The sequence below is a fragment of the Actinoplanes utahensis genome, assembly GCF_016862455.1.
In the GTDB taxonomy this organism is placed as follows: Bacteria; Actinomycetota; Actinomycetes; order Mycobacteriales; family Micromonosporaceae; genus Actinoplanes; species Actinoplanes utahensis.
Window position 1 is genome coordinate 1 of record NZ_BOMZ01000050.1, and the last position, 55,535, is coordinate 55,535.

At 68.9% G+C, this 55,535-nt stretch carries 57 protein-coding genes, 3 tRNA genes and 1 pseudogene (1 of these 61 running past the window's edge); 29 read left to right on the forward strand and 32 right to left on the reverse strand.

From position 1 onward, the window contains the following. Window positions 1–521: 521 nt before the first annotated feature. From Aut01nite_RS18975 to Aut01nite_RS18990, 4 genes are all read right to left on the reverse strand, one after another. A complete protein-coding gene (locus Aut01nite_RS18975) occupies window positions 522–1,400 on the reverse strand; it encodes a Rieske (2Fe-2S) protein (protein ID WP_173476730.1) in 879 nt (292 codons plus the stop codon). A gap of 36 nt (window positions 1,401–1,436) precedes the next feature. Next, the gene (locus Aut01nite_RS18980; protein ID WP_043530341.1) at window positions 1,437–2,789 is read right to left on the reverse strand and encodes a dihydrolipoyl dehydrogenase family protein; all 1,353 of its coding nucleotides are present in this window, start codon (window positions 2,787–2,789) and stop codon (window positions 1,437–1,439) included. Between the two features lie 219 nt (window positions 2,790–3,008). Beyond that, window positions 3,009–4,331 carry a cryptochrome/photolyase family protein gene (locus Aut01nite_RS18985; RefSeq protein WP_043530339.1) on the reverse strand — a complete coding sequence of 441 codons (1,323 nt, stop codon included), beginning with the start codon at window positions 4,329–4,331 and terminating at the stop codon, window positions 3,009–3,011. After that, window positions 4,331–5,218, reverse strand: a complete 888-nt coding sequence (locus tag Aut01nite_RS18990; protein ID WP_043530337.1) for a phytoene/squalene synthase family protein — start codon at window positions 5,216–5,218, stop codon at window positions 4,331–4,333. Before Aut01nite_RS18990 ends, Aut01nite_RS18985 begins: the two co-directional genes overlap by 1 nt. Before the next feature lie 70 nt (window positions 5,219–5,288). On the opposite strand from Aut01nite_RS18990, the gene Aut01nite_RS18995 reads away from it, so the two are divergent. The 7 genes from Aut01nite_RS18995 (at window position 5,289) to Aut01nite_RS19025 (ending at window position 10,049) form a co-directional block, all read left to right on the forward strand. After that, window positions 5,289–6,359, forward strand: a complete 1,071-nt coding sequence (locus tag Aut01nite_RS18995; protein WP_043530335.1) for a polyprenyl synthetase family protein — start codon at window positions 5,289–5,291, stop codon at window positions 6,357–6,359. Window positions 6,360–6,384: 25 nt separating this feature from the next. Continuing rightward, entirely contained in the window at window positions 6,385–7,869 is a 1,485-nt protein-coding gene (gene crtI / locus Aut01nite_RS19000; protein ID WP_043530333.1) for a phytoene desaturase family protein, read from the forward strand. After that, window positions 7,866–8,570: an isopentenyl-diphosphate Delta-isomerase gene (idi, locus tag Aut01nite_RS19005; RefSeq protein WP_063958846.1), complete on the forward strand. Its 705-nt coding sequence runs from the start codon at window positions 7,866–7,868 to the stop codon at window positions 8,568–8,570. Before crtI ends, idi begins: the two co-directional genes overlap by 4 nt. Then, on the forward strand, window positions 8,560–9,600 hold the full coding sequence (locus tag Aut01nite_RS19010; protein ID WP_043530331.1) for a MerR family transcriptional regulator: 1,041 nt from the start codon (window positions 8,560–8,562) through the stop codon (window positions 9,598–9,600). Before idi ends, Aut01nite_RS19010 begins: the two co-directional genes overlap by 11 nt. A gap of 159 nt (window positions 9,601–9,759) precedes the next feature. Further along, window positions 9,760–9,832, forward strand: a tRNA-Glu gene (locus Aut01nite_RS19015). 55 nt (window positions 9,833–9,887) lie between these two features. Next, window positions 9,888–9,961, forward strand: a tRNA-Asp gene (locus Aut01nite_RS19020). A 14-nt stretch (window positions 9,962–9,975) separates the two neighbouring features. Next, window positions 9,976–10,049 (forward strand) — tRNA-Phe (locus Aut01nite_RS19025). 1,114 nt (window positions 10,050–11,163) lie between these two features. On the opposite strand, the gene Aut01nite_RS19030 is transcribed toward Aut01nite_RS19025, so the two are convergent. Continuing rightward, entirely contained in the window at window positions 11,164–11,976 is an 813-nt protein-coding gene (locus Aut01nite_RS19030; RefSeq protein ID WP_043530329.1) for an inositol monophosphatase family protein, read from the reverse strand. After that, window positions 11,973–12,833 (reverse strand): DUF5919 domain-containing protein, encoded by an 861-nt coding sequence (locus Aut01nite_RS19035; protein ID WP_052164331.1) that lies wholly within the window; start codon window positions 12,831–12,833, stop codon window positions 11,973–11,975. Before Aut01nite_RS19035 ends, Aut01nite_RS19030 begins: the two co-directional genes overlap by 4 nt. A 705-nt stretch (window positions 12,834–13,538) precedes the next feature. Here Aut01nite_RS19035 and Aut01nite_RS19040 point away from each other — a divergent pair. Both Aut01nite_RS19040 and Aut01nite_RS19045 read left to right on the forward strand, forming a co-directional pair. Beyond that, window positions 13,539–13,832 carry a DivIVA domain-containing protein gene (locus Aut01nite_RS19040; protein ID WP_052164330.1) on the forward strand — a complete coding sequence of 98 codons (294 nt, stop codon included), beginning with the start codon at window positions 13,539–13,541 and terminating at the stop codon, window positions 13,830–13,832. A 426-nt stretch (window positions 13,833–14,258) separates the two neighbouring features. Beyond that, window positions 14,259–14,987 (forward strand): GntR family transcriptional regulator, encoded by a 729-nt coding sequence (locus Aut01nite_RS19045; RefSeq protein WP_043530325.1) that lies wholly within the window; start codon window positions 14,259–14,261, stop codon window positions 14,985–14,987. Between the two features lie 202 nt (window positions 14,988–15,189). Here the strand turns inward: Aut01nite_RS19045 and Aut01nite_RS19050 are convergent, their stop codons facing one another. Then, complete coding sequence (locus Aut01nite_RS19050; protein ID WP_083999725.1) at window positions 15,190–15,765, reverse strand: suppressor of fused domain protein; 576 nt, start codon at window positions 15,763–15,765, stop codon at window positions 15,190–15,192. Between the two features lie 230 nt (window positions 15,766–15,995). Between Aut01nite_RS19050 and Aut01nite_RS19055 the strand changes: the two genes are divergently transcribed. The 12 genes and pseudogenes from Aut01nite_RS19055 (at window position 15,996) to Aut01nite_RS19105 (ending at window position 26,947) form a co-directional block, all read left to right on the forward strand. Beyond that, the gene (locus tag Aut01nite_RS19055) at window positions 15,996–16,865 is read left to right on the forward strand and encodes a T6SS immunity protein Tdi1 domain-containing protein (protein ID WP_152628986.1); all 870 of its coding nucleotides are present in this window, start codon (window positions 15,996–15,998) and stop codon (window positions 16,863–16,865) included. A 189-nt stretch (window positions 16,866–17,054) separates the two neighbouring features. Continuing rightward, window positions 17,055–17,546 (forward strand): hypothetical protein, encoded by a 492-nt coding sequence (locus tag Aut01nite_RS19060; protein ID WP_043530321.1) that lies wholly within the window; start codon window positions 17,055–17,057, stop codon window positions 17,544–17,546. Window positions 17,547–18,034: 488 nt separating this feature from the next. Further along, window positions 18,035–18,730, forward strand: coding sequence for a suppressor of fused domain protein (locus Aut01nite_RS19065; protein ID WP_043530318.1), 696 nt, complete (start codon window positions 18,035–18,037; stop codon window positions 18,728–18,730). A 367-nt stretch (window positions 18,731–19,097) separates the two neighbouring features. Next, window positions 19,098–19,529: a hypothetical protein gene (locus Aut01nite_RS19070; protein WP_043530316.1), complete on the forward strand. Its 432-nt coding sequence runs from the start codon at window positions 19,098–19,100 to the stop codon at window positions 19,527–19,529. Between the two features lie 96 nt (window positions 19,530–19,625). Continuing rightward, the gene (locus Aut01nite_RS19075) at window positions 19,626–19,952 is read left to right on the forward strand and encodes a hypothetical protein (protein ID WP_043530314.1); all 327 of its coding nucleotides are present in this window, start codon (window positions 19,626–19,628) and stop codon (window positions 19,950–19,952) included. Window positions 19,953–19,954: 2 nt separating this feature from the next. Continuing rightward, window positions 19,955–21,385, forward strand: a complete 1,431-nt coding sequence (locus Aut01nite_RS19080) for an FtsK/SpoIIIE domain-containing protein (protein WP_043530312.1) — start codon at window positions 19,955–19,957, stop codon at window positions 21,383–21,385. Next, window positions 21,382–21,831, forward strand: a pseudogene (locus tag Aut01nite_RS19085) (hypothetical protein); the annotation flags it as partial. The gene Aut01nite_RS19080 and the pseudogene Aut01nite_RS19085, both read left to right, overlap by 4 nt. Before the next feature lie 53 nt (window positions 21,832–21,884). Next, window positions 21,885–22,217, forward strand: a complete 333-nt coding sequence (locus Aut01nite_RS44850) for a replication initiator (RefSeq protein WP_328286767.1) — start codon at window positions 21,885–21,887, stop codon at window positions 22,215–22,217. 53 nt (window positions 22,218–22,270) lie between these two features. Continuing rightward, entirely contained in the window at window positions 22,271–23,680 is a 1,410-nt protein-coding gene (locus tag Aut01nite_RS19090) for a replication initiator (RefSeq protein ID WP_328286768.1), read from the forward strand. Continuing rightward, a complete protein-coding gene (locus Aut01nite_RS19095) occupies window positions 23,673–23,885 on the forward strand; it encodes a helix-turn-helix domain-containing protein (protein ID WP_043530311.1) in 213 nt (70 codons plus the stop codon). The genes Aut01nite_RS19090 and Aut01nite_RS19095 overlap by 8 nt, the downstream gene beginning before the upstream one ends. Then, the gene (locus tag Aut01nite_RS19100; protein WP_043530309.1) at window positions 23,885–25,015 is read left to right on the forward strand and encodes a tyrosine-type recombinase/integrase; all 1,131 of its coding nucleotides are present in this window, start codon (window positions 23,885–23,887) and stop codon (window positions 25,013–25,015) included. The genes Aut01nite_RS19095 and Aut01nite_RS19100 overlap by 1 nt, the downstream gene beginning before the upstream one ends. A 792-nt stretch (window positions 25,016–25,807) precedes the next feature. Further along, the gene (locus tag Aut01nite_RS19105) at window positions 25,808–26,947 is read left to right on the forward strand and encodes a calcium-binding protein (RefSeq protein WP_152628743.1); all 1,140 of its coding nucleotides are present in this window, start codon (window positions 25,808–25,810) and stop codon (window positions 26,945–26,947) included. Between the two features lie 76 nt (window positions 26,948–27,023). Here Aut01nite_RS19105 and Aut01nite_RS19110 read toward each other — a convergent pair whose 3' ends face one another. The 4 genes from Aut01nite_RS19110 to Aut01nite_RS19125 all read right to left on the reverse strand — a co-directional run bounded on the left by Aut01nite_RS19110 (window position 27,024) and on the right by Aut01nite_RS19125 (window position 31,229). Beyond that, window positions 27,024–28,205: a calcium-binding protein gene (locus Aut01nite_RS19110; RefSeq protein ID WP_161790648.1), complete on the reverse strand. Its 1,182-nt coding sequence runs from the start codon at window positions 28,203–28,205 to the stop codon at window positions 27,024–27,026. 100 nt (window positions 28,206–28,305) lie between these two features. After that, window positions 28,306–29,583 carry a calcium-binding protein gene (locus Aut01nite_RS19115; RefSeq protein WP_052163814.1) on the reverse strand — a complete coding sequence of 426 codons (1,278 nt, stop codon included), beginning with the start codon at window positions 29,581–29,583 and terminating at the stop codon, window positions 28,306–28,308. Between the two features lie 158 nt (window positions 29,584–29,741). After that, window positions 29,742–30,635: a calcium-binding protein gene (locus Aut01nite_RS19120; RefSeq protein WP_043525690.1), complete on the reverse strand. Its 894-nt coding sequence runs from the start codon at window positions 30,633–30,635 to the stop codon at window positions 29,742–29,744. A 90-nt stretch (window positions 30,636–30,725) separates the two neighbouring features. Beyond that, window positions 30,726–31,229 carry a permease-like cell division protein FtsX gene (locus Aut01nite_RS19125; RefSeq protein ID WP_043525691.1) on the reverse strand — a complete coding sequence of 168 codons (504 nt, stop codon included), beginning with the start codon at window positions 31,227–31,229 and terminating at the stop codon, window positions 30,726–30,728. A gap of 131 nt (window positions 31,230–31,360) precedes the next feature. Here Aut01nite_RS19125 and Aut01nite_RS19130 point away from each other — a divergent pair, with 131 nt between their 5' ends. Next, window positions 31,361–31,669 (forward strand): hypothetical protein, encoded by a 309-nt coding sequence (locus Aut01nite_RS19130; protein ID WP_052163815.1) that lies wholly within the window; start codon window positions 31,361–31,363, stop codon window positions 31,667–31,669. 4 nt (window positions 31,670–31,673) lie between these two features. Here Aut01nite_RS19130 and Aut01nite_RS19135 read toward each other — a convergent pair whose 3' ends face one another. From Aut01nite_RS19135 to Aut01nite_RS19145, 3 genes are all read right to left on the reverse strand, one after another. Further along, entirely contained in the window at window positions 31,674–32,348 is a 675-nt protein-coding gene (locus Aut01nite_RS19135; protein ID WP_043525692.1) for a DUF2786 domain-containing protein, read from the reverse strand. A gap of 63 nt (window positions 32,349–32,411) precedes the next feature. Continuing rightward, complete coding sequence (locus tag Aut01nite_RS19140) at window positions 32,412–32,801, reverse strand: hypothetical protein (RefSeq protein WP_043525693.1); 390 nt, start codon at window positions 32,799–32,801, stop codon at window positions 32,412–32,414. A gap of 50 nt (window positions 32,802–32,851) precedes the next feature. Next, on the reverse strand, window positions 32,852–33,202 hold the full coding sequence (locus tag Aut01nite_RS19145; protein ID WP_201775527.1) for a hotdog fold thioesterase: 351 nt from the start codon (window positions 33,200–33,202) through the stop codon (window positions 32,852–32,854). 202 nt (window positions 33,203–33,404) lie between these two features. Between Aut01nite_RS19145 and Aut01nite_RS19150 the strand changes: the two genes are divergently transcribed. Then, a complete protein-coding gene (locus tag Aut01nite_RS19150; protein ID WP_043525694.1) occupies window positions 33,405–33,665 on the forward strand; it encodes a hypothetical protein in 261 nt (86 codons plus the stop codon). A gap of 1 nt (window position 33,666) precedes the next feature. On the opposite strand, the gene Aut01nite_RS19155 is transcribed toward Aut01nite_RS19150, so the two are convergent. The 4 genes from Aut01nite_RS19155 to Aut01nite_RS19170 form a co-directional block, all read right to left on the reverse strand. Next, window positions 33,667–34,944 carry a PrsW family intramembrane metalloprotease gene (locus Aut01nite_RS19155; RefSeq protein ID WP_043525695.1) on the reverse strand — a complete coding sequence of 426 codons (1,278 nt, stop codon included), beginning with the start codon at window positions 34,942–34,944 and terminating at the stop codon, window positions 33,667–33,669. Continuing rightward, on the reverse strand, window positions 34,941–35,522 hold the full coding sequence (locus tag Aut01nite_RS19160) for a hypothetical protein (RefSeq protein ID WP_043525696.1): 582 nt from the start codon (window positions 35,520–35,522) through the stop codon (window positions 34,941–34,943). The genes Aut01nite_RS19155 and Aut01nite_RS19160 overlap by 4 nt, the downstream gene beginning before the upstream one ends. An 82-nt stretch (window positions 35,523–35,604) precedes the next feature. Continuing rightward, window positions 35,605–36,171 (reverse strand): RNA 2'-phosphotransferase, encoded by a 567-nt coding sequence (locus tag Aut01nite_RS19165; protein ID WP_043525697.1) that lies wholly within the window; start codon window positions 36,169–36,171, stop codon window positions 35,605–35,607. Then, window positions 36,168–36,944 carry a class I SAM-dependent methyltransferase gene (locus tag Aut01nite_RS19170; protein ID WP_043525698.1) on the reverse strand — a complete coding sequence of 259 codons (777 nt, stop codon included), beginning with the start codon at window positions 36,942–36,944 and terminating at the stop codon, window positions 36,168–36,170. Before Aut01nite_RS19170 ends, Aut01nite_RS19165 begins: the two co-directional genes overlap by 4 nt. A gap of 18 nt (window positions 36,945–36,962) precedes the next feature. Between Aut01nite_RS19170 and Aut01nite_RS19175 the strand changes: the two genes are divergently transcribed. Further along, a complete protein-coding gene (locus Aut01nite_RS19175) occupies window positions 36,963–37,334 on the forward strand; it encodes a PPOX class F420-dependent oxidoreductase (RefSeq protein ID WP_043525699.1) in 372 nt (123 codons plus the stop codon). 95 nt (window positions 37,335–37,429) lie between these two features. Here Aut01nite_RS19175 and Aut01nite_RS19180 read toward each other — a convergent pair whose 3' ends face one another. Together Aut01nite_RS19180 and Aut01nite_RS19185 are read right to left on the reverse strand one after the other, a co-directional pair. Further along, window positions 37,430–37,639, reverse strand: coding sequence for a BldC family transcriptional regulator (locus Aut01nite_RS19180; protein ID WP_014687221.1), 210 nt, complete (start codon window positions 37,637–37,639; stop codon window positions 37,430–37,432). A 281-nt stretch (window positions 37,640–37,920) separates the two neighbouring features. Continuing rightward, window positions 37,921–38,760 carry a DUF8083 family protein gene (locus Aut01nite_RS19185; RefSeq protein WP_043525700.1) on the reverse strand — a complete coding sequence of 280 codons (840 nt, stop codon included), beginning with the start codon at window positions 38,758–38,760 and terminating at the stop codon, window positions 37,921–37,923. Between the two features lie 151 nt (window positions 38,761–38,911). Between Aut01nite_RS19185 and Aut01nite_RS19190 the strand changes: the two genes are divergently transcribed. Both Aut01nite_RS19190 and Aut01nite_RS19195 read left to right on the forward strand, forming a co-directional pair. Beyond that, window positions 38,912–39,973, forward strand: a complete 1,062-nt coding sequence (locus Aut01nite_RS19190) for a Glu/Leu/Phe/Val family dehydrogenase (RefSeq protein ID WP_043525701.1) — start codon at window positions 38,912–38,914, stop codon at window positions 39,971–39,973. A 182-nt stretch (window positions 39,974–40,155) separates the two neighbouring features. Next, window positions 40,156–40,389, forward strand: a complete 234-nt coding sequence (locus Aut01nite_RS19195; protein WP_043525702.1) for a DUF3073 domain-containing protein — start codon at window positions 40,156–40,158, stop codon at window positions 40,387–40,389. Between the two features lie 123 nt (window positions 40,390–40,512). Here the strand turns inward: Aut01nite_RS19195 and amcA are convergent, their stop codons facing one another. The 5 genes from amcA to Aut01nite_RS19220 all read right to left on the reverse strand — a co-directional run bounded on the left by amcA (window position 40,513) and on the right by Aut01nite_RS19220 (window position 45,246). Next, complete coding sequence (amcA, locus tag Aut01nite_RS19200; RefSeq protein ID WP_043525703.1) at window positions 40,513–40,740, reverse strand: multiple cyclophane-containing RiPP AmcA; 228 nt, start codon at window positions 40,738–40,740, stop codon at window positions 40,513–40,515. Continuing rightward, entirely contained in the window at window positions 40,709–41,812 is a 1,104-nt protein-coding gene (gene amcB / locus Aut01nite_RS19205) for a cyclophane-forming radical SAM peptide maturase AmcB (protein ID WP_043525845.1), read from the reverse strand. The genes amcA and amcB overlap by 32 nt, the downstream gene beginning before the upstream one ends. A 179-nt stretch (window positions 41,813–41,991) precedes the next feature. After that, window positions 41,992–43,143: a phosphoribosylformylglycinamidine cyclo-ligase gene (purM, locus tag Aut01nite_RS19210; RefSeq protein WP_043525704.1), complete on the reverse strand. Its 1,152-nt coding sequence runs from the start codon at window positions 43,141–43,143 to the stop codon at window positions 41,992–41,994. Window positions 43,144–43,177: 34 nt separating this feature from the next. Further along, window positions 43,178–44,788, reverse strand: a complete 1,611-nt coding sequence (purF, locus tag Aut01nite_RS19215) for an amidophosphoribosyltransferase (protein WP_043525705.1) — start codon at window positions 44,786–44,788, stop codon at window positions 43,178–43,180. A gap of 95 nt (window positions 44,789–44,883) precedes the next feature. Then, complete coding sequence (locus Aut01nite_RS19220; RefSeq protein ID WP_083999076.1) at window positions 44,884–45,246, reverse strand: sterol carrier family protein; 363 nt, start codon at window positions 45,244–45,246, stop codon at window positions 44,884–44,886. A gap of 153 nt (window positions 45,247–45,399) precedes the next feature. Between Aut01nite_RS19220 and Aut01nite_RS19225 the strand changes: the two genes are divergently transcribed. Beyond that, complete coding sequence (locus Aut01nite_RS19225) at window positions 45,400–47,145, forward strand: carboxypeptidase regulatory-like domain-containing protein (protein ID WP_152628744.1); 1,746 nt, start codon at window positions 45,400–45,402, stop codon at window positions 47,143–47,145. Window positions 47,146–47,210: 65 nt separating this feature from the next. Here the strand turns inward: Aut01nite_RS19225 and purL are convergent, their stop codons facing one another. The 3 genes from purL to purS are packed head-to-tail and all read right to left on the reverse strand — an operon-like array spanning window position 47,211 to window position 50,634. Then, window positions 47,211–49,676, reverse strand: a complete 2,466-nt coding sequence (gene purL, locus Aut01nite_RS19230; protein WP_043525707.1) for a phosphoribosylformylglycinamidine synthase subunit PurL — start codon at window positions 49,674–49,676, stop codon at window positions 47,211–47,213. Continuing rightward, window positions 49,673–50,383: a phosphoribosylformylglycinamidine synthase subunit PurQ gene (purQ, locus tag Aut01nite_RS19235; protein ID WP_043525708.1), complete on the reverse strand. Its 711-nt coding sequence runs from the start codon at window positions 50,381–50,383 to the stop codon at window positions 49,673–49,675. The genes purL and purQ overlap by 4 nt, the downstream gene beginning before the upstream one ends. Continuing rightward, a complete protein-coding gene (gene purS / locus Aut01nite_RS19240; protein ID WP_043525709.1) occupies window positions 50,380–50,634 on the reverse strand; it encodes a phosphoribosylformylglycinamidine synthase subunit PurS in 255 nt (84 codons plus the stop codon). Before purS ends, purQ begins: the two co-directional genes overlap by 4 nt. 222 nt (window positions 50,635–50,856) lie before the next feature. Here purS and Aut01nite_RS19245 point away from each other — a divergent pair, with 222 nt between their 5' ends. After that, complete coding sequence (locus Aut01nite_RS19245) at window positions 50,857–51,537, forward strand: S1 family peptidase (RefSeq protein ID WP_043525710.1); 681 nt, start codon at window positions 50,857–50,859, stop codon at window positions 51,535–51,537. A gap of 54 nt (window positions 51,538–51,591) precedes the next feature. Here Aut01nite_RS19245 and purB read toward each other — a convergent pair whose 3' ends face one another. From purB to Aut01nite_RS19260, 3 genes are read right to left on the reverse strand one after another with little or no spacing between them, the layout of a single operon-like run. Continuing rightward, window positions 51,592–53,013, reverse strand: a complete 1,422-nt coding sequence (gene purB, locus Aut01nite_RS19250; protein WP_043525711.1) for an adenylosuccinate lyase — start codon at window positions 53,011–53,013, stop codon at window positions 51,592–51,594. Beyond that, complete coding sequence (locus Aut01nite_RS19255) at window positions 53,010–54,254, reverse strand: MFS transporter (protein ID WP_043525712.1); 1,245 nt, start codon at window positions 54,252–54,254, stop codon at window positions 53,010–53,012. Before Aut01nite_RS19255 ends, purB begins: the two co-directional genes overlap by 4 nt. Beyond that, window positions 54,251–54,775 carry an ArsR/SmtB family transcription factor gene (locus Aut01nite_RS19260; protein ID WP_052163817.1) on the reverse strand — a complete coding sequence of 175 codons (525 nt, stop codon included), beginning with the start codon at window positions 54,773–54,775 and terminating at the stop codon, window positions 54,251–54,253. Before Aut01nite_RS19260 ends, Aut01nite_RS19255 begins: the two co-directional genes overlap by 4 nt. Before the next feature lie 129 nt (window positions 54,776–54,904). Between Aut01nite_RS19260 and Aut01nite_RS19265 the strand changes: the two genes are divergently transcribed. Next, window positions 54,905–55,357, forward strand: a complete 453-nt coding sequence (locus Aut01nite_RS19265; protein WP_043525714.1) for an SCP2 sterol-binding domain-containing protein — start codon at window positions 54,905–54,907, stop codon at window positions 55,355–55,357. 127 nt (window positions 55,358–55,484) lie between these two features. On the opposite strand, the gene purD is transcribed toward Aut01nite_RS19265, so the two are convergent. Continuing rightward, a protein-coding gene (gene purD / locus Aut01nite_RS19270; RefSeq protein ID WP_043525715.1) for a phosphoribosylamine--glycine ligase crosses the window boundary here: on the reverse strand, window positions 55,485–55,535 show its final stretch. 1,191 nt of this gene lie beyond the right edge of the window; 51 of the gene's 1,242 nt are visible here — the last part of the coding sequence; its start codon lies beyond the right edge, outside the window; it ends in the stop codon at window positions 55,485–55,487.

Genomic DNA, 55,535 nt, shown 5'->3' on the forward strand with positions numbered 1-55,535 from the left:
CCTTCGTTCGCGCCGCTCTCGCGGCCCGCCCCCGGGGCACTCGCTCTAATTTACTAGGTCTTCCTGGCGTTGTCAACCGGTTTATCCCGGTTGGCTCCGATCTGCCCTAGTAAGTCCTCTGAGTCAAGCACACAGCTGCGCTGTGGTCTCGAGTTCAGAGGATTTGGCAGGACGGCCGTTGCGGTGTGACCCGCTTGCCTCGCCCGTTTCCCTGCCGGCTCGCAAAACATTACCCGCCGGTTCCCTCCCCTCCAAATCGGGGGTCACCCTCCGACGTTTCCGCAGGTAAGGCGTGGATGGAGCCGGTGAGGCGGGGGTGGAGGAGGTGGAGCGGGGGTTAAGCGATGCGAAGGGGGAGGAAGCGGGGCGAGACCGGGTGACGCGCAGGGGGAGCGAAAGCGAAGCGGAGCAAGAGCGAGACGGAGAGCAGGAGCGAGGTGAACGCGGATAGGGGGCAGGGACGAGGTCGACGCGGATAGGGGGCAGGGAGGAGGCGAACGCGGAAGGGAACGGAGAAGGGGCTACGGACGGCGTACCTCCACCAGACCGTCCCTGACCCGGACCGGCAACACCGGCTGGTCGTTCCCCGCCGGCCCGTGCACCACGGCACCGTCGTCGAGACGGAAGGTGCTCCCGTGCCAGGGACACACCACGCACCCGTCAGAGACCTGACCTTCACTGAGCGGCCCACCCTCGTGCGAGCACCGGTCGATCAGCGCCGTCACCCGGTCGCCCTGGCGGAACAGGAGCACCGCGGTGTCCCCGACCCGCCGCGCAGCCGGCTTGCCCTCCGGCAGCGACGACAGCGATCCGGCGACGGTCCACCCCTCCGGCACGCGAGCGACCTCCGGTGCCGCGTGACTGATGCCGGCGCCTTGGGTGTACGACAGATGTCCTCCCAGGAAGGCACCGACTCCCGCAACCGAGAGGCCCGCGTAAGCCAACGCCTTACCCTGCTTCGTCCGTCCGGTGAGCCGGGCCGCCAGCGAACTCGCGTAGAGACCGGTGGCCACCAGGTTGGTGACCGCGTGGACCAGGCCGACCCGCCGCCGGTCCTTGGTCAGCTCGGACCAGTCGACCCAACCGGCCACCGCGGCGGGCAGGACCCCGGCGAGCCCGACGCCGATCAGGACCGTCGAGGCGCGATCACCGGATCCCGAGGCGCGCGATCGCGAGGACGGCGACCGGGAGGGAAGGGCGTCGAGGACGGCCGCGGAGAGGAACGCGCCGACCGGGACCTGAACCAGCACGGGGTGAAGGGGATGCCCCATCCACGTCCCGTGCAGGAGGTCACGCAGGGTGCGCGGCCGGACGGCGGAGGAGACCGCCGCCTGCAGTTTGTCGCTGGCGCCGTCGAGGGCGTCGGCCTGTTCGATCCGGGTGAGTACCTGCCGCAACATGTCTATGGCGGTGCCCACCCGGATCGGGTCGAAACGTCAGGCGAGGGCTTTCAGGGCATCGCTGATGCCGCGGTGGAAGGTGGGGTACGCCCAGATCTGGCTGAGCAGCGTCGAGATCGGCACTTCGGCGTGGACGGCGACGGCGAGCGCCCCGATCATCTCGCCGCCGGCCGGGCCGGCGGTGGTGGCCCCGACCAGCACTCCCCGGCTCCCGTCGGCGATGACCTTGATGAAGCCTTCGTTGCCGGGCCCGTGGACGAACCCGCGGGAGGTCTGGTTCAGCGGGACGAGGCCGACTCGTACGTCCTCGATGGACGACCGTGCCTGTGATTCAGTGAGGCCGACCGCGCCGATCTCCGGATCGAGGAAGGTGACGCGGGGCCGGGCGCGGTAGTCGGCACCGGGTCCGCCCTGTCCGAGGATGTCACGGACGGCGATGTCGGCCTCGTACATCGCCATGTGGGTGAAGTTGCCGTTGCCGGTGACGTCGCCGACCGCCCATACCTTGTCGGCGGCGCGCATCCGTTCGTCGGTGGTGAGGAAGCGGGCTTGCGGGTCCAGGCCGATGGCGTCCAGGCCGAGGTCGCCGAGGCGGGCGGCGCGGCCGGTGGCGACGAGCATCTTCTCGCCGGTGACGGTGCTGCCGTCGGAGAGATCGACGGTGAATCCGTCGCTGAAGGAGACCTTCGTGGCGCGGACGCCGGTGCGGACGGTGGCGCCGATCACCGCCGCGGCCACCTCGGAGGATTCCGGCTCTTCCATGGCGAGGATCCGGTCCGAGCCTTCGATGATCGTGACCTGGACGCCGAAGCGGGCGAAGACCTGGGCGAACTCGCAGCCGATCGCACCGCCGCCGAGGATGATCAGGGAGGCGGGCAGGGCCGGGGTCTCGACGGCTTCGCGGTTGGTCCAGTACGGCGTACCGGCCAGGCCCTCGATCGGCGGGATGACCGCGGCGGTCCCGGTGGCGATGACGAGCCCGCGGGCGGCGGCGTACTCCTGCTCGCCCACCCGGATCCGGCCGGGCCCGGTGATGACGGCGCGGCCGCGGACGAACGTGGCGCCCTTACCGGTGAGCCGGTCGACGGCGACCTTGTCGTTCCAGTCGTCGGTGGCCTCGTCGCGGATCCGCTGTGCGACGGGTGCCCAGTCGGGTTCGACGGTGGACCGGCCGGCCAGCCCGGGGATGCGCCGCGCTTCGGCGAGGGCGCTGCCGGCCCGGACCATCATCTTCGTCGGGATGCATCCCCAGTACGGGCATTCGCCCCCGACCAGGTTGTGTTCCACGCCGATGACGTCGAGCCCGGCCGCGGCCAGTCGCCCGGCGGCCTCTTCACCGCCCACGCCGAGTCCGACGACCACCACGTCCACGTTCCGCACTTCGCCCATGTCCTTCACCTAACCACCGCGAGGTTTCCTCAAGTGGGCCGAGGCACGTCCGATTCAGAACCCTCGCGAAGCGGTGACACCGAGGAACGGCGGCCATGAGGGGGCGATGGCGAGCGTTGGCTGGCGCTCACCATCCTCATGGCCGCCATCGTGTTGCCGGGAAAGCCGCGGGTCCCGCCGGAAGAGACGTTTGACGGACGCAACCGCCGGCGGGTCCCGCTACCGCAACCAGACCGCCTCGTCCCGATGTGACTCGAGTGGGCCGGGGTAGTCGAGGTTGCGGAATTCTGTTTCGGGGAGCCGCCACGGCTGATGTACCGCGGGGCCGTCGATCCCCTTCAGTTCAGGTACGTACCGACGAACGTACACGCCGTCCGGGTCGAACCGGAGCGCTTGCCGGATCGGGTTGAACCTTCGGTAAGGCCGGGTGTCGTTGCCGACGCCGGCGGTCCACTGCCAGTTTCCCGAGTTGTTCGGCACGTCTCCGTCGAGCAGCCAGCGGGAGAACCATCGGACCCCGAGCCGCCAGTCGATGCCGAGATGCTTGGTGAGGAACGCGGCGGTGATCAGGCGGGCCCGGTTGTGCATCCAGCCCTCGTCACGCAGCTGGCGCATCCCGGCGTCGACGACCGGCACGCCGGTGAGCCCGTCCTGCCAGTGCTGGAGCGCGTCGTCGTCGTAGCGCCAGTCCCGGTCGCCGGCCGGGCGCAGCGCCTCGGTCGACAGCTTCGGGTACACCCGGGCGACCTGGTAGTAGAAATCGCGCCAGCAGAGCTGGCGGACGAGGGCGTCGGCGTCCTGCTTGCGCGCCGTCTCGGCGACGGTGAGGGGCGAGAGACAACCCCAGCGGAGGTACGGGCTGAGCCTGCTCGTGGCATCCCCGGGCAGGTCGTCGTGCGCGTCCTCGTACCCCGCGAGCTCTTGCCGCGACCACAGCGAGAGCCGCCGCCGCGCCGCGGTCTCGCCACCCTCCGCCGCGTGCGGTGATTCCCCGCCGGGGATGTCCGGGAGCCGCCCGGTGTCCAGGCCGTCCGGCAGCGCGATCCGCTCGGGCGCCGGCAGTTCGGCCCGGCGCCGCACCCCCGACCAGGCCCGGTGGTAGGGGGTGAAGACCTTGTAGCAGGCGCCGCCACCGCCCGGGCGGACCGCGCCCGGATCGACGACGGTGAGGCCGGGGTGCAGGCCGAGGCCGATCCGGTGGGGTCCGGTCTCGGCGCGGAGGCGGTGTTCGCGTCGTTGGGCGTGCCCGCTGACGTCGGCGGCGAGGTGGATCGTCTCGGCGCCGGTGTCGCGGGCGACCCGGACGGCTTCGGTGACCGGGTCGCCGTGGCGCACGACCAGGTCACCGCCGATCCTGCGCAGGCTGTCGCGCAGGTCGGCGAGGCTCTGGTGGAGGAATCGGGTGCGGTTCGGGGAGAGGCCGGCCAGTTTCGGGTCGAGGACGTAGAGCGGAACGACCCGGTCGGCCCGGCAGGCCGCGGTGAGGGCCGGGTTGTCGTGTACGCGCAGGTCCCGGGTGAGCAGGACGACCGCGGTACGCATCACGCCGCCAGATGGACCGGGGTGCCGGGCCGGGTGAGCAGGCTGCGCACGGCCACGGCGGCCCGGCGGCGGTTGGGGACGGTGGCGCGGCGGCCGAAGACGTCGTAGTCGATCGCCTCGATCTCGTCGAGGATGCCGCCGTAGAGCTGGAAGGCGGTGCGCATGCAGGCCTGGGAGGCGGGTTCGAGCAGCGGGATGCCGGGGGCGGCCAGCGCGTAGTGCTCGCGGGCCCGGGCCACCTCGGCCTTGATCAGCGCTTTGATCGCCGGGGTGGCGACGCCTTCGCGCAGCATGCGGCGGGTCACGCCGAACTCGGCGAGGTGCTCCTCGGGCAGGTAGATCCGGCCGCGGTCGAGGTCTTCGGCGACGTCCCGGATGAAGTTGGTGAGCTGGAAGGCGTTGCCGAGCTGGCGGGCCGGCTCGCGGGCGGCGGCCGGGTCGGAGGACTCGAGGATCGGCAGCATCATGGTGCCGATCACCGCTGCCGAACCTTCCATGTATTCGAGTAGATCGCTGTACGTGGGGTAGCTGGTGACGGTGAGATCCATCGCCATGCTGCGCAGGAACTTCTCGAAGTCGTCGAGGTCGAGGTCGAAGACCGCGATGGTGTGCAGGACCGCGGGCAGCAGCGGGTCGTCGACGGGTTCACCGCGGAGCCCGGCGAGGAACCGGCCGGACCACTCGGTGAGGACCGCGGCGCGTTCGGCCGACGGCCGGGACTCGGTGCGGTCCACGATTTCGTCCGCATATCGGGTGAATCCATAGAGGGCGTGCACATGCCGCCGCTTCCACGCCGGTAGCAACCGGGTCGCGAGGTAGTACGTCCGTCCGTGCTCTCGGTGCAGTTCGCGGCAGCGCTCGTAGGCGGCCGCCAGTTCGGTCTCCATGCCGGGTCCTCCGGTCAGAATCGACGCACGAATCGACGCAACTTCAAAAAGTTAGGGTACGGTACTGAGCGTGGCCAATCACACCCTCGAGGGAAATCGCCTTGAAGCGATCCCCCGCCAGCCGGTTTCGCACCGAGCGTTGATCAGCGCCGTCGAGGGGACGCTGGCCGACTTCCTCGCCTGCCAGATCCCCGCCCTCGACACCGTCGACCCCGCCCTCGGCGGCTTCGCCCGCACCGCCCGTGACCTGGTCATGGCCGGCGGCAAGCGGGTCCGCCCGACGTTCGCGTACTGGGGCTGGCGCGGCGTCGCCGGCACTGGTGACACACTCGAAGCCGTCTTACCCGCTCTCGGCGCTCTCGAACTCATGCACACGTTCGCCCTCGTCCACGACGACCTGATGGACCGTTCCGAGACCCGGCGCGGCCGGCCCACCGCGCACCGGATCTTCGCGGCGCAGCACGGCGACCGGTTCGGCGACTCCGCCGGGATCCTGATCGGCGACCTCTGCCTGGTCTGGGCCGACCAGCTGCTGGCCAAGGTCGCGCTGCCCCCGTCGGTCCAGCTCGAGGTCCGCGCACGGTACGACCGGATGCGGATCGAGGCCATCGCCGGGCAGTACCTGGACGTTCTCGGCGAGACCGACCCGGCGGCCTGGTCGGTGGAGCGGGCGCTGGTGGTGGCCCGGCACAAGACGGCCAGCTACACGGTGCAGTGGCCCCTCGGGTTCGGTCTGGCCCTCGCCGCCGGGATGGACCACCGGATCGAAGAGGCCTATCAGACGTACGGCATCGCCGTCGGCGAGGCGTTCCAGCTTCGCGACGACCTGCTCGGGGTGTACGGCGACCCCGCCGTCACCGGCAAACCGGCCTGCGACGACCTGTCCACCGGCAAACCCACCACCCTGCTCATGCTGGCCCGGCAGCTGGCCACCCCGGCACAGCTCGAGGAACTGGCCGTGGCCGGCATCACCCGGCAAGCCGAGATCATCGCCGCCACCGGGGCCCCCGCCCGGCTCGAGGAGATGATCCGGGCCCGGGTCGCGGAAGGCGTCACCGCGATCGCCGACGCCCCGATCCGCCTCGACGCGAAAACCGCCCTCATCGAGCTCGCCACCGCCGTCACCGATCGACCGGCATGATGAACCTTATTTTTGGAGCCGAAAAGTGCGAATAGTGACCGGACCCACCGACCGGGTCGTCATCGTCGGCGCGGGCCTCGCCGGCCTCGCCTGCGCGCTGCACCTGGCCGCGGCCGGACGACAGGTCACCGTCGTCGAACGCGAATCGGTTCCCGGCGGGCGCGCCGGCCGGCTGTCGGCGAACGGGTACGAGTTCGACACCGGCCCCACCGTGCTGACCATGCCCGAACTGATCGCCGAACCGATGGAGGCCGTCGGCGAGAACCTCGGCGACTGGCTGGAACTGACCCCCCTCGACCCGGCGTACCGGGCGTACTACCCGGACGGCTCCACCCTCGATGTGCGGACCGACACCACCCGGATGGCCGCCGAGATCGCCCGCGTCTGCGGCGCCCGCGAAGCCGACGGATACCTGCGCTTCGTCGACTTCTCCCGGCGGCTCTGGCAGCTGGAACGCGACCACTTCATCGACAAGAACCTCGACACCCCCTTCGACCTGGTCAACCTGAACCTGCTCAAGCTCCTCGGGATGGGCGCGTTCCGGCGGTTGCAGCCGAAGATCGGCGAGTACTTCCGCGATCCCCGTACCCAGCGGATCTTCTCCTTCCAGGCGATGTACGCCGGGCTCGCGCCGCACGACGCGCTCGCCGTCTACGCGGTCATCGCCTACCTCGACTCGGTCGCCGGCGTGTACTTCCCGAAAGGCGGCATGCACGCCGTCCCGAAGGCGCTCGCGGCCGTCGCCGAGAAACACGGCGTCACCTTCCGTTACGACACCACCGTCGAGCGGGTCACCACCGCCAACGGCCGCGCCACCGGCGTGCTGACCTCCGGCGGTGAACACATCCGGGCCGACGTGGTGGTGCTCAACCCGGACCTCCCGGTCGCCTACCGCGACCTCCTCCCACCCCGCCGTCGCCTCCGGCGACTGAAGTACTCACCGTCGTGCGTGGTGCTGCACATCGGCTCCAGCCAGGCCTACTCCAAGATCGCCCACCACAACATCCATTTCGGTACGGCGTGGAAGGGCACTTTCGACGAGGTGATCCGTAAAGGTCTCCTGATGAGCGATCCCTCCCTGCTCGTCACGAACCCGACGCACACCGACCCCACGGTCGCTCCCCACGGCCGGCAGACCTACTACGTGCTCGCGCCCACCCCGAACCTGGAGGACGGGCCGATCGACTGGCGCCGCGGCATGGACAAGCGGTACGCCGACGAACTGCTGGGCGTGCTCGAACAGCGCGGATACGTCGGCTTCCGGGACGGCGTCGAGGTGCAGCGGATCATCACGCCCGCCGACTGGGCCGACGACGGGATGGCCGCCGGCACGCCGTTCGCGGCCTCGCACACCTTCGCCCAGACCGGGCCGTTCCGGCCGTCCAACATGCACCCCACCCTGCCCAACGTCGTCTTCACCGGCTCCGGCACCCAGCCCGGCGTCGGCGTGCCGATGGTGCTGATCTCCGGGAAGTTGGCGGCCGGCCGGATCACCGGGGGCGTCGCGTGACCACCCCATCCCGCGAGTCCGACCTGGTGGAACTCGTCGACGACCAGGGCGGCTCCACCGGAACCGCCAGCGTCCGGGACGCGCACGAGGCGCCCGGAATGCTGCACCGGGCGTTCTCGGTGTTCCTGCGCGATCCGTCCGGGCGGTTGCTGCTGCAACAGCGGGCGGCGGTGAAGACCCGGTTCCCGCTGCGATGGGGCAACACCTGCTGCGGGCATCCGGTCCCCGGGGAGGACATCACCGTGTCCGCGGGCCGCCGCGTCGCCGAGGAGCTCGGCTTCACACCGGAGGCGCCGCTGCGGGAGGTCGGCGTCCACGTGTACTTCGCCACGGATCCGGTCACCGGGCGGGTCGAGCGGGAGTACGACCACGTGCTGCTCGGGGAGGTTGCGGGCGGCATCACGTTCCGGCCGGACCCAGGCGAGGTGGCGCGGCTGCGCTGGGTGTCGATCGAGGACCTGAGGCAGGAACTGGCGGCGACGCCGGAGTCGTACGCCCCCTGGCTCGACGGGGTGACCGAACGCCTCGCCACCCACCTGGACGCCACACCCTCGTCCCCGTCCTCCCCGTCCGCGCCGCTGCCCTCACCCCCTTCGTCCCCCTCGGCGCCGCCGTCCTCGTCTCCTTCGTCCCCGTCCGCGCCGCTGTCCTCGTCCCCCTCCCCCTCTTCCTCGTCAGCGGAGGGGACGGGTGGGCGTTGACGGGCTGAGCGCAGGCGCGGCCGCACGCCGTCTCGGCGTCGCGGTGACCACATTGCGCACCTGGCATCAGCGGTACGGGCTGGGTCCCAGCCGGCACGAGCCGGGCCATCATCGGCGGTACACCGTCGAGGACATGGTCCGGCTACAGGTCATGCAGCGACTCACCGCGCAAGGCGTCGCGCCCGCGGAAGCCGCAGCCTGGGCCCGCCGCTCCCCGGCGCCGCCCGCCGCGGATCTCGCGGTCCCGCCGGCTGTCTCCACACCCGCCACGAATACCTCGCCGTCCGCAGCGGACGCCTCTCCACCCGCCGCGGACGTCGATCCGACACTGGCCGCCTCTGTGGCCGCCGCGTCGCTGCCCGCGGATCTCCCCGCGATCGGTGGCCCGGCCGGCGGCGGCCAGGCCATCCCCCTCGGCCCGCGCGCCGATCCGGCTGCCCGGGGCCTCGCCCGCGCCGCCATGCGCCTGGACGGGCCGTCCATGCGCCACATCCTCGACCAGGCAATCGCCGGCCGCGGCGTGATCCCCACCTGGGAGCACGTGATGATGCCGGTGCTGATCGGCATCGGCGAGCGGTACGAGGCGACCGACCGGTTCGTCGAAGTCGAGCATCTGATCTCCCGGTCGATCACCGAAGCGTTCTCCGCGGTGCCCCGTCCGGCCCGGGAACTCGCCCCACGGGCTCTACTAGCCGCCGCCGACGAGGAGCAGCACACCCTGCCGCTGGAGGCCCTGGCAGCCGCGCTGGCCGAAAGCGGGGTGCCGAGCCGTCTGCTGGGCGCCCGGGTGCCGCCGAGGGCGCTGCTGGACGCGGTGGAACGCACCGGCCCGGCAGTGGTGGTCCTGTGGTCCCAGCTGCCCACCACCGGTGGTGTGGCCCAGCTCCAGAGCCTCCTGGACCTCCCGCACCCACCGGTCGTCGTCGCGGCCGCCGGACCCGGCTGGCCCACCGCCGATCTGCCCCCGGAAGTGACCCCACTCGGTGACCTCGGCGGCGCCGTCCGGGTCGTAGCCTCCGCCTGCGTTTAACGTTTCCACAGCTCAGAGGCGGTGCAGGCCCCCCGATTTGAAGATCAGCATGGGCATCGTATATGTTTTACATGCCTCAAGCGGGGGGCGCGGTTGGGGCCACAACGACCAAGCGTTGCCGATCGCGCAGCCAGCGCGATGTGCAATGATAGCGGAGTTGCCCTCATCGTCTAGTGGCCTAGGACGCCGCCCTTTCAAGGCGGTAGCACGGGTTCGAATCCCGTTGGGGGTACTGGTAAGTTATCGGTCGCAAGCCGGTGACAAACCAAGATAGAGTTACACAGCAAGGTCCTGTGGAGCAGTTGGAGTGCTCGCCGCCCTGTCAAGGCGGAGGTCGCGGGTTCAAGTCCCGTCAGGACCGCAAGTAAAGATCACGGCCAGGTAGCTCAGTTGGTACGAGCGTCCGACTGAAAATCGGAAGGTCGGCGGTTCGACCCCGCCCCTGGCCACCGAGCCTCTCGCCGGGCTTTGAGCGTCGTCCACCTGCGGAAACGCATGGTGGACGTTCTGCTTTCCGGGGCTGTTTCGCCGCCCCGAAGTTCACCTCTGATGACCGCAGATCCCCCATGATCGCCATCACGAGTTGCACGTTCGCTGCACGCCCGGATCACTGTCTCCGGCCCAATCACGACGCCCCACGGGCGATGCCGACCACCGCCCTCATTTGGCTCCGGGACCGCCAGCGGTGACCACCTGAACCGATGGCAAGTCGCGAAGCGGCGCGGCAGCGATCGCCGGAAGCCACAACGGCGCCTAGCCACGGATGCGATCGTCACGGCCTGGCTCTACGCTGCCTTATCCGGCCTTTACGAGCTGAGCGCTCGATGCGCCACTCGGCCGGTGCGCCGGCCGATGCCGGGCGGAGCCCGCCAGCAGGCCGAGCGCGTCCGGCCAGCGCCGCGCTCGCGCGGCGCCTTGATTCAGAACAGGCGAACTCGGCAGTACGACCGGACCAGCATCCGGCCTACAGGCCGACTCGTCCGCTGCCTCAAGGTGAGGGCCCCTTAAAGGCTTAGACCTTCGCCCCGCCTGGCTGCTCGTATGAGCCTCACCTGGGGGGGAATTGTCCGAATACGCAGACACAACCCGGCGCCAAGTGGGCGAACGCGCAGGTCAGGGATGTCCGGTTTGACACGTACGTGTCAAAAACATGTATCATTATAGGTTTTGGCTTGATACATCCAGATACCTTGATTGCGAAGGGAAGCCGAACCCGACCCAACGAACCCGGCTTCTCTTCCGTTACCCCTCACCTCGCCCCTTGGAGGGCGCGACAGGAAGGTATTAGCGATGCTACCTAGGGATGGCGACCGCCAAACCCTTTTGCTGATGATGTCCTCTGTAGCCAGCCTGATCACCGCCATCGCTTCCATGATCACAGCAGTCGGCGGCTTCCGGTAGCAGACAGTGAGGCGTCAAGATCGCCTTGACGCCTCACTCCCGCTGCCGCCTCCTCGCGATGACTGGGTAAAGGGAGAGCGTCGGCGTGCGCACGATGCGGTCGGCTGGCCAGCCGACCGCCTTGCTCTCTGCACCGGTTCGCCCTCTACGGTTGCCCGCCCCTCATGCCAGCCGACGGGCGCCCGGCGAGCTCACCTCGCCCACCAGAGCAAGGATCGCGGGCAGAAGGCCTGCGTTTGCTGCGATGGTTGCCCGGGATTCAAGAGTGTGTGGTGAGCCGTCTTGGTCAACGAGCAAGGCACCAGCTTCTCGCGCGATAGCGACACCAGCAGCGGTGTCCCATGGCTTGTTAGCGAGCATGACGACGGCATCGACCCGCCCGGCCGCGAGCCAGGCCAGGTCGATCGCGGCTGACCCGTGCATGCGGATGCGCTGGGCGCTCTTGGCTAGCCGTTCGGTGAGGGCAAATCTGATCTGGTTCTTCTCCCGTGCGCCGTCGCCGACGGCGTAGTCGCCCAGCGCGATGACTGCTTCGTCGATCTGCCTGGTCGAGCTGGCCGTGATCGGCTTCCCGTTCGCGTGGGCGCCGTGGCCTTCGGCTGCGGAGTAACGCTCGCCGAGGAATGGCAGGTCAATGACACCGAGGACGGATCGGTTTTCGGTGATCAGGCCGAGTGAGATGGCGCAGAGCGGTGATCCGTGTACGAAATTCACGGTGCCGTCGACGGGGTCGAGTGCCCACATCAAGCCGCCTTCGGCGCCGCTGTTCCCGTTCTCTTCGCCGAGGAAGCCGATGGCCGGCGTCTGCTCGGCGAGGAAGGCGCGGACCTTCTCCTCGATGGCGAAGTCGACCTCGGAAGCCATGTCACGATCGCCCTTGGCGGTGAGGACGCCGGGCTGCATGGTGCGCATGATGCCCTGGGCCAGGTCGACGGCCTGGTTAGCGATCGGGAGTAGGTCGGTGTAGTCGGTCATCGGGGCTGGCCACCGCTCCAAAGCTCGTCGAAGGTGCGCTCGAACACGTGGTACAGCCCGGCGGCCGGCCACCGCTTCTTGATCACCATCGTCGGGGACTCGACGCCTCGCGCGTGCGGTAGGTACTGCTGCGCGACGCAGAGCGAGTCATTGATCAAGGTGATGTTGACACGGATCGTCTGGTCGTAGGTGGCGACCTCGATGCGATCCCGAATGTCGGCGGGCAGGCGGTCGCGTACCCGAAGGATGCCTTGCAGGTTGAGAGTCGTGAGGGCGCCGAGAGTGCCCGCGGTCATGCCCTCTTCGATCTCGCGTTGGCGGATGGCGGCGCCGGCCGGATCGAGGAACAGCAGCCGGAGGCGGGCGCCGTCCTGGGCCAGCTGGGCGAGACGGCTATCGGCGTACTGCTGGCATATCAGGTTGAGGGAAAGACCGACGGCACGGATGTCGGTCGCGCAGTCGAACAGGGCGTGCGGCGGCATTTTGGAGGTGAACTCCGACCGGCTTGGGTAGACCGCCTCCACGTCGGCGTACCGCTCGGTCAGCGCGTCTTCTGCCAGCGTTTGCGCATACGGAGTCGCGATCACGTCGCCGGATGAGGTCGTAGTCGGAGCGGTGCCGTGGCTGCGGTCGCCGAGCATGAGCACGACGCGGGCATCGGTCGGCATGCAGAGGCCGCTAGAGATGCGGGTCAAGACGTCGATGCTGCTGACGCGACGCGACCCGCCGATGATCTCGCTGACCTGGGCCTGACTCAGGCCGATGGCGACGCCGAGATGGGTTTGGCTGACGCGCGTCTCTCGCTGGATCAGCCGGAAGACCTGGGCGATGTCGCGCGCCGCGAGCGCGTCGAGCATGCCGTCCGTAGCCCATAGGTGCTCGGGTACAGAGAACGTGGTCCCTGCGCGTGAACTCACGGGCGCCTCCCCTGGTCGGTCCCGGCTTATCCGTACGGCAGATAGCGGCCTGGTGCCTGGCATCCGGTTGCCGGATTGAAGTTACTCCTTCATGGACTACCGCGCGTGATGGGTTCGGCGTCACTGGGCGACCACGATCAGCACATGGCGAATTCCTCGGGGGTCTGTCAGTCCTGCGAAGGGCGGGGCTGGCGGCTGGCGTCACGGCGTCGGACGGTGCGGGTCGGCGAAGCGGTCGTCCGGCTGGTCCGGCGTGCGTGCCCGGACTGTGCGCCGGTTCGGTCAAGCCGTACGGCCTGACCAGCGGCTCGTACGGGCCGGTTGACCGGCCGGTCCGTACGGGCTCGGCGCCCCTCGGGGGTCGCTGCCTTGCTGCTGCGAACCAGCCCAGAAGGAAGCGAGACCTGTGTCTGAGTTGCCATTCGACCCCGCTGATCCGCCGGCCCGGCCGCCCTCGTCGTGCCTCGACGAGCTGGTGTGGAACCTCGCCTACCGGCTATTCCGCGATCATCGACCCGATCAAGACGGGTTCTGCATCACCTGCGTACCCAGCGAATTCAGTCCCTGCATCGGCCGGTACCTCGCGGCACGGGGATTCCTGGTCTCCTGCGGCCTGCCTGACCCGGTATCCATCCGGGAGGTCCTGTGAGCGCCACTCGCGGTACCCATGGCGGCGGCTACCCCGTTCGCGACCGCGGGCGACTGACACCGGATGCGGTCCGCCGGATTCGGTTCCGCCGCTCGGATGGGCTGCGCCGCGGGCTGAAAGCCGAGGACGTCCGGCACTTCATCGACCAGGTCTCGGAGGACATGGCGTCGCTGTATGACGAATTGGCCCAGGTGTACGCCGAGAACCACCGCATCAAAGCAGCCCTTCGTGACTGGCAGAGCAAGCACGGTGCACCGCCGACCTCCTACCGCGACCGGGCCAGCCGGTGAGCGGGCCGGCGCTCTCTAGGGCGGAGGCGAGACGCATGAACGTCAACTCGGCCGGAAAGTCTCCACGCATCCGGCCGCTACGTCGGCCACAGACCGGTGACCTGGTCCACCTCACTGCCACAGCAAGCGTGCAGTTCGGTGGTGACCGGACTACGTGGTTCCGGATCATCGGGGTCGATCCTCGTCCGACGTACCCCGGCTGGATCTGGCTGGTTGGCTACGCCCTCGACGATCAGGGCACTGCGGTCCTGCGGCGCGAAGTCTTCGTACAGACCGCGGGCCTGATCTTCGGGACGCCGGGTAAGCCGCAACGCCGCGGTTGAGGGTCGGATAGTCGCCTTCGGCATCCGGTTCCCTGATCGCTTACCTTGCTTTATGGTGTTGACAAGTCGAGTTGTTGTCTCATCGAGCAGGCGGGAAAGTCGGATGGCCATCAACGTGCCGCCGCCCAAGTACGCGGTCGTCGTCAACGCGGTGCAACAGCGCATCGAGGACGGCACCTACGCACCCGGCGCTGTGATCCCCAGCGAGACACAGCTCATGGCCGAGTTCGACACTTCGCGCCCGACGATCGTCCGTGCGCTCGGCATCCTCCAGCAAGACGGCTGGATCGAATCGCAGCAGGGTAAAGGCCGCTACGTCAAAGGGCGGCCTACACCCACTGCCCAGCAGACCGCGGATCGGGCGCTGGAACTGCTCGACCAAGGCGAAGACGCCGAAGTCACTTTGCTCCGCGTGGGTGCCATCATGGCACCGAACCGCGCCGCTGCCGCCCTCGACCTGGAGGCAGACACCCCTGTCATCCTGCGCCGGCGGCTGGTGAACGCTGAGGTCGGCCCGGTCGAACTCAGCGCTACCTATGTACCGGTGGAACTGTCGGCCGGAACCGCCCTCAGCCAGAAGACGCCCTTGACCGATGGCGTGCTGCGGCACCTGGCCGACCGCAAGGGCATCGTCTTCGACCACGCCACCGAGCGAATCTCGGCACGGCTCCCCACCACCGAGGAAGCCGAACTACTCAAGATCACCGAACGAGACGCCGTGCTGACACTTCTTGTCACCATCTTCGACCGGGCCGGCCGCCCTCAGTTCGCCGTCGACGCTGTCATCCCCGCCAAACGCCACGAGATCGAAGGCTCGTTCCCGCTCCCCTGAGCACACGCACCGCAACAGCGTTGCCTCACGACGCCCTCATTTGCCGATGTGAGTTAGTTGCCCACCGGCGCGGCAGCCGCTTTACCTAGGAAATACTGAGCGGAAGCTACCCGAGGAACGGCGAGAAAATCGACCACTCCCTGCAACTTATTCGTGATGAAAATCCTTCACTGCCTACTCGGTGGTCTAACCACAAAATTTGCTACATGATTGATCGCCGGTCAATCTGCAAAAGATCTGTTCCCGCTTCAGCGAATTTGTGAAACAGCGAATGCCCACCGTACTGGCGGCCGAAATCCGCCTCAGCGGCAGTAATCGGCACTAGCCATAGAAACGACACTTCGACACCCTTGAAGCTCAAGCCTTCCTGACCGCTTTCAAGGAAGTACGGCGCAGATACAAGGATGTAGTTGCATGCTGAGCCAGGAAGCCATGCTCGACCTATTTCCAGAACTTTCCCATCTGCAACAGCATAACCATCACTGTACGCCGTTGATACCATAGTAAGAAGTTCCACATGATTATCCGACTGCAAGGGTGATAGCAGAATGAACTCACTCCGATGAACGTTCATCGGATTTGACCGCCAAGCGCCGACGGATGCATAGACCCATCCCCCGGCAGCCTCTTGCGGCCGGATTTCCAGCACACGGAGTTGCGGATTTTCTGTAACGTTCCTCCCATGCTTCCATTGCCTGGAATTTACATTCCGTACCGGCCAAATTCTTTTCAGATGATCTTCCAGGGCTCGATCAAGAGCCTCTTCCACACTGCTCATCAGAACCCCATACCGTACTTACGTAACTGGCGGATTGGTTTAGGCGACTTTGCTTGCGCTGGCATTTGCATAATCTACCCGGTCGGCGAACCACCGCTTGCTTCATGCTATGCGTACGCTCCGGCTGACTCATTACAGCGACCTCATTCTGCCGCGATTCGCTCGCCACCTCCGCCTGACGACTGCCTGGAGCCGGCCGATGTCCGCTCGTACCGATGAGCGGATGCCCCGTGACGGAGTTGCCTGACAGTAGATCGACTGCGGATTTCGCGGCGTACTCTCATAGCCGCGATGTGAGCGGACCTGTGCCAGGCGTGCTGCCTGTCCGCATAGCGCCTGCATTTTGCATGCCGATCTTACCGCTGAAGGACGGCTGGCCCTCTCCGCTGACGCTCAACCGAAGCTCAGCAGTCAGATCTGATATCGATAAAATGACCTTCCTTAACGTAGGAAAATGTCTTTCACGGATTCAGGATAAGTTGAGGTGTGGGATGTTCGATCGCCTTATCAGGGCTTTTCCAGTGACTGCACGCGAGCGGATCCAGGTCCCGCCTTACTCGGTTCCTAGGTTGCTAAGATCCTGCTTCGAGGAAATGGGTGGTTCTACGCTCGCGGCTGGATTTTTGCGGTTTCACTCGCCTTCCTCCGCCGAAGCGAGCACAATTCGTTGCGCCACGCTCATAGAAGGATTTGGTGGTAGATTTTATTGTTTTTCTGTCGATTGGCTTGGCCGTGAACTCGCAGTTGATCTACGAAAGCCCGGTGCTGATGTTATTCTTGTCGACCCCGGCGGTGCTGAGTATCTTGACCCGGAGACGTCACTTTTCCAATGGCATGACGTCGTTGCCTCTGATGACGATCCGCTCGCTTATCCATTCTATAAGGAATGGCGCGAGGCTAATGCAAATGTTGGACCTCTAGGCTTCAACCAGTGCATCGGTTACTCCGTCCCGCTGTTCCTAGGGGGGCAAGATGAGGTTGGTAACCTGGCCTTGATCGATCGTGAATTTTATTTTGAAACATGCACCCAGTTGGCGAAAGGTGCGAGATCCCTTCCTCCTGGTGCAACGATTGAGTCAATTGCGGAGTCCGATCGGTGATATTTTATCCACGGTAATGTGGGTAATAGAGATCCGCGGTTGACGCTATAGCGGTGCGCCCAGCATCATGATCAAACGTCCTCTTCTGCCGCCGAGAAGCGTCTCGCGTACACGGCAGCGGTCTTGGTCAATCCCGGGGCGGCCGAATTGCCCCGACGGGCGCCTCCGGCAGCGGTACGCTCTGCGGCCATGAGTACAGTCGGCACCCGGTTCCGTGACCCCATGGTGGGGCTGGGGCGCTTCGGAGACGACATTCTCGTTCGCTGCCCGGCCTGCTCCGGCCATGCATCGGTCCGGCCGGACCGTACCGCCGGCGAACAACGAACGGCCCGGCTGCATCGCCGGGTCACCTGCTCCGGCTGTGGGCAAGTCGCCTACTGGGATGCGCCACAGCGCGGAAGCGGCCGTCTGGTACCACACCTGTCCGGACCCGAAGACCCCTACTTCGGCCTCCCTCTCTGGCTACGCACCGACTTCCGCGGACACGTCTTCTGGGCCTACAACGCCAGCCATCTCACGCTGCTGGAGCAATACCTGACCGCCGGTCTCCGCGAGCGCGGTCCAGCCTTCTCCTGCTGCGAGATGAGCATGCTCGAACAACTTCCCGCCTGGATGAAGGTAGCCAAGCACCGCGGCGACCTTCTGCGCGCCGTCCAACGTCTGCGGGCCCGCCTGCCCTGAACGGCGCATCCCTACGGTGAGAGAGTCGTCAATCCAATAGCCGGATACTCGGCGTTCTCACCTGCTCGGCCGGCCTACCCGCCATGCACTACCTCGGCGACGTTTTCATTTGCCGCATATCGCGTGATTGCGGCAGGGAGCGTTCATGGTGACGGTGGGTTGAGGGAGTTATCCGGGAACCTGGACCGACTTGAACGGTGCCGCCATCCTTGGGTTCAGTGACGCGCGCATACCCGGCATTGCGCGCGTTGGGCAGGCCTGGCGCACGAGACTACAGCGATCGCTGGTGCTGGACCATAAGATTTTCACGTCACAGGGCATGCTGCGGTTACTCAAGATCGAGCGTCCTCTTCTGCCGCCGATCGTGCGCGGGCCCACTCGTTTCGGCGCCATGATCGCGTCCGCAAATCGATGGTGTGTCGGCGCCTGAGCTGGGCGCTTTGCGGTCGGTCCGGTAGCCGGCCAGGACGCCCGGTACGCTGTGGATCATGGCGGGGAGTGAAGGAGCGGGCATTCTGCGGCACGAGGCGCGGCATGACGGGTTGGTGCCGTCGCCCGGGCAGCGCCAGGAGGTCGCCGATGCGATCGGCCGCCATATCACCGAGCATTTCGGGCCGGTCGAAGGCGTGCTCCACGAGATCGTGTCGCACCACGTTGCCGTGCACATCTATGTCGTCGAGCCGACCGATCGGCGACCGTTCCGCACACTGATCACCTCGGGGATGAGCGAACTGCCGATGACAGTGCCGCAGGGGCACGACATCAGCCCTTACGCGGAGCTCGCGATCTGCCTTCCTACCGACTGGCCACTCGATCAGGAGTCGTTCCGCGACGAGAACGTCTACTGGCCGGTGCGTCTGCTCAAGCAGGTTGCCCGCCTTCCCCATGAGTACGGCACGTGGCTTGGTCCATGGCATTCGGTGCCCAACGGTGACCCCGCCGAGCCGTATGCGCCGGCCACGCCGTTCGCCGGGGTGGTCGTCGTGCCGATGCTGACCGTGCCGGAACAAGCTCAGACCGTTGACGTCGGCGACGGCACTCGCGTCGAGCTCCTCGCCCTGCTGCCGCTGCACCCGGCCGAGATCGCGCTCAAGCGCGAACGCGGAACGAACGCCCTCATCGAGGCACTCAGCCGGGGCCACATCACCGAGGCATTCGACCCCAACCGGCCTCCGCTCGTCTGACAACCCCTACATTCGGCCGGCGCGTCACCTGCTAGGTCCGTCATCACTCCGATCGACCTGACCACCGGCATCCGCATCTGTCCGCTGTCCGCGCTCGGACCAGCGTCCCGACGGCACTACTGGTGGAGTCGGGCTGGGACCGCCTCGCGCCTTGTCGTGCCGCAGACATCGCGCACTGACCTGACTGCTGCCGCACGTCGGTTCCAAGAGGGGGTGGGCCGGGTCGCGGGCTCCCGTGGCACGCGTTGATCACCGCACCGAACGCAATCTTTCTATCGATGCCCTTGACGATCTCTCTCACCGCGCTACACTCGGCAACACATAACAAGTCAAGTTGTCGACTTGATAGCTAACCGGGAGGGCTCAAGTGGTACCCAACTCGATCAAGGTTCCGGTGCCGTGGGAGTACGTGGCACCGCACGGCGCGCTCTGCCTCGGCGTGGAGCCGGCCACCGACTTTGACAAGCGCGGCCAGGGTGATGACCAGCTGCGCGACAAGGAGACCGGCGAGCGGGTCTGGCTCGTGCGGGTGCTGGACCTGGACCCGGAAGCGGGCCGGTTCGGCGGGTCGAAGGAGTTCAAGGTCAAGGTCGTGGCGCCGCAGCAGCCGGTTCCGCCCGCATCCGCGGTTCCGGGATACCCGCCGATGGTGGAGTTCGCAGACGTGATGCTCACGCCGTACGTGGACTCGCAGCGCTGCAAGGGCGCGGCCAGCAAGTGCCGGTCCCGGCTGGCCTGGTCGATCAAGGCCAGCGCCATGACCGCACCGCAGCAGGCAAGCCATGCGAAGGCTGCCTGACCTATCTGTCGCGTCCGGGAGCGGGGCCAACAACCGCCAAGAAGTCCTCCCCGGTCCCGGGCGCTCAACCACCCACCTGCAAAGGAGACGGCTGTAATGGCCAAGGTAGTCGACGCTGCCCGCGTCACCACACCGAGCAACACCGTATGGCGTACCTGCACCGGCTGCGGCCTGACCAACCCGCTGGCCGACGGTGTCGACCTGTGCAAGCTCTGCGCTGAGTCTGAACTGGCGCCTCGGACGGTCGCCGAGATCCATGCCGCGACCGGCTGGGACATCGTCTACCGCTACGCCTCCCTCGTCGGCCGGATCGACGCGTGGGCCGAGCAGATCCCCGACGTCAGCGACGCCGAACGCCTCGACAACATTCGCCACGCCCTCAAGACCCTGCACCCGCTGCGCCCCGGCCGGGAGGTGCAGTAGCCATGCCGCTGATCAACGTCATCCGGGGCGAAACGATCCCCGTCGCGCCGCTCAATGTCCGCACGCCAGTGGTCAAGTTTCCGATCTGGCTGGTCGTCGTCTGGGAAGCGGTCAAGGCCCTGGCCTGGCTGGTCACCACCTACGTACGGCACTGGTACGCCACCCTGCCCATCACCGCCCCGACCTGGCTTTATCTCGCTCACGGGTGGCAGTGGCTCGCTGGGCTGTCCGCCGGGTTCGCCGTTACCGCTACCGGTTGGGCGTTCGCGCACCGGCCGTCGTGGCTGCGGTTCGGCTGGTGGCCGATCCTCGCCCGCGCTCGGCGACTGCTCTACAGCCGGCGCTGGATGGCCGCGATGGTCACCGCGAAGCTGTCGATCTCGTACGACAAGCGCACGATCATCCCGGAGATCCGCAGGGTCCGCTGCCGCGCTGGCTGTGATGAGGTCACGGTGCGGATGGTGACCGGGCAGATCCCGGACGACTTCGCCAAGACCTCCGAGCGGCTGGCGCACACGTTCGGAGTCCGGCAGGTTAAGGCCATCCCCGGCCCGACCTACGCAACCGTGGTCCTGGTCCTGATGCGCGGGGACTCCCTCCAAGAGACGATCGAGCCGCTGCCGGTGCCCCACCGACCGGACTTCACCGCCCTGCCAGTCGGCGTTCAGGAAGACGGCGACCTCTACCGGCTGCGCCTGTACGGCACCCAGGTCCTGATCGTCGGTGCCACCGGCTCGGGCAAGGGCTCGGTGATCTGGTCCATCGTCCGCGCGCTGGCTGGTGGCGTCGGCGCCGGGCTGGTCGAACTGTGGGGCCTCGACCCGAAAGGCGGCATGGAGTTCGGCATCGGCCGGCCCCTGTTCGCCCGGTTCGCATCCCGCGACTTCGGCGAGATGGCCGCGATGATCGAGCAGGCTGCGGCCGTGGCTCAGGAACGGGCCGCTCGGCTGGCCGGGCACACTCGCCAGCACATCCCCAGTCCGGACGAGCCGCTGATCGTCCTTGTCATCGACGAACTGGCGAACCTCACCGCCTACCTCACCGAGCGGCAGCTCAAAGATCGGATCAAGGCCGCACTGGGCATCGTCCTGACGCAAGGCCGGGCCGTGGGGGTGCACGTGGTCGCCGCGATCCAGGACCCCCGTAAAGAGGTGCTGCCTGCCCGCGGCCTGTTCCCGACCCGGATCGGACTACGCCTGTCCGAACCCGCAGAGGTGGACATGGTCCTCGGCGACGGGATGCGCGACCGCGGAGCCCTCTGCGATCGCATCCCCCAGACACAGCCCGGCATCGGCTACGTCGTCCTCGAAGGCGACCCCACCCCGATGCGAGTCCGGCTGATCTACTGCGACGACGACGCCGTGCGCGACATGGCTCATGAGTACGGGCGCCTTCGGGTGGTCACCAGCGAAGCTGCCGGAGGTGCGGCATGAAGCTGAACACCGACCGCATCGAGGGCCTGACCCTGGCCGCCATCCTCACCACCGTGGCGGTGGCTGCCGGGTGGGCATCCTTCACCCACGTCCACGACTGGACCATGCGCCACGCCCCGGCCGGCACCCCGGACGCCTTCGGCTGGGTCAACGCCGTCATCTCCGAACTGGTACCGGTGGCGGCCCTGCTCACGATCAAGCGGCGTCGGCAGACGGGTGCACCGATCGGCTACCCGCTGGCCCTGCTCATCGCCGCCGGTGCCCTCTCGCTGTCCGCGCAGCTTGCGGTTGCACAGCCGAGTCCTTCGGGATGGTTGCTGTCGGCGGTGCCCGCACTGGCGTTCATGGCCCTGGTCAAGCTCGTCTTCACCGGTACCCCGGCCTCGGCACCCGCGGAAGCACCCGCCATCCCGGTCCCGGCACCGGATCCGGTGGTGGCTGTACCGGTCCGGCCCATCACCCGGGCCAACGGGGTGCCGGTCATCGGGCAGGTGACCCGATGACGATAACCACCATCCTGCCTGCTCCGGCCACGCCTCGACCTGGCTCACGAGCCGCACGCCTCTCCCAACCACGTGCCGTCGACGCGCTCAAAGACCTCGCCATCGATCACGGCGTGTGCATCCGCCCGGTCGCGTTGCGCCGCACTGACCTGGCCACCGGCAAGACCGAACTCGTCGACCTGCCGTGCGGCGCCACCTTGGAAGCCAAGTGCCCGCCGTGCGCCAAACGGGCACGTCGGCTACGGCAGGTGCAGATCCGGGAAGGCTGGCATCGCTCCGACGAACCCATCCTGGTCCGGCGCCGGCCACACCTCGGCAACGCGACCTAATCACCGCACGGGCGCACCTCGAATTCGAGCGTGCCGCGCTCCAGCTCGCCGCGATGGACTCGGACGACCGAGCGGCCGAGATCGACCGCATCGACTCCGCTATCAACGCGGTCGAGCAGGAGATCGCCGCAGAGGGCTTGCGAGGCAGCATCGCTCCCGGCCACTCCCGCACCAACGACGACGATGCGGACACCACGCGGCGGGTACGGTCCACGAAGCGCCGCCAGGACGTTCCCGACCTGCCCCGGCAGAAGGTCGAGCCGCGCACGGTCGGCCGGACCTACACCGGCTCGGACGGCGTCGAACATCGCCCGTCGATGTGGCTGACCCTGACCTTGGACAGCTATGGGCCTGTGCACTCGGTCCACCAAGGGCGGCCGTGCTCCTGCCGACGCTGGCACACCAGCGATGATCCGCTGCTCGGTACCCCGGTTGACCCCGCCCGGTACGACTACCGGCGGGCTGCCTGGGATGCCGTGCACTTCCCGCGGCTACTCGACCGGTACTGGCAGAACCTGCGCCGCGCGGTCGGCTGGAACGTCCAGTATGCGGGCTGTGTCGAGCCGCAAAGGCGTCTCGCGCCGCACGCACACTTCGCGATCCGGGGCACGATCCCGCGGGCGACGCTGGAGCTGGTCGCGAAAGCCACCTACCACCAGGTGTGGTGGCCGGCGGCCGACCGGCTCCGGTACCCGATCGACCGACCACCGACCTGGAACGCCGACGCCGAGACGTGGGTGGATCCGGACACCGGCCGTCCGCTGCCGTCATGGGATGAGGCCCTGGACGCCATCGACGACGATCCGGACGCCGAACCCGCGCACCTGGTCCGCTTCGGCGCCCAGGTGAAGGCCAAAGGCGTCGACTCCAGTTCCGCCGATGTCGAGCGCACGATCGGCTACATCACCAAGTACGTGACCAAGTCCGCCGCCGACTGCCACCAGGTCACCAGCGACCCGCAACGCCAACACCTGGACCGGCTCTGGCACGAACTCCGGGTCACCCCGTGCTCGGAGCGGTGCTCGAACTGGCTGCTCTACGGCGTCCAGCCCAAGAAAGCGCACGGACGGCTCCGGCCCGGCCACTGCAAAGGACGCGTGCACCAGAAGACCACTCTCGGCATCGGCGGACGGCGGGTGCTGGTCTCCCGCGACTGGTCCGGCAAGACCCTCGCCGACCACCGCGCGGACGCGCATGCCTGGGTCAAGGCGCTGCTCGGCATCACCACCGAGGAGCCCGAACCCGACACCGAGGCAAAGCCGGCGGTCGCCTGGGAGATGGCACGCCACGACGATCCCGACCTGCCCGCTCTCGAACACCGACTCTTGCGGGCGATCTCCGAACGCATCCACCGCCGTGGGCAACTGAACGCCGCTCGGCAACAGGCCAGTGGTGATCCGCCCGGTGATGTCTCGGCAACTGCGGCGACCGATTCCGACGGCGAGGGGGACACCTGTGGATGACGAACTTCTGACGGTCGCTGAGCTGGCCCTGGTCCTCAAGGTGGAGGTCCGTTTCGTGCGGCGGCTCGTAGCCGAGCTGCGTATCCCGTTCACCAAGGTCGGCAAGTTCGTCCGGTTCTACCGCAGCGACGTGGCCGAATTCGTCGCCGCTGGTCGAGTCGAGCCGGTCACCGTGGCGTGGTCCGACGGAAGGGCGGTCGCCTGATGGCAAAGCGACGCTTCGGCTTGGTCCGCAAGCTGCCCTCCGGCCGGTTCCAAGCCTCGTTCATCAACCCGGCCGGCGTTCGGCAGAACGCCCCGGACACCTTCAAGACCAAGACGGACGCGAACCGCTGGCTCACGCTGGTCGAAGCGGACCTGTCTCGGGGTACCTGGCTCGACCATCGGGCAGCGGCAGAACCGCTCGGCAACTACATGCGAGCCGTCCTCCGGGACAGCCCGAAGATCGGCGTCCGCTGGCGGGAGACCTGCGAACGGAACATGCGGCTGCACCTGGCTCCGCTGGTCGACATGCCGCTTCGCGCGGTGACGGCGACTCAGGTACGCGAATGGCACGCGGCAGCTCTGCGCGGCAAGGGTGGCCGTACCTCCATCTCGCAGTCGTACCGCTTCCTCCGCATGGTCATGAACGTCGCGGTGCGCGAGAACGTGATCGCCAAGAACCCCTGCCAGATCCCCGGCGCGGGCGTGGTCCAGGCGTCGGAGCGCCCGGTCGCCTCCCCGGCACAGGTGGTCGAGCTGGTCGAAGCAATCACGCCTCGATACCGGACGGCGGTGCTGATCGCCGCCTGGTGCGGGCTCCGGCGGGGCGAGATAGCCGGCCTTCGCGTCACGGATGTCGACTTGACCGAGCACACGATCACCGTGCGGAAGAACCGGGTCGAGCCACTGCACAACCGCGGCAAGGCCCACGACAAGGATCCGAAGACGGAGGCCGGTAAGCGCACGATCGCCGTACCCCCGCATGTGATCCCGATCTTGCGGCTGCACCTGGACGAATTCGCGGGGAAGGAGCGCCTGTTCATCAGCCGTGACGGCTCTCCGCTGCGCGGCAACACGCTCTATCAGGCGTTCGTCCGGGCCAGGAAGAAGGTCGGACTCGACCACCTGTCGTTCCACGATCTGCGGCACACCGGCCAGACACTCGCCGCCCAGACCGGCGCCACGATGGCCGACCTGATGAAGCGGCTCGGGCACTCGTCGATGGCGGCGGCTCGGCGCTACCTGCACGCGGTCGACGGACGGGACAAGGAAATCGCCAAGGCGCTCTCCGCGCTGGCGGCTCACGGCGACGCTGCACGACTCCCCCGCACGGTCAGTACGAAAGCCGGGTGACCGGGTGCACGCCGGGCCGATGATGCACGCTCACTGCACGCGGCCCGGTCTCACCCACACTGACCTGCTCAGATGTGCATGACTGAAAATCGGAAGGTCGGCGGTTCGACCCCGCCCCTGGCCACCGAGCCTCTCGCCGGGCTTTGAGCGTCGTCCACCTGCTGAAAAGCATGGTGGACGTTCTGCTTTCCAGGGCTGTTTCGCCGCCCCGAAGTTGACCTTCCGATGCCGCAGACCTCCAACGAGTCGCACGTTCACTGTATGCCGATCCGGCCTTTGTAACCCTGCCCCGGCCGGGCAACTGTCTCGGCCTACGCAGTGAGTCCGTCACAGCTCGGTTGGTGGAGCAGACCATCCGAGCCGTCCGCAACGCCGGCTGGGACCGCGCTGGAGTGGCAACACTTTCAGGTTCGGCTTCCGGGACTGAACCCACCACAGGCAGCTCGGCCCCGCCAGGCGACGCCGGGCGGAGTCCGGGACAGGCCGAAAGCGACCGGCCGCGCCGAGCTTGCGCAGCGGCCCGGTTTACCCGCACCCGGTCGGCAGCCGTGACAAGGAGATCGCCAGGGCACTCGCGGTGCTGCACGACTTCAATCGGAAGGCGGGCGCCTCGACCCCGCCCTCGACCACCGAGTCCGATCTTGGGGAGGTAAGCCCTCGCCTACGGAAACGCGGTCGAAGGTTCCTTCATCCAAGCGCCACGCTCCCTGGAACGTGACGTCGATACGGAATCGTTCTATCATCGCGGCACTCGCGGTGATCAAGCGCCGCCGGGTCCCGGGGAGGATCCACTTGGCACGCCATCTCATCTGGCCGGTTCGGGCCGGCCTGACTCTTCTCACCGTCACCGCCGGGGGCGCCGTCGCCGCACCGGCTCAGGCCGCCGCCACCGGCACCGTCACGGTGGTGGAGAAGGCGGTAGTGCAGTTCCGGGCCGCGACCGGCAAGCCCAACAAGGTCGTCGTCACCCGGTCCGGCCGTACCGTGTGGATCGACGACGTCGTCGCGGTCAAGCCGGGCAGAGGCTGCGGTCAGGTCGCGGGTGATGCGACCCGGGTCCGCTGCACGCTGCCGACCGCGCCGGTCTGGGTCCGGGTCTACACCTATGACCGCAACGACACCGTGTCGAACCAGAGCGACCTGCCGATGACCGCCGACGGCGGTGACGGCGACGACGCCTTGGCGGGCGGTCCGCGCGTGGACCGTCTCACCGGGGGCGCCGGCTCGGACTGGCTCAGTGGCGGCGCCGGTGACGACCATCTGGACGGCCGCCATGGCAACGATGTCATGTACGGCGGTGACGGCCGGGACGCCATGCACGGCTGGCTGGGTGACGACACGATGCGTGGCGGCAACGGCAACGACTCCGTCTCCGGCTACGAGGGCAACGACCGGCTGTACGGCGATGGCGGCTCCGATGACATCGACGGATACCAGGGCGGTGACCATCTCGACGGCGGCGCCGGTGACGACTGGCTCACCGGTGACTACTACGAGGACGGCACGGCTTCTGACGTCATGCTCGGCGGCGCGGGATCGGATTCGGTCAACTACGGCGGCTATCTGAAGTCTGTCACCGTCGACCTGGACGGTTCGCCCCGGGACGACGGGGCGGCGGGGGAACGTGACACCGTCGGCGCCGACATCGAGCGGCTCTACGGCGGGTCCGGTAACGACGTGCTGATCGGCAACGCCGCGAACAACGAGATCATGGGCGATCCGGGCAACGACACGATCTGGGGCGGCGCCGGCGACGACTGGCTGTACGGTTCGGGCGGCAGCGATCGGCTGTACGGCGCCGCCGGTGACGACTGGCTCAACGGTGAGGACATCCCGGCCGCCGCCGATCGTCTGGACGGTGGCGCCGGCGGCCCTCGCGGTGACGACTGCGTGCCGTACCAGCGGGACACCGTGATCAGCTGCGAACGCTGACCGGCGCGACAGCTAAGACGTGAGGCCCCGGACGATGTCCGGGGCCTCACGTCTTACCGGGCTGAGGGAGTACTGATCACTCGCAGCCGAGCTGGATGCTGGCCTTGCCGGCGTAGCAGGTGTCGGCGTCCGGGCCGCCGTCGCCCCAGTTCATCTCGGTGTCGGACTGGTCGTCGGCGAAGGCGCCGGTGCCGCGCAGGTGGTCGTCGCCGGGTCCGCCGTGGAGTTTGTCGTCGCCGGCGCCGCCGACCAGCCAGTCGTTGCCCGCGGCGCCGTTCAGCAGGTCGTTGCCGGCCTCGCCCTCGAGCCAGTCGTCACCGGCGTCGCCGTAGACGGAGTCGACGCCGGACTGGGCGTAGACGTGGTCCCGGCCGTCGCCGCCGGACACGATGTCGTTGCCGCTGCTGCCGTTGATGAAGTCGTCACCGGCGTCGCCGTAGACGGTGTTGCCGGTCGAGTTGGACGCGCTGATGAGGTCCTTCCCGGCGCCACCACGGATGTAGTTCTTGCCGCCCCGGGCGTCGAGGAAGTTGTCGCCCGCGTTACCGAGGACGATGTCGTTGCCGTGGCCACCCCACACGTTCTCGACGTCGGCGGCGATGGTGTCGTTCTCGCCCTTCTCCCCGTCGCCGGCCTTGCCGTCCAGGCTGACGGTGACACTTCCGGTGCGGTGCCAGTAGGAGACGGAGTCGTCGCCGGCGTTGCCCTGGAGGAGGTCGGCGCCCGCCTCGCCGTCGAGCTGGTCGGCATCGTCGCCGCCGTAGAGGCTGTCGTTGCCGGGGCCGCCGTACAGCGAGTCGCCGCCGGCGCCGCCGTAGATCTTGTCGTTGCCGGCGCCGCCGTAGAGCTGCTCGTGCATGATGCCGCCGCCACCGCCGAGGGTGTCGTTGCCGTTGCCGCCGTAGCCGAAGATCGGCAGGTCGGTCCGGTTGAAGATGCCGTCGTTGTTGTCACCGGAGCTGACCACGACGAGGGCGGGCGCCGCCGTGGTGGTGCAGGCCACCCGGGTGACGTCGCTGCCGACCCGCTTGCAGCCGGCGCCGGGCGTGATCGCGATCGCGTCGTCGAAGGTGACGACGCGGCCGGAGCGGGTCACCGTGATCCAGTTGGCCGCGCCAGCGCCGCCGTAGAGGTAGACCGTGGTGCCGCTCACCCGCGCGGTCCCGGGCGCGGCCGCTGCCTGGGCGGCGGGGGCGAGGAGGGTGACCGATCCGATCGCCGCGGCGGTGACGCCGAGGGCGAGGTTCTTCAGATTCACGGGGACGATCATAGAACGCTACCGTTGCGGCGCGCTGACCCGCCGGACGGTCCGCAATGGAGACGGCCCGGCTGCTGGAGCAGCCGGGCCGACGAAGCGATCACCGTTTGGCGAACCTCGGGCGGTGCAGCCGCTCCACGAGCTCCTGGTGGGCAGCCGCCGACGGAACCGCCGAGAGGGTCTGCGACACGGTGGACGCCTCGCAGTTCGCCGTCACGGACGATCCGGTCACCAGGCAGATGTCGCCGGTGACGTGGTTGCCGCCGTCGACACGGTCACGCGCGGCCGGGTCGCCGTCCGCCGACAGCACGCCGTCCACGTCCTTGAACCAGTCGCCGCCCAGCAGGTCGTCGCCGTCGTTGCCGGAGACCGTGTCGTTGCCGGCCTGACCGAAGATCACGTCAGCGCCGGCGCCGCCGTAGATCCCGTCGACGCCGCCCTCGCCGTACAGGTAGTCCTCGCCGTTGCCGCCGGAGATGGTGTCGTTGCCGGCGCCGCCCCAGATGTCGTCGACGCCGTCCTCGCCGGACAGGACGTCGTTGCCGTTGCCGCCGTCGATCTGGTCGCCGAAAAGCTCGTCCTCGACGGTGATCTGACCGGCGCCGCCGAAGACGCGGTCGTTGCCGTCCTCGCCCTCGATGTAGTCGAGGCCCGCTGCGCCCGAGACGGTGTCGTCGCCGACGCCGCCGTACAGCTCGTCGTCGCCCGCCTCGCCGTACAGGTAGTCGAGGCCGGCCTCGCCCTGGATCTCGTCGTTGCCGAGACCGCCGGCGAGGGCGTCGTTGCCGGTGCTGCCCCACATGATGTCGTTGCCCTCGTAGCCGAAGGCCCGGTCGTTGCCGGTGCCCGCGGAGATGGCGTCGTTGCCCGCGCCGCCGCTGAGCACGTCGTTGCCGCCTTCACCGAACAGCTTGTCGTTGCCGGCGTTGCCGTAGAGCGAGTCGTTGCCGGCGCCGCCCTGCAGCTCGTCGCCGACGGTGCCGCCGGTCAGGACGTCGTTGCCGTCGCCGCCGGAGGCCAGCATGTACACCGCGGTCTTGTTGACGACCCGGTCGTCCTTGTCACCCATCGCGACGCTGATCCGCGCGGTCTTGGCCGAGGTCGTGCACTGCACCTTGGTCGCGTCGACCCGCTTGCAGCCGCTGCCGGCCTGCAGCGGGACCGTGTCGTCGAGGGTGACGGTCCGGCCGGAGATGGTGACGGTCAGCGAGTTGGCCTTGCCCACCAACGCCTGGAACTGCACCGCGTTGCTGCCGGCGACCTTCGCCAGGCCCGCGGTGGCCGCCTGCGCGGGAGCGACGGAGATCAGGGAGACGGTGGCGACCGCGAGCGCGGAGGCCCCGATCGCGGACAGGGCGCGGCGAGTGATCAGTGACATCGGGGCGTTGCTCGTTTCCGGGAAGAAGATCTTGAGGATGCCGCGATCGTAGGACGGTACCGTCTCGACGCGCCTCGACCGTACGGATGAAAAGAAACGGCCCGGCGGAGTCGCCGGGCCGTTCTCGTGGTGGGGTGAGGAGAGGGAGCAAGCGGGGGTCAGGCCACCGCGGTGTAGTACTCGCAGCCGGAGTTGACGGTCCTGGCCGACCGCAGGCAGATGTCGGCGCCGGCGCCGGCGTAGAGGCCGTCCCGGGCGGTGGCCGACGGGCTGGAGACGACCGCGTTGCCGGACCTCTTGTAGTTCTCGGCGATCAGCTTGTCGTCGCCCGCCTCGCCGCCGATGCTGTCGTTGCCGACGCCACCGATGACGTAGTCGTCGCCGACGCCACCGTAGATCAGGTCGTTGCCCGCGTCAGCGGACACGGTGTCGTTACCAGCGCCCGAGTAGATCCGGTCGTTGCCGTCCTGACCGTGGATGAGGTCGTCACTGCCCGCGGTGGAGATGTAGTCGCTGCCGGGGCCGGCCACCACGTAGTCGTAGCCGGTGCCGCCGTAGATGTAGTCGTGGCCGACGTCGCCCCACAGCTCGCCCTGCCCGTTGCGGCCGAGCAGCTTGTCGTTGCCGGCGCCGCCCTGGAGCTGGTCCCGCCCGGAACCGCCGATCAGGGTGTCGTCGCCGTTGGCGCCACCGGCGAGCATGAAGACGCCGGTGTCGTTGCGAACGTAGTCGTTACGGTCGCCGACCCAGACGTCGAGCCGTGCCGTGGCGGCGGAGGTGGTGCAGCGCACCTTGGTCGAGTCAACCCGCGAGCAGCCCGCGCCGGCGGTGAGCGCCACCCGGTCGTCGATCGTGACGGTCCGGCCGGAGATGGTGAGGACGACCGCGTTGGACACACCCAGCAGCGCCCGGAACTCGACCCGGTTGGTGCCGATGACCTTGACGATGCCGGAGGTGGCCGCCTGCGCGGGCGAGGCCAGGACGGCGGTGGAGGCGACTGCGGCAGCGGTGGCGCCGAGCGCGGCAAGAGTCCTGCGGAGAACGACGTTCATAAGGAACCCCCCGTGAGATGTCTGTCGGAAGCGCACAGGACGATACCGTTCCGCCGCAACCGCAAAGACATTGACATGGATGCCACCGGTTCAACAAGACACTTCGGCACCCCATCGCCCGTCCGCAGGCTGCAATACCACCCGAATACGGTCCACTCCGGACAGGTTTCGGATGCCGGGTATCGGGCCGCAGTCGAAGTTGCGGCCGACCGCGGTCAGGTGCAGTGACTCCGGCATCGTCTCCGGCTCGATGCCGTCGAGCTGCCGCGGATCCTGCGCGTGCTTCTTGCGCAGCTTCTCGTACGCCTCCTGCCGCGTCTCGAGCCGCACCCCGTCCCGGGCCGGCAGCGCCGTGAGCGCGTTCTCGACCGCGCCCCGCTGCCGCTCGTCCGCGTCCGGCTGCAGGTACACGGCGACGGTGAACTCACGCTCCGGCGCGTACCGCCATCCGGACAGCAACATCGCCGAGGTGGAGGCGACCGAGCCGAGGACGAGCGTGCCCGCGGCGATCCCGAGAAGCAGCATCGGACGGCGCCGCTCGGTGGCTTCCTCGGTGGTCCATGGGCCGTCGTGGGTCGGATGTGGATCGGTCATGATCCGCAAAGCTATCTCAGCGCATCGACATACCGATGCCCACACCGTCACCCTGGGCTCTTGATGGGCTTCGCTCGGTACATCAGAGTGTTGTCGGGATCGGTCACATCCAGACGCGAGGAGGCGCCGTCGTGGACGGCTTCACCAATGATGCGGAACAGGCTGCGTACACCCTGGCTGAGGCGCTGAGCGAGAAGGCGCTCTCCTGCATGAAGTATGCGGAGGAGGCGGCGGAGGCGTTCCGTTCCGGCAAGATGGCGATGCGCCGGCAGTTCAAGGCGCGCGGGTTGTCCGAGGCGGAGGCCGACATCCGCTATTCCGGCACGTCGGTGGCGGCGCGGGCGATCTCCGACAACAACTTCTTCATGTCACAGGCGTCGATGTACAACAACGCGGCGGCCGCGCAGTACGCGAAAGCCCTTTATCTGAAGAACAAGTGAGCCGTCACGATCGGGTGACCTCGGCGCCACCCAGACGGGCGCTCTGCCCGGCCTGGTAACCGCGGTACAGTCCGGTGCCCTGCAGCCGCCGCGGCCGCATCCTGGCCAGATTCGGGTACATCTCGTCACGCCGGCGCTCGACCAGCTCGGTCCGGTCGACCAGCACGAGCTCCGCGCCGGGCGTCTCCGCGGCCGCGGACCGTTCCGCGTCCCACAGTCGCGTGCTGATCGCCTGGGTGTACCCGACCATCCACGACCGGCGGTACGCCGCCGCGTGCTCGCCCCACGGCACCGGGCTCGCCGCCAGCCCGTGCGCGGCCTGCACCAGCAGCGAGGTGAAGAGCAGCTCGACCCGCTCCAGGTCGGCCGAGTGCCCGAAGAGGTGGCTGCGCGCCAGGCTCCGGCGATCCAGGTGGACGACGCGGCAGCGCATCGGCGCGGCCACGGCGGCCAGCAGTCCGGCCTTCTCCCGCGCGTAGGGCGCGTCGAGGACGATCACCCGGTCCCCCACCGGATCCACCGCCGGGTCGGTGACGGCGAGCATCGCCTGGTCGATGCCGTACTTCGCGATCAGCTCGGCGGCTTTCGCGGTGAACGCCTCGGCTTCACCGGGCGTGCAGGCCGGGTCCTCGGCCATGGCGAGCAGCTTGCGAACACGAGCCAGCAGGGGTTCGGACATCAAACCATTCTGCGGTACGCCGTACGCCTGCTCCCGTGGCCTGTGGACAACCGTTACGCCTTCTCAGGCGGCCCGATGCCGCAGGGTCGCGACCGTGGAACCGGCCAGGGCGAGCAGGCAGTCGGGCAGCGTGCCGTCCGCGATCGCCGCGCCGAACAGCGCCTCACCGGTGGGGAAGTCGCCGTTCACATAGGCGCTGACGAACCGGGCGACCCAGCGCTTGTCATACCGCGCGTCGTCGATGCCGGGGAATTCGAGCGTCCACGCGCCGCCCGCCGGGAATTGCCCGACCATGGTGGCCGCGAGGCACCAGGCGACGTCCCAGGCGCCGACGACACCCTCCCGGTCGACGACGGCGTGGAAGGTGTCGGCCACAGCCGTGCTGTCGCCGCTGAGCGCACACTGCAGAACCTGCGCGGCGTCGTCGAATGCGGTCTGTGGTACTTCGGTCACGTTGGAAAAGGTACGTCGGGCGCGCAAGGATCGCACGAGGACGTGGGATTTCAGGCGCCCCGCAGCAGACAGGTGATGCGAGCGGTGCAGACCCGCTCACCGGACTCGTCGGTGAGGACCACCTCGTAGGTCGCCACGGCACGGCCCCGGTGCACCGGAACGGCCACGCCGGTGACCAGACCGGAGCGGGCCGCCTTGTGGTGGGTGGCGTTGATGTCCACCCCGACCGCGAACGGGCGGTCCACGGTCTGCCCGTGCAGGACGGCGCCGACCGACCCGAGGGTCTCGGCGAGCACGCAGGAGGCGCCGCCGTGCAACAGCCCGTACGGCTGGGTGTTGCCCTCGACGGGCATGATGCCTACGACCCGTTCGGCGCTGGCTTCGGTGATCTGGATGCCCATCCGCTCCGCGAGAGCACCGCCGCCACCGCTGGTGAACAGGTGCTGCTTACCGTCCTCAGCGATATCCACGTCGGCGTACGTTACGCCCGTCATGGGCGGCAACCAGCGACAACCGTCACAGCTTCGGGGACTGATCGATTGAACCGCTGGGTACTGAGCCGGGTCGACCGGCCGCCGGCGGTGGCTGACGAGAGGAGCACCAATGAGTGACCCGCAGGACATCGAGACCCCGCAGACCGTGCAGACCCGCGGCGACGAGCGTGTCGACCTGCTGACCAGCGACGCGAACGGTGACGGCCGTACCGACGTCTGGGTCTCCGACACCGACGGCGACGGCAAGCCCGACCTCTATCAGTTCGACACCGACGGTGACGGCAAGGTCGATGTGACAATGGTCGACCTGGACGAGGACGGCACCCCGGACCACATCGTCGACGGCGACGGCGGCCTGCCGCCCGTCTGAGTCACCCGTCTCCCAGGGCGGACAGCGCCACCCAGACCACGGCGAACGCCAGGAGCGCGGTGCCGACGGTGGAGGCGGTGTGCCGCCACGACCGTGCCCCCTCGACCGCCTCCGGGTGGCCGAGGGCGGCCAGGGTGGCCCGATGGGAGCGCACCTCGGCCGCCCGCGCGTCCACCCCGGTGGCCAGGGCGGCGTCGGCGGTGGCCCGGCTGAGCTCGACGGCGAGGGCGGCCTGGGCACGTTGCAGTCGCCGTACCGCCGCTCGCGCCTGCCGGCCGGCGCTCGCCGCGGCATGCCGCCGGGCCGCACCCCGACGGGAACCGGAACCCAGCACCCGCAGCTCGCCCTCGGTGATCACGTCCCGGTCGCGGACGGCGGCCAGAATCGCCACGTAGTAGGCCGCTTCCCGGTCGTGCGCGCGCCGCACCAGATGAAGGACCAGCAGCAACGGCGGCATCCCCTTGAAGAGCAGCACCGCCAGCAGGGCGAGCGCGCCGTCACCGAAGCCCTCCCGGAAGAGCGGGGAGTTCCACAGCGAGTGCGAGGCCCAGGCGGCCAGCAGGGCGAGAGCGGCGACCGCGAGCCGGTGCCCGCGACCGCGGTCACGCCGGACCACCAGGTAGCCGATGCCCGCCCCGGCCAGCGCGCCGAACAGGGTGTGGCTCCACACTCCGGCGAGGAACCCGCGCACCAGGAACGTGGCGATCACCGGCTGCACCCGGTCGCCCTCCCCGGCCAGTTGCACCGCGCCGACCGCGAAGACCACGTCCTCGACGATCTGGAAGCCCAGCCCGACCAGCGCGCCGTAGACGATGCCGTCCAGCACGCTGTTGACCTGGGTCCGGGCGATCAGCACGATGGCCACCACACCCAGGGTCTTGGCGATCTCCTCGACCGTGGGCCCGGCCAGGGCGGCGCCCCACTCGGCGGCCAGGCCGGGCGAGCCGAACTTGGCGATCAGATTGTCCAGGGCCGTGCTGCCGGGGATGGACACGCTCGTGGCGACCAGGCCGCCCCAGGCGAAGGCGAGCCCCCGCAGGCCGGCCGGTTCCCGTTCCAGGAAGTCCAGCTCCGAGACGAAGAGCCAGAAGGGTACGGCCAGCAGCGCGAACATCCCGATCGCGGTGACCGTGGCGAACGGGTAGCTGGTCAGGAACAGCGCCGCGATCTGGGACATCCGCACCGCCCCGATCGCGAGCAGCAGGATCACCACCCAGAACGCGGGCTGCCGGACGAGCGCCGCCGACCGGGTCACCCCCGGAAGGACCTCGTCGCTCATCTGGCCGTCTCGTAGCGCAGGGTGCGGGTGCTGGCGTCGATGGCGGGCAGAACGTGTTCCAGGTCGGCGTCGGCTCCGGTGACCATCACCTCGATGATCAGTCCGTGGGCGACGAAGACCGCGTACCGCCCGTCCCGGTCGCCGGCGGTGTAGCCGCCCTGGACCCCGGCCAGCCCACCAGCCGTGGAGACGGCGAGCTGGGTGCCGCTGACCTGGTGCCCGGAGATGCCGGTGAGGCGCTGGCGGAGCCGCACGGCGGCCGCGGTCAGGTCACCGTCGAAGGGCTCGACCTCGATCGCGTATCGCACCCGGCCGAGGCGGAAGAGGACCGTCCCGCGGTCGTCGCCGGGGCGGGTGCCGGTCACGTCGAGGTCGGCACCGGGTGGCGGAACGACGGTGACACCGGCCGCCACCGGGTAGGGCAGACCGGAATCGACCGGCCGCCCCGCCGGCACGGCGCGATCCAGCGCGGGCAGGCCGAAGGCCAGAGCGGCCAGGATCGATGCCAGCGCGAGGGCGGCGGGCAGACCGAGGGTGCCGGGAAGATCGGTGAGCTGACGCCGAGTGACCCTCCCCATCCGTCCAAGTTAACGGCGGTTCCGGGTCGGTGTCCCGCGAACGGGTGACCGGCCACAGTGGAGGTGGAATCGACCTGGCAGATTACGGATTTGTCCGTTTTACCGACAGGTGCTGTGGCGGTACGACAGCGGTCAGCCATACCCCGTTGTCACTGCGGTGGAACACATGCCCCTCCGCGGCCATCACCTCCGCCGCCACGCTGAAGACCACCACGTCCGGCGAGCGCCGCCGGCCGACGGTCAGGGCCGTCGGCACATCCACCGACAGGTGGACGTGGTGCCGGCTCCGCGGCCGCAGCCCCTCCCGCAGGATCGCCTCCAGGTTCACCCGCGGGGTGCCGTGGAACAGCTCGGCGGGCGGCGTAGCGGTCGGCAGATCGAGATCCACCACGACCCGCCGGGAATGCCCCTGGCTCGCCCGGATCCGGTCGGCGCCGTCCGGGCCGGCGGACACGGCGAACCGTGCCTTGTCGTTGTTCTCGACCACGTGGTCGAGCTCGGCGCGGGTGATCCCGAGCGCCGTGAGCAGGTCGGCGACCGGCACCCAGCCGTTCGCGTCGAGGGTCAGGCCGGCCGTCTCGGGCCGATGCCGCAGGACCATGGCGATCCGCCGGCTGAGGCGGACCTGGTCCCGGGTGAGTTCGGTCATCCGGTGTACTCCATGACCGCAAGGTAATACGGGTGGTCCCGGTCGTCGATCGATGTGAGCCGCCACGACGTGCCCTTCAGCAGCGCCGAGAGCTCCTCCACCGAACAGTTCAGGTAGTCGAACCAGTCGCTGGCGAGTTCCCGGTACCGCAGCCGCAGCCGCAACTGCCCACCGAGGCGGCCACGCGCCCGGTTCGCCTCGTGATAGCCCACGTGCACCGGATCGGTCGTCCCGTACGGATCGGTGCCCTGCGCGATGATCCGCGCGCCCGGGACGGCGAGCCGGGCCAGCGCCGCCAGGAAGACCGGCGCCCGCTCCGGGCCCTCGATCAGGCCGAGGTTGTTGCCGAGAAGCAGGAAGGTGTCGTACCGGACGGTGGCCCGGGAGAACTCGTCGACGGTGTTCAGCACGGTGTCCCGCAGCCCGCGCCGCCGGGACACCTCGATGGCGCCCTGCGAGGTGTCCAGCCCGGTGACCGCGAACCCGCGCTGCTGCAACTCGACCGCGATCCGGCCGGCGCCCACCCCGATGTCCAGCACCCGGCCCCGGCACATCCCGGCGGCACGATGGTCGAACGGCCGCCAGTCGGTCGGCTCGCTCAGGTAGTGATCAGCGAGAGCGCCGTTGATCAGGCCGTCGTCCCGTTCGATCACCTCGATCACCGGCCGCGGATATCGTCCACCCGCCAGCGGGCGCGGCCCGGTGCCCGTGTGCACCGCGTACGCGTCGCGGATCATCTCCCCGAACGCATCCCCTACCACCGGCTGAGTCATGGTCAATACTCTTGATCCATGACCGCACTGGAGCAACTCGGCTCGCAGAAGTACGTCCTTCTCACCACGTTCCGCAAGGACGGCCGGGCGGTCGCGACCCCGCTGTGGGTCGTTCCGGACGGCGCCGGCCTCGGGTTCTGGACCGTGGCGGGCAGCGGCAAACTCAAGCGCATCCGCAACAGCGGGCGGGTCACGGTCGCCGCCTGCGACATGCGGGGCAACCCGACCGGCGAGGCGATCGAGGCCACCGCGCGGATCGGCGACCACGCCGACCGGCTGCGCGTCGGTGCGGCCATCAAGAAGAAGTACGGCGTGGTCGGCCGCCTGACCATGCTCGGCAGCCGCCTGCGCCGGGGCGTCGACGGCACGGTGGCCGTTCTCGTCGACTAGCTCTCCCCGTACCCCGGAAGAGGGATCTTGGAAACGAAGAAGGGGCGATCGCCTTCCCCAGCGCTCGCCCCTTGCTACGTTTTCGGTCGACTGGGTCAGTCGCCCTGGCGCTGCGTGGGAATCTGCCCCTGCAGCAGGGCGCGGACCTCCGACTCACGGTAGCGACGGTGGCCACCCAACGTGCGAATTGCGCTGAGCTTGCCCGCCTTCGCCCACCGAGTAACGGTCTTCGGGTCGACACGGAACATCGACGCCACCTCGGCCGGCGTTAGTAGCGGCTCAGGATCGTGCGTACGCGATGCCATCGGTCACTCCTCCACAGGTGCCTAAAAACATCGGCCGGGGTCCCGCCGGCCGGTGCGTCTCTCATGGTCCGGCTAGTCCCCGATGTCCGACATGGGCCGAACGGACGAACGTCCCCAGATAGACGGATGAAGCATGCCCGATTTTTGCGCGTTTTATACGCCAGATAGTGCCGCGTTTGGTCCTATTATGACGCTTCGCGGAGCGGCAATTACGAAGAGTGCTCGCTTCGGGAGCGCTTCCACGAGCCGCGAAACATACCCGTGTGTCCTGTTTTCGCAGGTCAGTTGCATCGCTCCAGAAGTTGGACGATGCGCCAGCGCGCGACCAGCTTCTCGTACGCCTCGCTTGCTGACTCAGCGTCACTGCGAGAAAGTGCGGAAAGTCCGGCTGCCACCAATCCGGGGGAATCGTCCTCTGCGAGGCTGTCCTCCGGGAGGAGGTTGACGAGGCCGCCGTAGTCCAGCTCCACCACCGAACGTGGATGGAACTCCTCCAGCCAGCGGGTGCCCTCCTCGACGGCCTCGGTGATCGGGGCGTCGCCCAGCGACTTGCGCAGCACCGAGACGGCCCGGTGCGCGCGGCGCCGCGCCTTCGAGATCTCGGTCCGATAGCGCAGCACCCGCCGGCGGCCGGTCAGCGCGATCTCCCGCTCGTCGAGGTCGACGAAGGCGAACCAGCGCAGCGGGACGCCCCACGTGGCGATCTGCTCGTGCACCCGGGGCACGCCCTGCTCGAGGACCTTGGCGCCGCTGCGCCAGTCCTCCACGACCGCTTTCGCCTGACCGGCCAGCACCGGCGGGACGAACGCGTCGGCGAGCACGGCGGGCACCCCGTCCCGCGCGTTGAGGGCGGCCTCGGCGACCCGGAGACGCAGGTTCCACGGGCAGACCAGCACCGAGCCGTCCCACTCCAGCACATAGGCCTCGTCGGGCAGGTCGGGCAGCCGGGTCCAGCCGGCGCCCAGCGCCTCCAGCACCGCGGTGCGCTGCCGGGCGGGACCCTCGACCAGGCCCAGGTCACGACCCTCGCGCGCATAGTCGCGCCAGTAGACCTGCCGCTCCCGGTCGAAGGCGGTCAGTGGCTCGTAAACCCGTAGGTACGACGCGAACAGTGACGGCACGGCGCGAGTCTTTCACGAATCCGGCCGAGGGGAACTTCCCGCGCGGACGTAATCGCCTCTCTATCCGCGCGACTACGCTCTGCGGTACCGGCTCACCCCGGCCGGGATCATGGCCCCACGAAGGCCACGCACGAGATCAGGAGAATTGAACATGGACGTGTTCGACGTCAACGGGCACGAACAGGTCGTCTTCTGCCAGGACCGGGCGACCGGACTGAAGGCGATCATCGGCATCTACTCCACGGCGCTCGGCCCGGCGCTCGGCGGCACCCGCTTCTACCCGTACGAGAGTGAGGCGGCCGCCCTCGCCGACGTGCTGAAGCTGTCCCGCAGCATGGCCTACAAGAACGCCATGGCCGGTCTGGACCTGGGCGGCGGCAAGGCCGTCATCTGGGGCGACCCGGCTCAGCTCAAGAGCGAGGCGTTGCTGCGGGCGTACGGCCGGTTCGTCGAGTCGCTGAACGGCCGCTACTACACCGCCTGCGACGTCGGCACCTATGTGCAGGACATGGACGTGGTCGCCCGCGAGACCCGGTACGCGACCGGCCGCAGCGTGCAGCACGGCGGTGCCGGCGACTCCTCGGTCCTGACCGCCTGGGGCGTCTTCCAGGGCATGCGGGCCACCGCCGAGCACACCTGGGGCACTCCGTCCCTGCGTGGCCGTACCGTGGGCGTCTCCGGTCTCGGCAAGGTCGGCAAGTACCTCGCCGGCCATCTGCTGGAGGACGGCGCCGAGGTGGTCGCCACCGACGTGAGCGAGGCCGCCCTCGACTGGGCCCGTTCCACCCACCCGCAGATCAGCCTGGTGGCCGACACCGAGACGCTGATCACCTCGGACATCGACGTCTACGCGCCGTGCGCTCTGGGCGGCGCGCTGAACGACGACACGGTGCGGGTGCTGCGGGCGAAGGTGGTCACCGGTGGCGCCAACAACCAGCTGGCCCACTCCGGCGTCGGCAAGCTGCTGGAGGACCGCGGCATCCTCTACGCCCCCGACTACGTGGTGAACGCCGGCGGCGTGATCCAGGTGGCCGACGAGATCCAGGGCTTCAACTTCGAGCGGGCCAAGCTGCGCGCCACCGGGATCTTCGAGACCACCCGGCGGATCCTGAGCCTCGCCGACGACGAGGGCGTGCCGCCGGCGGTCGCCGCGGACCGGCTCGCCGAGCGGCGGATGGCCGATGTCGGCCGTCTCCGTTCCATCTACCTTTAGGGCTTTCGTGGGGCCTGCCGTGCGACGCCGGAGAACATCCACCACGACGCGCGGCAGTGTCACACGCAACCCGAGGTGCCGAACGCGCCATCGTCCATGTACCGTAAGACCCACGAGAGATGCCTGACGTCATCGGGGCCCGCCTTCGGGCTGCCCCGAATTCTGTGCGAGGGGGTCGAGCCATGGGGCGCGGCCGTGCTAAGGCCAAGCAGACGAAGGTGGCCCGGGAGCTGAAATATCACTCCCCGAACACCGACCTCACCGCCTTGCAGCGCGAACTGGCGGGTGCCGGTAAGTCCGACCGTCACTTCGACGACGACAACGATGAGTTCGTCGACGATGACGAGGACGACGGCGATGATGACCAGGACACCTGGGCTAGCCCGGACACCTGGTCGCCTACAAGGCGGCACTGACCCGTTCTGCACAGAGCACGCGGCGTGACCGCGTGCTCGCGTGTGTCACGCGGTCACGATTCCTACGGTTGACAGCGAAGCCCACGCGGGCAATCTCCGCGTGGGCTTCGGGCCAGTCGCGCTTCAGCGTGGCCGGTTGTTCCAGTTGTAGAACGTGGGAATGTTCTCGAAGTGGTTCCAGGCGCACACCGCCGAGCCGCCGTCCCGCGGTGTCTCCTCGGCGCGCTGTTGTCTGGCCACCTCCGCCTCCGCGATGAGCGCGGCCAGGCCAGCCCGGGTGTCGTGCACCCGCGCCGTCACCGGATCCGTCTCCACGCCGTCAGACAGCCGTGGCTTCGTGATCTCGGGCATGATCCAGCACTCCCTCAAGTAGGCGAATCTTGCTGTTCCGGCAGTGGTTCGTCTCGGTGACGTCGAACCTGCCGTGTTCGAAGTACCGGTTCGCGGCGTGCGCGCCCCCGCAGAAGCCGAAGTAGGGACAGGTGTCCCGGCAGGCTTCGATCCCGCGCAGGAACTCGCCGATCCACGGTGTGCCCGCCGCACCGGCGAGGATCTCGGGCAGCGGTGTGGTCAGCACGTTGCCGCTGGTGAAATCGCCGTACCGCGGGTCGTGGAAACCGGCCAGCTCGGGCGAGAGCAGCACCACCGACCCGTCGTACGCGATCGTCGGAATCGGATCCAGCCGTCGCGGCAACAGGTCGTCGGCGTTGCCGTCCAGCACCGCCGCGGCGTACCGCAGGGACCACTCCACCTCACGCAGGTGGATCCGGGGCTCGCGGCGCCAGGCGGTCACCAGCTCGGCCCAGAAGGCGCTCACCGCCGCGGGGTCGTGGCTGTTGTGCCGGGTGTTGACGCCCTCGGTCTCCTCCACGTTGATGCCGAGCACCTCACAGCCGAGGCCCAGGAAGTACTCGTACAGCTCGGTGGCGACGCCGGGGCCCGGCTCCCCGACCACGCAGAGCGCGGAGAACGGGATGCCGTGCGCCCGCAGCCGGTCGATACCCCGCACGATCAGGTCGTAGGCGGGTTTCCCGGCTCGGTCGACCCGGTCGCCGTTGCGCGTCCGCGGACCGTCGACGCTGACGCTGACCCGGACGTCGTGCTCGGTGAAGAACGCGCACCACTCGTCGTCGATAAGCGTCGCGTTGGTCTGCACGTGGTGCTCGACGCCCGGACCGAACGGCGCGAACAGCGCCGCCAGATGCGCCCGGCCGGCGGCCAGCGGCTCACCGCCGTGCCACACCACCGAGAACCTGCCGGTACGGACGTAGTCCGCCACCCCGGCGGCCACCGCCTCGGCCACCGCCACCGGCATCCGCAGATTCTCCCGCCGGAACGGCAGATAGCAGTAGTCACACGCCAGGTTGCACAGCGTAGTGGGCTGCATGACGACGTAGCCGGGCTCTGCCGAGATGCCCCGCATCCCGCTCCAGGCGACCGTCATGGTCATGCACACTCCCGTCCGGCTTTCGCGACAAACCCTAAGCCTCGCGGTCCAATAAGCATGCGAAAGATCCGCATGTGCCGGACATCAGCACACACGGATCATTTCACGTCGGACTATTCCGAACCAGAATCACTTTCCGGTCGACGCCGTCACTCTCAGCCGCGGGTGTACGAGCCCATCATCTGGACCTCGCCGCTGCCCTCGACGACCTCGCCGACCTGCCACGCCTCGACACCACGGCCGGTCAGGTACGCCATGGCACGGTCCGCGTCGTCGGAGGAGACGACCGCGAACATGCCGACACCCATGTTGAAGGTGGCCTCCATCTCCGAGTCCTCGATCCGGCCCTTGGCCTGGATCAGGTCGAAGATCGGCTGCGGGCGCCAGGTGGAGCGGTCCACGATGGCGTCCATGTTCTCGGGCAGCACCCGGTTCAGGTTGCCGGGGATGCCACCGCCGGTGACGTGCGAGAACGCCCGCACCTCGGTCTCCTCGATCAGGCCCAGGCAGTCCTTGGCGTAGATCTTGGTGGGGGTGAGCAGTTCCTCGCCCAGGGTGCGCTGGGTGCCGAAGTCGTCGACCACGGTGTCCAGGCGCATCCGGCCGGCGCCGAGCAGCACGTGCCGGACCAGCGAGTAACCGTTGGAGTGCAGACCGGAGGAGCGCATCGCGATGACCGCGTCGCCGAGCTCGACCCGCTCCTTGCCGAGGATCTCGCTCTCCTCGACCACACCCACGCCGGTGGCGGAGACGTCGTACTCGTCGGGGCGCAACACGCCGGGGTGCTCGGCGGTCTCGCCACCGAGCAGGGCACAGCCGGCGTACCGGCAGCCGTCGGCGATACCGGCGCCGATCTCGGCGACCTTGTCCGGGACGACCTCGCCGCAAGCGATGTAGTCGAGCAGGAACAGCGGCTCGGCGCCGCAGGCCACCAGGTCGTCGACGACCATCGCGACCAGGTCGATGCCGATGGTGTCGTGGATGTCGAGTTGCTGCGCGATGACCAGCTTGGTGCCCACACCGTCGGTGGACGAGGCCAGGATCGGGCTCTTGTACTTCGCGGCGTTCAGCCGGAACAGGCCGGAGAAGCCACCCAGGTCACCGATCACCTCGGGCCGGGAGGTCTTCTTCACCTTCTGCTTGAGCAGCTCGACGGCACGGTCACCGGCTTCGATGGAGACACCCGCGGCTGCGTACGTGGCCGAGCGCTTGCGCACTCCGCGGCCGGAGCCCGCCGTCCAGAGCTGACGGTCGCCTCCTTCGGCGCCGTTGGATCCGGCACTGCTGCGCTCGGACACGTGCGTCACGGTTCTCCCCTTAGCGGTTCTGTGTAACTGAAGGTCACGGGTGGTGCAGCGCGTTAGCGCCACCGGGGCTGGCCACCAGCGGCTCCGATGCCGGGCGGTCGTCGCCCGCGTGCTCGCGGGCCTCGTAGTCGGTCTCGAGATCGGCGACGGCGGCCGTGGCCGCGTCGGCGGAGGCGCCCGGCATCGAGGCGCGACGGCCGACACCCTCCAGGACGTGCTTGCCGATCAGGTCACTGGTGGGCAGCTCGATCGGGTACTCCCCGTCGAAGCAGGCCATGCAGAGCCGGGACTTCGGCTGCTCGGTCGCCTGGACCAGACCGTCCAGCGAGACGTAGCCGAGGCTGTCGGCGCCGATCGACCGGCGGATGCCGTCGATCTCCAGGCCGTTGGCGATCAGCTCGGCCCGGGTCGCGAAGTCGATGCCGTAGAAGCACGGCCACTTCACCGGCGGCGACGAGATCCGGACGTGGATCTCCAGCGCGCCGGCCTCCCGCAGCATCCGGATCTGCGCCCGCTGGGTGTTGCCGCGCACGATCGAGTCGTCGATCACGACGATCCGCTTGCCGCGGACCACCTCGCGCAGCGGGTTCAGCTTCAGCCGGATGCCGAGCTGACGGATGGTCTGCGAGGGCTGGATGAAGGTCCGGCCGACGTACGCGTTCTTCATGAAACCGGCGCTGTACGGGATACCGGAGGCCTCGGCGTAACCGATGGCGGCCGGGATGCCCGACTCGGGCACACCGATCACCAGGTCCGCCTCGACCGGGTGCTCCTTGGCCAGCTTGCGGCCGACCTCGACGCGGGCCGAGTAGATGTTGCGGCCGGCGATCGTGGTGTCCGGGCGGGCCAGGTACACGTACTCGAAGAGGCAGCCCTTGGGCTCGGGCGCGGCGAACCGGCTGGACCGCAGGCCGTGCTCGTCGATCGCGATGATCTCGCCGGGCTCCACCTCGCGGACGAAGCTGGCGCCGGTGATGTCCAGGGCCGCGGTCTCGCTGGCGACCACCCAGCCCCGCTCCATCCGGCCGAGCACCAGCGGGCGGACGCCCTGCGGGTCGCGGGCGGCGTAGAGGGTGTGCTCGTCCATGAAGACGAAGCTGAAGGCGCCGCGCAGGGTCGGCAGCAGCTCGAGCGCGGCGGCCTCGACCGAGAGGTCGGGACGCCCGGCGAGCAGCGTGGTGACCAGGGCGGTGTCGGAGGTGGAGTCGCCCACCTCGAGGCCGCGGTCGGCGACTTCCTTGGCCAGCTCGGCGGTGTTGACCAGATTGCCGTTGTGAGCCAGGGCGATCGTCGTGCCGGCCGGGGTGGCCCGGATGGTGGGCTGGGCGTTCTCCCAGTTGGAGCCGCCGGTGGTGGAATACCTCGCGTGGCCGATCGCCAGGTGGCCGCGCAGGCTCGCCAGCGTGGGCTCGTCGAAAACCTGGGAGACCAGGCCGATGTCCTTGTAGACCACCACGCCCGAGCCGTCACTCACCGCGATGCCGGCGGCCTCCTGGCCGCGGTGCTGCAGTGCGTAAAGCCCGAAGTACGTGAGTTTGGCGACCTCTTCCTCGGGGGCCCAGACGCCGAAGACGCCACAGGCGTCCTGGGGGCCGCGTTCCTGGGGGTCGAGATCGTCGGTCAGTAGGCCGTCGCCTCGGGGCACCTGCTCGCTCCCTCATGTCGGGTCTGCACGAACCTGAACTGGCCGGTCCGTCCGACCGACCAGTGTACGCGAGCCTGCGGGAACGCCACCCTGGCTCAGGAGTCGATCAGTGGCAGGTACTCGGAGATGTCGGTACGGATTCCGCTGGCCCGGACCCGTCCGGCGCCGACCGCCTCGTGCCACGGCAGACGGCCGGAGGCCACGAGCAGCCACGTCATCGGATCCGTTTCCACCACATTGGGCGGAGTGCCGCGCGTGTGCCGCGGACCGGCAACGCACTGAATCGCACCGAAAGGTGGAATACGCACCTCCACCGAACGGCCAGGCGCTCGGCGGGACAACTCGGTCAGCAGTGCTCGCACGGCATCACGGAGCACCACGCGCGCCGGTTCGGCACCCCGGTCCAGCGCGTCCAGCGCCTCATGAACCGACTCGGAATTATTGTGCGCAGAGGACATGTCGGGACGATACGACCCGACTCCCCGGTAACGGACCCCGCCCTGGGTCGCGCAAGTGACGTATGACAAGGCATAGTTGCCGACGGTGTACACGTCGTGGGATCCGCCGGACATCAAAGAATCCGGGGACCGCGCGACCGGAAGGCGGTGGACGTGACGACGCACCTACGAGCCCGGACGGCCCAGGCCGGTGCGTTCCTGGCGCTGGTCGCCGGCGTGGTGGCCGGTACACAGACGGCTGCTCTGGCAGACCCCCCAACCGTGGAGATCAACGCGGCCAACGAGGCCGAGTCCGGCTCCACTCTATCCGTCTCCTACACGGTTAGTAACCCCGCCGGTCCGGATGGTAACGAGGGTGAGGGCCAGGGCCAGCAGGCCCCGGAGGCTGACGTCCAGGTCAACACGAACGGCGCGACCTGCCGTGGCGCCTGCGGCGGCGACCGGGTCGCCGACGGCAGCTCCAACACCTTCGACGCGACGCTCAAGCTGCCGACCGTCGACGCCGGCCAGTCGCGGCAGGTCACGTTCACGGTCCGCGTGGTCGCGGGCGACGAGCGGGCCGAGCGGAGCGTGACCATCAACGTGAAGGGCCCCGAGGCGCCGACCACGGTGCGCTCGGTGTCCGGACGGGTCAAGGACGACTCCGGCGACCGCGTGTCCGGTGTCCGGGTCGTCATGCAGGACAGCCAGGGCCACCAGTACACGACCGACACCAACGGCTCCGGCAGCTACTCGTTCAACTCGTCGGACTCGCAGCCGATCGCGGCCGGCAGCATCAAGGTCGCGGCCGCCAAGGACGGCTACAAGGCCGCCTCGCTGACCGTGCAGGGCACCGCGGGCAACACCGTGAACGTCCCGCTCACGATCACGAAGGTGGCGGCGCAGACCAGCTCGCCGACGCCCTCTCCCAGCGCGACGAAAAGCGCGCCCGCCTCCGCGGCGCCCGTCGACGAGGAGACCGCCGGCGACGAGGGCGACAACAAGGCCAACACCATCGACACCACCAACGCCGCCGACAACGCCGATGACGAGGGCGCCAACTGGCTGCTGATCATCATGGGCGCGCTGCTCGTGGCGGCCGGCATCGGCGCGATGGCGCTGGTCTGGATGCGGCGCAAGAAGGCCGAGGAGCTCAGCAGCGACACCGGCATCGGCAAGGCCGTCCCGGCGGGCGCGGGCTTCGACGCGACCCGGGTCGCCGCGCCGGTCGGCGCCGGCCGCGCCGGCAACGACGCCACCATGATCGCTCCGGCCGCCGGCATGGGCGGGGCCAGCCTCGCGGACGCGCCCACGATGATCCACCGACCGGCCGCGCCGGTCGAGGACGAGTTCCCGGACCCCTACGGCGCTCCGCTGCCGCCCAACGGCGGTTACGGCGGCGCGACCAACCAGTGGGGCAACGAGGCCGGTGGCGGCAACTACGGCGGCGCCACGCAGCCGTACGGCCAGCAGGCCGGCGGTTACGGTGCGGCTCCCCAGGCCGGCGGGTACGCCGACGGCGGCCAGCAGCGCTTCGACGAGCACACCAGCATGTACCAGCCGGACCAGCCGCAGCGGTACGACGAGCACACCAGCATGTACCAGCCGGATCAGGGCAACGGGTACGGCGGCGCCGCCTACAGCGGTGACGGTTACGACCAGGGTGGGTACGACCAGCACGGCAACTACGCCGGCCAGGGCGGGTACGACCAGGGCGGTTACCCGCAGCAGGGTGGGTACGACCAGCACGGTGGCTACCCCCCGCAACAGCAGCAGGCCGGCTGGGACGACCAGCACGGTGGGTACCCCCCGCAACAGCAGCAGGCCGGTTGGGACGACCAGCAGCAGAAGGGCTGGAACGCTCAGCAGCAGCAGGGCGGGTACGACCAGCGGCGCCCGAACCGGGACTGGAACGACTGACCTCGTACCCCGGAAATGATTAAGGCCCCCGCATCAGCGGGGGCCTTAACTGTTTGCGGCGGTGATCAGGCGTTGGCGGACGGGTCGATCGGACCGCCCGGCGCCTGCGGGCTCAGCTCCAGCGTGACCGAGCGGACCACCTCGGTCGCCGGCGCCTCGGCCGTGGTGATCTCCTCGACGACGGCGTTCCGGCTGACGGTGCCGCCGAAGAGGTCACGCAGCGTGGACGACCACGCCTGGCGCACCTCGTCCAGCGGGATCGAGAACTGACCCTCGACCTCCAGCGTCCGCTCCTCGGTGGTGACACCGACCGCGGTGACCGGCACGCCGTGCTCGGCCGCGATGGCGAGGAACGCCTTGTCGTGACCGCGCGGCACGGCCACCAGGGCCCGGCCCGCCGACTCGCTGAACAGCTGGACGAACGCCGAGTTGGCGTCCGCCGGGAGAGTCACCTTGGCACCCACGTCGTACCGCAGGGTGCTCTCCACCAGGACCTGCGCCAGGCCACCGTCGGAGAGGTCGTGCGCGGCGCTGACCAGACCGGCCTTGGAGGCCCGGGCCATCACCTTGCCGAGCGCCTGCTCGGCCGCGAGGTCCACCTTCGGCGGGCGGCCGCCGAGGTGGTTGTGGGTCACCCAGGCCCACTCCGAGCCGGACAGCTCGTTGCGGGTCTCCCCCAGCAGGAAGAGCAGGTCGCCACCGGGCTTGCGGAAGCCCATCGGGATGCGGCGGGCCACATCGTCGAAGACGCCGAGGACGCCGACCACCGGGGTCGGGTGGATCGCGGCGGCGCCGGTCTGGTTGTAGAAGCTGACGTTGCCGCCGGTGACCGGGGTGCCGAGCTCCAGGCAGCCGTCCGCGAGACCACGGCAGGCCTCGGCGAACTGCCACATCACGGTCGGGTCCTCGGGGGAGCCGAAGTTGAGGCAGTCGGAGATCGCGATCGGCTCGGCGCCGGTGACGGCGACGTTCCGGTACGACTCGGCGAGCGCGAGCTTGGCGCCCTCGTACGGGTCGAGGCGGGCGAACCGCCCGTTCCCGTCCACCGACAGCGCCACCCCGAGGCCGGTCTCCTCGTCGATCCGCAGCACACCGGAGTCCTCCGGCTGGGCCAGGACCGTGTTGCCCAGCACGTACCGGTCGTACTGCTCGGTGACCCAGGTCTTGTCGCAGAGGTTCGGCGAGCCGGCCATCCGCAGCAGGGTGGCCCGCAGCTCGTCGCCGGTGCTCGGCCGGGGCAGGGTCTCGGCCCGGTCGGCCTGCAGCAGCAGCAGGTCGTTCGGCTCACGGAACGGCCGGTTGTAGACCGGGCCGTCGTCGGCGAGCGAACCCGGCGGCACGTCCACGACGACGTGGTCGTTCCAGGTGATCAGCAGCCGGCCCGGGGTGCCGTCGGCGGCGGCCGCGGTGACCTCACCGATCGCGGTGGCCCAGACGCCCCACTTCTCGGCGACCTTGAGGACCGCGTCGAGGTTCTCCGGGGTGACGATCAGGAGCATGCGCTCCTGCGACTCGCTGGCCAGGATCTCGGTCGGCGACATGGACGCCTCGCGCAGCGGGACCCGCTCCAGCCAGACCCGCATGCCGGTGCCGGCCGCCGCGGCGGTCTCGGTGAGCGCGCAGGTGAGGCCGGCGCCGCCGAGGTCCTGGATGCCGGAGACGAGGCCGGCGTCGTAGAGCTCGAGGCAGCTCTCGATCAGCAGCTTCTCCATGAACGGGTCGCCGACCTGCACCGACGGGCGGCGCTGCTCGGCTTCCTCGTCGAAGGTGGCGGACGCGAGCACGGAGACACCACCGATGCCGTCCCGGCCGGTCCGCGCGCCCAGCAGCACCACGATGTTGCCGGTGCCGGTGGCTTCCTTCTTCTGCAGGCGCTCGACCGGCAGGACGCCGATGCTGAGCGCGTTGACCAGGGGGTTGCCCTGGTAGCAGGGGTCGAAGACGATCTCGCCACCGATGTTCGGCAGGCCCAGGCAGTTGCCGTAGCCGCCGATGCCCGCGACGACGCCGGGCAGCACCCGGGCGGTGTCGGGGTGGTCGGCCGCGCCGAACCGCAGCGGGTCCATCACCGCGATCGGCCGCGCGCCCATCGCCAGGATGTCGCGGACGATGCCGCCGACACCGGTCGCCGCGCCCTGGTACGGCTCGACGTAACTGGGGTGGTTGTGCGACTCGACTTTGAAGGTGACCGCGATCGTGTCGGAGATCTGCACCACACCGGCGTTCTCGCCGATGCCGGCGAGCATCCGGACGTTCTTCGGTGCCTTCTCGCTGAACTGCTTGAGGTGCACCTTGCTCGACTTGTACGAGCAGTGCTCGCTCCACATGATCGAGTACATCGCGAGCTCGGACGCGGTGGGCCGCCGCCCGAGGATCTCGCGGATCTTGGCGTACTCGTCGTCCTTGAGGCCCAGATCGCCGTAGGGCTGAATCTCGTCCGGCGTCTTCTCGGCCTGCTCGACGGTGTCGGGACCGTCGGATCCGCTGACGAGCACGTCGGTCGCAGCGAAACCGCTCTGCTGCGTGGTCACTGTTGTCCCCCTGCGAGCTGACCGCCCGCGGACGACCCGGCCAGGGCCCGCAGGACGGAGGTGAAGAAGCCGAGGCCGTCCAGCGACGGGCCGGTCAGCGCCTCCACGGCGTGTTCCGGGTGCGGCATGATGCCGACGACGTTGCCGGCCTCGTTGGTGATGCCGGCGATGTCGCGCTGCGAGCCGTTCGGGTTGCCGTTGATGTACCGGGCGATGACCCGGCCCTCGGCCTCGAGCGCGTCGAGGGTGTGGGTGTCGGCGACGAAGCAGCCCTCACCGTTCTTCACCGGGATCAGGATCTCCTGGCCGGCGGTGAAGCCGTTGGTCCAGGCGGTGTTGGTGGCCTCGACCTTGAGCCACTGGTCCCGGTTGCGGAAGTGCAGGTGCTGGTTCCGGGTCAGCGCGCCGGGCAGCAGGTGCGCCTCGCAGAGGACCTGGAAACCGTTGCAGATGCCGAGCACGGGCAGACCGCCGCGTGCCGCATCGATGATGGACTCCATCACCGGCGCGAACCGGGCGATGGCGCCGCAGCGCAGATAGTCGCCGTAGGAGAACCCGCCGGGCAGGACGACGGCGTCCACTCCATGCAGGTCGGGGTCGCCGTGCCAGAGGCGGACGGCCTCGGCGCCGGCAAGACGGGCGGCGCGGGCCGCGTCCCCGTCGTCGAGCGAACCCGGGAAGGTGACCACACCGATCCGCATGGTCAGGCGACCTCCGCCGCGGCGGCTTCGACGCGGATCTCGAAGTCCTCGATCACCGGGTTGGCGAGCAGCTTGTCGGCGATCTCCCGGGCCCGGTCCAGGTCCGGTTCTCCAGCGAAATCGATCTCGATCCGGCGGCCGATGCGAACAGATGAGACATCGGTGACGCCGAGCCGGGGCAGCGCATTCGCCACCGCTTGACCCTGCGGGTCCAGGATCTCCGGCTTGAGCATGACGTCGACCACGACGCGAGCCACGGGCACTCCTGACTGATAGGTGTAAGCAGGCGAAGCCTACCCGGTGAACCTCGCACGGAAGCCGGGGGCCGGTTTCCGCGGCCGGACGTCAGGGTCATTGAGCAGGCGTGCGGGAACATCCCACAGTGATATGTATCGATTGGATTCTGGACGGGGGACGAACCGCGACTTAGGTTGCATTCGTCGATCTCGATGCGAGCATCCCCGGAAGGAATTCTCGACGTGCGCATACGACTCCTGGCCGCCCTCACCGGCGTGGTCGCCGCCCTGGTCGCCCCCACCACCGCCCAGGCCGCGGACCCCGACGTCACCCCGTACATCATCGGCGGTGGCACCGTCTCCTCCGCACCGTGGGCCGCCGCGATCTTCGCCAACGGCGCCTTCACCTGCTCCGGCACGATCATCTCGGCGAACTACGTGCTCACCGCCCGGCACTGCGTGGGCAGCTCGATGTCGGTACGGGTCGGCAGCGTGAACCGCGCCTCGGGCGGCGTCACCCGTACCGTCGCCTCGTCCTCGACCCGCTACGACCTCGCGCTGCTCCGCCTCAGCACCTCGGTCAGCACCACCTACATGCCGCTGTCCAGCGCGTACCCGCCGGTCGGATCGACGAACAACATCTACGGCTGGGGCATGACCTGCTACTCCGGCTGCTCGGCGTCGCCCACGCTGAAGACCGCCACGGTCCGGGTCACCTCGACCAGCGCGACCGACTACTACGGCGGCCGGGCGCTCGCCAGCACCCGGATCAACGGCAACGCGTGGCGTGGCGACTCGGGCGGTCCGCAGGTCTACAACGGCGCCCAGGTGGGCGTCGCGTCGACCGCGGACGGCACGAGCAACCAGTACTACGGCAGCGTGGCCTACAACCGGGCCTGGATCACCTCGATCGCCGGCGTCTGAGAACGAGCGTGTGGAGTTCGGCCGCTGTTCGCGCCCGGACTCCACACGGGGCGATCAGAGAATCGGTGCGGGTGCGTACGCCGCCGCCGCCGGGTGCTGAGCAACGATCTCGGCCACCCGGTCGGCCACGGCACGCACCTGCGCCGGCGCCGCGCCCACGAAAGCGGCCCGGTCCGCGACGAGCGTGTCGATCTCGGCGCGGGACAGCTGCAGCCGGCCGTCGGCCGCCAGACGGTCGAAGAGGTCGTTGACCGCCGCGCCCTTCTCCCGCATGGCCAGGGCGACGCCGACCGCGTGCTCCTTGATCACCTCGTGCGCGACCTCCCGGCCGACGCCCTTGCGCACCGCCGCGACGAGCACCTTGGTGGTGGCCAGGAAGGGCAGGAAGCGGTCCAGCTCACGGGCGATCACCGCGGGGTACGCCCCGAACTCGTCCAGAACCGTCAGGAACGTCTGGAACAGCCCGTCGGTGGCGAAGAACGCGTCCGGCAGGGCCACCCGGCGCACCACCGAGCAGGAGACGTCACCCTCGTTCCACTGGTCGCCGGCCAGCTCGCCGACCATCGACAGGTAACCGCGGACGATCACCGCGAGGCCGTTGACCCGCTCCGACGACCGGGTGTTCATCTTGTGCGGCATCGCCGACGAGCCGACCTGGCCCGGCTTGAAGCCCTCGGTGACCAGCTCCTGGCCGACCATCAGGCGGATCGTGGTGGCCAGCGACGACGGCCCGGCGACGATCTGGGCGAGCGCCGAGACCACGTCGAAGTCCAGCGACCGCGGGTAGACCTGGCCGACGCTGGACAGCACCCGCTTGAACCCGAGGTGCTCGGCGACGCGCTGCTCCAGGCTCTCCACCTTGCCGGAGTCGCCGTCGAAGAGGTCGAGCTGGTCAGCGGCGGTCCCGACCGGGCCCTTGATGCCGCGCAGCGGGTACCGGCCGATCAGGTCGTCGAGCCGGTCGTACGCGATCAGCAGCTCCTCGGCCGCCGACGCGAACCGCTTGCCCAGCGTGGTGGCCTGCGCCGCGACGTTGTGCGACCGGCCGGTCATCACCAGGTCGGAGTGCTCGATCGCCAGCGCGGACAGACGGGACAGGGCGGCCACCACCCGGCCGCGGATCAGCTCGAGCGACGCCCGGATCTGCAGCTGCTCGACGTTCTCGGTCAGGTCGCGGGAGGTCATCCCCTTGTGAATCTGCTCGAAGCCGGCCAGCTCGCTGAACTCCTCGATGCGGGCCTTCACGTCGTGCCGGGTGATCCGCTCGCGAGCGGCGATGGACGCCAGGTCGACACGGTCGAGGACGGCCTCGTACGCCTCGACGGCGCCCTCGGGCACGTCGACGCCGAGATCACGCTGAGCCTTCAGGACCGCGAGCCACAGCTGGCGCTCCATCCGGATCTTCTCCTCCGGAGACCAGAGAGCGACGAGATCGGCGGAGGCGTACCGGGCGGCGAGCACGTTCGGGATGGTCACGCCGGGGATTCTTTCACGGTCGCCGGGACGTCCTCCGGCAACCGGTGACGCAGGGTACGGACATCGCGGCTGATCAGCATGGCGGCGATGGACAGGAACATCAGCACGGCGGCCCCGATCAGGGTCGGCCGCAGCCCCGCCGACTCGGCGATCGGCCCGACCGCCACCTCGCCGACCGGCATGGCCAGGAACGAGCCGAGCATGTCGTACGAGTAGACCCGCGCCAGTCTGTCCGCCGGCACATGCTCCTGCATGGTCGTCTCCCAGGCGATGCCGAACTGCTCCAGCCCGATGCCGGCGACGAACCCGGTGACCAGCAGCACCGGCACGCTCGGCCAGACACCGAGGGCCAGCATCGGCAGGGTGACCAGGCTGCACGAGACACAGCCGAACAGCAGCAGGCGCCGTACCCGCAGCCGGATCGCGATCACCGCGCCGACCAGCATCCCGGCGGTCTGCGCGGCGAGCACCAGACCCCACGCCTGCCGGCCGAACGTCTGATCGGCGACCACCGGGCCGAGCACGTGGGCCGACCCGGCCCAGGCGACATTGCCGACACAGGCGCAGGCCACCACCACCCAGAGCCAGGTCCGGGAGCGGAACTCGACCCATCCGCCACGCAGGTCCGACAGGATCCCGGACCGCTGGCGGGCCTCGGCCGGCGGCAGGCGCAGGAACGCGAAGAAGAATGCCGAGAGCGCGAACGAGACGGCGTCGACGGCGATGCCCCAGCCCGGCCCGACCAGCGCGACGACCACTCCGCCGAGTGGCGCGCCGACGATCATCGCGCCGTTGGAGCACATCCGGTTGAGCCCGTTCGCCTGTTTCCGGATGTCCTCCGGAACCGTCTGCGGCACGATCGCGGCGGTGGCCGGCAGCGCCACCGCGGCGACGACGCCGTTGACCGCGGAGATCGCGATCAGCAGCGGCACGGTCGCCGTCCCGGTCAGCACCAGCACGGCCACCACGGCCTGGGTGGCGGCCGCGGCCAGACCCGCGCCGACCAGCACCAGCCCACGCGGCAGCCGGTCCGCCACCACGCCGCCGAAAAGCAGGAACAACACGTTGGTGAGAGTGCGTGCGCCGACCACGAGCCCGAGGTCGCGAACCGAGCCGGTCAGATCGAGCACGGCGAAGGAGAGGGCAATCGGCGCGAAGGCGTTGCCCAGGGCGTTGACCGTGCGCCCGGCCAGCAGCAACCGGAAGTTGCGATGCCGCAGTGGGATGAGGACGCCGCTCACCGGGTCCTCATCTCGAACATCGCGACCGTGGTGCTGGTGCGGGTAGTGCCCGGGGTGTGCGGTGGCCGGGCCGCCTCGTGCAGGTCGCCCAGCGCGGCCCGGATCCGGTCGCGGATCTCCTCCCACTTCGCCGGCTCGACCCAGAACTCCCCGTCACCCAGCAGGCCGATTCCCGGCCAGTGTCCCTCGGCCGCCCTGCGGATCAGCTCGTTGGCCGCGGCCGGGAAGAGCACGCGTTTCTCGTCAGGTGTGAACGTGCCCCGGTCGGACCGGACGTCGTAGCGGTACCGCTTCGCCACACCACCGCGGATCTTCTCCTCCCCGGCCACCACGATGAGCCCGCCGGCAAGCAGATTGCGCAGGTGATAGCTGGCGTTGGCGTGCGTCAGGCCGAGCTCGCGGGCGATCTCCGCAGCGGTCATCGGCGCACTGGTGAGTAGGGCCATGATCTGCAGACGGACCGGATGGGCCAGGGCGCGCAACGCCGCCTTCCCACCCGGCTCGGCATCTCCCAAAGACATGCTTGGGAGTCTATGAACAGGGCGGGTCGACTGTCCAACACTTATTTGGGGGTGGCACACTGCACGAAGTAACGGGATTCTCGCTAAAGTTACCGGCGAGTAAACCGGCGGACTTCGAAAGGACTACTGATGACTGATTTCAGCCCCGAGTCGCTCTCGGCGATCGGCCCGAAGGAGTTCACTCAGCTCGTCAAGTCCACGCCGGACTCGAAGATCGCCGAGGTCATGTCCTCGGAGAAGCGCACCAAGATCCTCGACGAGGTCTTCAACCGGATGCCGACGCTCTTCCGCCCGGACCGCGCCGGCGACACCTCGACCGTGATCCACTGGATCCTCACCGGCGGCCCCGAGGGTTCCGCCGACACTTACGAGACGGTCATCGAGAACAAGACCTGCACCGTCACCAACTCGCCGGCCCGCGACCCGAAACTGGCCATGACCATGGACGCGGTGACCTTCCTCAAGGTCATCGGCGGCACCGGCAACCCGGTGATGCTGTTCATGACCGGCAAGATCAAGACGAAGGGCGACGTCACGCTCGCCACCAGCATTCCCAAGCTCTTCGACATCCCCAAGGGCTGATCACCGCGCACTCGATGCGAGAAGGTCCGGGCACGTCGTGCGCCCGGACCTTCTCGATGTCGTACGACCTTCTCGATGTCGTACGACCTTCTCGATGTCGTACGACCGGAGCAGGGCCCCGTTCCCGTCAGAGAGTGATCTCGCCCCGCAGCGCCTTCAGCGCGATGTCGGTGCGGTA

Excerpts from the sequence above, each read along its gene's own strand:
- Aut01nite_RS18975 (WP_173476730.1), bottom strand. The coding sequence starts at position 1,400 with ATGTTGCGGCAGGTACTCACCCGGATCGAACAGGCCGACGCCCTCGAC.
- Aut01nite_RS18980 (WP_043530341.1), bottom strand. The coding sequence starts at position 2,789 with ATGGGCGAAGTGCGGAACGTGGACGTGGTGGTCGTCGGACTCGGCGTG.
- Aut01nite_RS18985 (WP_043530339.1), bottom strand. The coding sequence starts at position 4,331 with ATGCGTACCGCGGTCGTCCTGCTCACCCGGGACCTGCGCGTACACGAC.
- Aut01nite_RS18990 (WP_043530337.1), bottom strand. The coding sequence starts at position 5,218 with ATGGAGACCGAACTGGCGGCCGCCTACGAGCGCTGCCGCGAACTGCAC.
- Aut01nite_RS19030 (WP_043530329.1), bottom strand. The coding sequence starts at position 11,976 with ATGACCGACTACACCGACCTACTCCCGATCGCTAACCAGGCCGTCGAC.
- Aut01nite_RS19035 (WP_052164331.1), bottom strand. The coding sequence starts at position 12,833 with ATGCTCGACGCGCTCGCGGCGCGCGACATCGCCCAGGTCTTCCGGCTG.
- Aut01nite_RS19045 (WP_043530325.1), top strand. The coding sequence starts at position 14,259 with ATGGCCATCAACGTGCCGCCGCCCAAGTACGCGGTCGTCGTCAACGCG.
- Aut01nite_RS19050 (WP_083999725.1), bottom strand. The coding sequence starts at position 15,765 with ATGAGCAGTGTGGAAGAGGCTCTTGATCGAGCCCTGGAAGATCATCTG.
- Aut01nite_RS19060 (WP_043530321.1), top strand. The coding sequence starts at position 17,055 with ATGAGTACAGTCGGCACCCGGTTCCGTGACCCCATGGTGGGGCTGGGG.
- Aut01nite_RS19065 (WP_043530318.1), top strand. The coding sequence starts at position 18,035 with ATGGCGGGGAGTGAAGGAGCGGGCATTCTGCGGCACGAGGCGCGGCAT.
- Aut01nite_RS19075 (WP_043530314.1), top strand. The coding sequence starts at position 19,626 with ATGGCCAAGGTAGTCGACGCTGCCCGCGTCACCACACCGAGCAACACC.
- Aut01nite_RS19080 (WP_043530312.1), top strand. The coding sequence starts at position 19,955 with ATGCCGCTGATCAACGTCATCCGGGGCGAAACGATCCCCGTCGCGCCG.
- Aut01nite_RS44850 (WP_328286767.1), top strand. The coding sequence starts at position 21,885 with ATGACGATAACCACCATCCTGCCTGCTCCGGCCACGCCTCGACCTGGC.
- Aut01nite_RS19090 (WP_328286768.1), top strand. The coding sequence starts at position 22,271 with ATGGACTCGGACGACCGAGCGGCCGAGATCGACCGCATCGACTCCGCT.
- Aut01nite_RS19100 (WP_043530309.1), top strand. The coding sequence starts at position 23,885 with ATGGCAAAGCGACGCTTCGGCTTGGTCCGCAAGCTGCCCTCCGGCCGG.
- Aut01nite_RS19115 (WP_052163814.1), bottom strand. The coding sequence starts at position 29,583 with ATGTCACTGATCACTCGCCGCGCCCTGTCCGCGATCGGGGCCTCCGCG.
- Aut01nite_RS19120 (WP_043525690.1), bottom strand. The coding sequence starts at position 30,635 with ATGAACGTCGTTCTCCGCAGGACTCTTGCCGCGCTCGGCGCCACCGCT.
- Aut01nite_RS19125 (WP_043525691.1), bottom strand. The coding sequence starts at position 31,229 with ATGACCGATCCACATCCGACCCACGACGGCCCATGGACCACCGAGGAA.
- Aut01nite_RS19135 (WP_043525692.1), bottom strand. The coding sequence starts at position 32,348 with ATGTCCGAACCCCTGCTGGCTCGTGTTCGCAAGCTGCTCGCCATGGCC.
- Aut01nite_RS19145 (WP_201775527.1), bottom strand. The coding sequence starts at position 33,202 with ATGGGCATCCAGATCACCGAAGCCAGCGCCGAACGGGTCGTAGGCATC.
- Aut01nite_RS19150 (WP_043525694.1), top strand. The coding sequence starts at position 33,405 with ATGAGTGACCCGCAGGACATCGAGACCCCGCAGACCGTGCAGACCCGC.
- Aut01nite_RS19155 (WP_043525695.1), bottom strand. The coding sequence starts at position 34,944 with ATGAGCGACGAGGTCCTTCCGGGGGTGACCCGGTCGGCGGCGCTCGTC.
- Aut01nite_RS19160 (WP_043525696.1), bottom strand. The coding sequence starts at position 35,522 with ATGGGGAGGGTCACTCGGCGTCAGCTCACCGATCTTCCCGGCACCCTC.
- Aut01nite_RS19165 (WP_043525697.1), bottom strand. The coding sequence starts at position 36,171 with ATGACCGAACTCACCCGGGACCAGGTCCGCCTCAGCCGGCGGATCGCC.
- Aut01nite_RS19170 (WP_043525698.1), bottom strand. The coding sequence starts at position 36,944 with ATGACTCAGCCGGTGGTAGGGGATGCGTTCGGGGAGATGATCCGCGAC.
- Aut01nite_RS19175 (WP_043525699.1), top strand. The coding sequence starts at position 36,963 with ATGACCGCACTGGAGCAACTCGGCTCGCAGAAGTACGTCCTTCTCACC.
- Aut01nite_RS19180 (WP_014687221.1), bottom strand. The coding sequence starts at position 37,639 with ATGGCATCGCGTACGCACGATCCTGAGCCGCTACTAACGCCGGCCGAG.
- Aut01nite_RS19190 (WP_043525701.1), top strand. The coding sequence starts at position 38,912 with ATGGACGTGTTCGACGTCAACGGGCACGAACAGGTCGTCTTCTGCCAG.
- Aut01nite_RS19195 (WP_043525702.1), top strand. The coding sequence starts at position 40,156 with ATGGGGCGCGGCCGTGCTAAGGCCAAGCAGACGAAGGTGGCCCGGGAG.
- amcA (WP_043525703.1), bottom strand. The coding sequence starts at position 40,740 with ATGCCCGAGATCACGAAGCCACGGCTGTCTGACGGCGTGGAGACGGAT.
- amcB (WP_043525845.1), bottom strand. The coding sequence starts at position 41,812 with ATGCGGGGCATCTCGGCAGAGCCCGGCTACGTCGTCATGCAGCCCACT.
- Aut01nite_RS19220 (WP_083999076.1), bottom strand. The coding sequence starts at position 45,246 with ATGTCCTCTGCGCACAATAATTCCGAGTCGGTTCATGAGGCGCTGGAC.
- Aut01nite_RS19260 (WP_052163817.1), bottom strand. The coding sequence starts at position 54,775 with ATGTCTTTGGGAGATGCCGAGCCGGGTGGGAAGGCGGCGTTGCGCGCC.
- Aut01nite_RS19265 (WP_043525714.1), top strand. The coding sequence starts at position 54,905 with ATGACTGATTTCAGCCCCGAGTCGCTCTCGGCGATCGGCCCGAAGGAG.